Raw genomic sequence first — 57671 nt, forward strand, 5'->3', positions numbered from 1 at the left:
TCAGGTAAGACCCCTTGAAGACTACAAGGTTGATAGGCTCAAAGTGTAAGCGTCGTGAGGCGTTAAGCTAGCGAGTACTAATCGGTCGAGGGCTTGACCATAAGATGTGGTTTCAAAACAAATTTCGATGTTTCTTTGTTCAATTTTGAGGGTACCATTCCCATATGCGCCATTAGCTCAGTTGGTAGAGCAACTGACTCTTAATCAGTGGGTCCCGGGTTCGAATCCCTGATGGCGCACCAACAATGGCCTGTTGGTCAAGCGGTTAAGACGCCGGCCTCTCACGCCGGAAACACGAGTTCGATTCTCGTACGGGTCACCATTACCTTTTAGGTAACTATTGTAACATTTTGCTGGTGTTAATGGCGATGAGGACACACCTGTTCCCATACCGAACACAGAAGTTAAGCTCACCCGCGTCGAAAATACTTGGCTGGAGACGGCCTGGGAAGATAGAACGATGCCAGCACAATATGGGCCATTAGCTCAGTTGGTTAGAGCAACCGGCTCATAACCGGTCGGTCCTGGGTTCGAGTCCCCGATGGCCCACCAGTTGTTACATAGGGGTATAGCTCAGTTGGTAGAGCAGTGGTCTCCAAAACCACGTGCCGAGGGTTCAAGTCCTTCTGCCCCTGCCAAAAAGAACAGCCTATTCATAGAATAGGCTGTTCTTTTTTATTGTGGCAATTGCAAAGTATGGCCAATAGAAAGTGTTGTATTCTATCATTTAGAGGACCCAAAAAGAGTCGTTGGCTATGAATGAGGAATCACTTAATAACAGGCCGCCTGTCCCCAAAAGACAGGCGGCCTGTTATATACTGGCAATATTTAAAAAACATTATTAAAGGCGTTATTCTAACTCTTCTGCCTTAACTTCAGTTTTCTGATTTTGAAGTAAATCACGGATCTCAACGAGCAATTCGGCTTCACTGGGAAGGGCAGGTGACTCTGGAGCTGGCTGTTCTTCCTGCTGTTTGCGAAGTTTTTTGGAGGCCTTAGACGCAAAATAAACAGCTAAGAATATTGAAAAAGCAATAATGAGAAAGTCCACAATATTTTGAATGAAACTTCCATACAAAATAGCTGCTTCCGGTTTGATTATCTCACCATTTTCAATGATTGCAGGGCTCAACACCCATTTAAGAGATTTAAATTCCATTCCGGCTGTGAGAAACCCGAAAAAAGGCATGATAATGTCGTTTACGAGAGAAGTGACGATTTTTCCGAACGCTCCGCCTACGACAACGCCAATGGCCATATCAAAAATATTGCCTTTAAACGCGAATTCCTTAAATTGTTTCCACATAAATAGTCTCCTTTCAAGAATATTATCTAAAATTTATTATACATGGTCGAAGCCTAATATACAAGGTGGAATTTTGACGATTTTTAGCGTGACTGGTATCAAAATGAAAATTGGCAGCATATGCTGTGATAAGCAGATGCTTGCCTAATTTATTATTTTAACGTCAGCAGAGGTGAATGAAAGATGCCCCTTAATGAAATCACATGCAACCCTTATTTGCTTTACCCCTTGGCGGATTGCTGTACCTGTGGCGCCAGATACCCTATCGGTTATTATGACGCAAGCAGTCCAGCTAAAGCCGCCGTTGGAGATTTTTACTCCAATATCGCACAGGATCTCTCCAGTATTGTGCCTGTCCGGTTTAATGGGACCACAGTCGTTTCAGGAATGGTGTTGGACCCAACGGGAAGTTCTGTTACATTGCAGAAAAAAGCACTGTACCGTATCCACTATGAATTGACGCCCGCTTCCGGTTTCTCTTCGGATATTCCTGTTTATGTAACAGTCAATGGCGTGGTGCTTCCTCAGTCGATACGCCAGTTGCCCGGCAATGGTTCTCAGGTTTCTGCCCATTTTATCTATTCTGGCGAACCAGGCGATTTAGTCAGACTCAACGTAAACTCCGCGGGAACAGTGTCACTGGCTCCAGGAAGTAATGTCAATACCATGCTCAATATTACTGAAGTGCTGTAAGTTCTATCCCAAAAGCCCCTGATTTTCAGGAGCTTTTTTGTTTGCCTGTAAAAGGAAACTGTGATACAATAAGAGAAATGAAATGAAGCACGACGGAAAGAGCAGGTACCGATGAATTTAGAACAGTTTAAAATCGATTTGGCCGTTGGAGTCCGTAGGGCATTGGAACGGATTGGTAACACCGAGCTCATCGGAGAAAAAATAATGATTCCCTGCCGCGGGGGAGAGGTGGACATCTATCTGTATCGGGCAAAGCGACAGCTTGCTCCGGTTCTTTTTGATCTACACGGGGGAGGTTTTGTCTACGGGCATGGAGCAGATGAAGAATTATTCTGTGATTGCCTGCGAAAGGATCTGGACATCAATGTCATTTCCATCAATTACCGAAAAGCCCCCAAATTTCCTTATCCAGCTGCGGTCGAAGATGTTTTTGATGTGATTTGCCATTGGAAAGAACATGCGGCGGAATATCAGATGGACGGCGAAAGGATGGCGATCATCGGACACAGTGCAGGCGGCAATTTAGCTGCTGTAGCTGCCATGATGGGTAAAGAATCGGGGAAATACCAGCTGCGCTGCCAAATTCTCAATTATCCGTTTTTAGATGTGCTCAGCAATCCCGCTGATAAGCCCAAATATCCGGAAGCGCTTCCGGTTCTGCTCATCAAAACATTTAGCGAACTGTATGCCAGACCGGAGGATAGAGCGCTTCCTCATATATCGCCAGCCCTTTGTTCTCAGGACCAGTTAAAAGGCCTTCCACCGGCTGCTGTCCTTGTGGCAGAATATGATTCCCTCCGACAAGAGGGAGAACGATATGGAGAGCTGTTACGACAGGCAGGTGTTCCCGTGACTGTTCGGTGCATTCAAGGTATTGGACATGGGTTTATTGAACATTATTTTGCCCGAGGTGTGTACGACCGCATGCCGGAAGAACCCCAAAGCATCCTTCCACAGGATATTGATGAGAAAATTGCGGCCGCCATGGAAGTTATTGAGGAAACATTGAACAAATACTTATTAGAAACAGCGGCAGAAGCTCATGATAAGTATAGAGTAAAAGGATAATAAAAAGCAGTGTACGAGTTTAGTACACTGCTTTTTTATCGGCTCAAGATGGTTCTAGTAATGTCTGGGAATACGATTCTTCCGCGGCCTGTTGCTGTTTTTTTCCGAATCGTAGATGAAGGGGAAAGAAAATTCCAAAAGTGATAAATTCTGCTCCAAAAAGGGAGAGCCATACACCGTTTTCCCCCCAGAAGACCGGGAGAATTTGCAAAAACAGATAGACGAGTGCGACTCCCCGGAGGATCGAGATCATCATGGTGCTGCGGGGGCGTTCCATGGACTGGAAATAGTACATGATAACGGTGTTGAGACCGGTGAAGGGAAAGGAGAGAAAATATAGAAGTATGGCGGTTGTTCCTGCAACGACGATGGCTGGCTCATGGGAAACAAAAGTAGTGATGATAGTGGAAGGGAAGAGGCAGATAACCCCATAAATACCCAGCGAGAAAACAGCTGTAATCAGCAAAGCATGGCGGTTGACAATATGGATGGCGCGGTAGTTTTTAGAGCCGTAGCTGCGGCTAATAATTGGCTGAGCCGCCTGAGCAATGCCGTTAAATACTCCCTTTCCAACATAGGCGATATTGGAAATGATGGAGAAAATCGCTACCGAATCCGGCCCGCTGACCTTTAACAACGCTTTGTTGATAAAGAGAATTACAATTCCGGAGGACACCTCCATAATGCTGGTTCCGATGCCGTTTTTGAAAATACGTCCAAACAGGGAGAAATGAAAGAATTTTTTGACAAACCGAACGGTATTCTGCTTTTTGAGAAAATGAACAGAAAGAATAGCCACAGTGACACAGGGGCCGATAGCAGTGGCAAGGCCGGCGCCAAAAACACTCCATTTGCACAAAATAACAAAGACAAAGTCCAGAACAATATTTGTGATGTTGCCGATGGTTGTGGCTACCATGACAAGTTTTGGATTTTCGTCACAGCGGATGATAACCGCCGATGCCGATGATAGAATGTACATGAAGGCGGTGGCATTGATGACGACTAGATAGTCGTGAACCAAAGGAACCAGCTCTTCCGGAGCTCCCAGCATCTGAGCAATATTGTCGAGCCAGATGGAGCCCACTACTGCCGCAACCGCACCTACTGAGAGCAAAAGTAAATAGGCCATAGTCAGCGTCTGGTTGGCACTGTAGTCATCTCCAACGCCTTTACATACGGATATTGTGGTTGCAGTACCTACGCCAACCATCAAGCTGAAGCAGCTGTAAAATGTAAAGATGGGCAGTGCAATGTTCAGCGCAGCCAAGCCATCGCTTCCTACGCCCCAAGCCACAAAAAAAACATCTGCAAGGCAATAAATGGAGTGTGCAATCATACTGACCACAGTAGGAATGAGGTAACGGCGATAGTCTCTGTGAATTTGTTTTTTATCCGATGACACCATGAAAAGAAATCCCTTTCTGACGTACAATATTGCAAAAAATAATATAGTTAAGGGCGTTTTACACTCCTAACAGCCCGCACAGCAGGCGAATAGGCTTTGATTTGCAAATTAATAACTATTTTTATCATTAAAAGGCGAATACCTTTTGAAATCATCTTCGATGGATTTTACCGCATATTATGCGGTAAAATCAAAGTAAGTCATAAAAAAGTCCAGCAAAAAAGGACGGATATAATCCGCCCTTTTAATAATTCAATTGTCGAAGTACACGTTATGCTTTGTTGACGGAACCAAAAAGTTCCATTTTTTCTTTAACTGTTGCTTTGATGGCCTCGAAGCCGGGAGCCAGCAGTTTGCGTGGGTCAAAGCCTTTGCCCTGCAGGTCTTTGCCTTCTTCGATGTATTTGCGGGTAGCTGCCGCAAAAGAAAGCTGACACTCTGTATTGACATTAATCTTGGAAACGCCCAGAGAGATAGCCTTTTTGATCATATCCTCAGGAATGCCGGTGCCGCCGTGAAGAACGAGAGGCATAGTGCCGGTGAGCTCCTGAATTTTTGCGAGAACGTCGAAACTTAAGCCTGCCCAATTTTCAGGGTATTTGCCATGGATGTTGCCAATACCGGCGGCTAGCATGGTCACGCCCAAATCAGCAATCATTTTGCACTCGTTGGGATCAGCGACTTCACCGGCACCGACGACACCGTCTTCTTCACCGCCGATGGAACCGACTTCTGCTTCCAAAGAAAGACCCTTTTCATTGCAGATAGATACCAACTCTTTGGTTTTTTCAATATTTTCTTCGATGGGATAGTGGGAACCATCAAACATGATGGAAGAAAATCCGGCTTCAATGCATTTCTTAGCGCCTTCGTAGGAGCCATGGTCCAAATGCAGCGCCACGGGAACAGTGATGTTCAACTCTTCCAGCATGCCGTTTACCATACCTACGATGGTTTTGTAGCCGCCCATGTATTTACCGGCGCCTTCGGAAACACCGAGGATGACGGGAGAATTGTTTTCCTGAGCGGTGAGGAGAACTGCTTTGGTCCACTCCAGGTTGTTGATATTGAACTGACCAACCGCGTATTTGCCTGCTTTGGCTTTGTTCAACATATCTTTTGCAGAAACTAACATAATAAAACCTCCAAGTATTTATTCTTCTTGAATCTCTCAAATCCAAGCAATATTATAGCCCATCTTTATCCAAAAAGCAAGGAATTCACAGAAGGTTTACCGAATTTCTGAACTTCATAAAAATAAATCTGACCATAACGGTTAATTTGTATATAAAATTTCTGATAAAAAAGCCCTAAAGAAAATTAGATAAAGGCATCAGAAAAGCGATGGGTTATCCACTCATCGCTTTTTTACTATGAAGTTATCGGTTGAGTATCCATACACCTAAATTCAGATATGCGGCGAATGTCACCCAAACAAGATATGGAATCTGTAGCCACGCAGCGATTTTATCCACCTTACGGAACGAAAGGAGCATACTCAAAATCAGCCCCCATAATATAATCAGCCAAATGAAGGCAAACAAAAAATTTTGGAAATTAAAAAAAATGATACTCCAGAAAAAATTGAAGGCCAATTGGGTGAAAAAAAGGAGCAAACTGCGTGAACGGGCATTAGAAGCAGGAGATGTATATATTCGTGCAGCTCCAATTCCCATCAGTGCGAACAGGATTCCCCAAACAATTGGAAATACGATTGCAGGCGGAGACAGTGCAGGCTTCTCTATGGTTGCGTTATAGATTTCTGCTCCCTCCCGTGTCAGCCAGCCGGAAAGAGCTCCAACTGCTTCTGTGAAAATGATCCAGCAAGCATATGTTTTCCATGTGCGTTTTTTCATCTATCATCCCTCCATCAATAAAATATGCAAAGAAGGTGCCTATATACCATAATCCTTGGTTGTAAAATACAAAGAAGCAGCCCCGATCGGGGCTGCTTCTAGTAATAGATCATAGATACTTAGTCGGCAATATTGCTGGTTTTACTGCTTAACAACGGCAGCAAGCAAATACGCTTTAATCAATCTGTGCTGGATTCAGTACCTTCGGAGCTGTTTTCGCTGGATTCTTCCGAGCTTTCACTGGATTCCACGGAAGATTCGCTGCTGGAGGAGCTGGTTCCAGTAGGTTTAATTTTGATATTTTTGGGGCTGTGTTTGGATAAAGCCTTTTCGTTTTTCTCAGGCTCAATTGCGTTGCTCCATTCGTCAATTTTAGCGTTAAATTCCTCAGATTTCAAAGTTGACAGGAGATTGGAGCGATTGTTTGTAAAGTCTTCCTCAGATTCGGTAATATCCATTTTTTTCAGGACAAAGCTCCCGGTGGAATCAATGGATTTACCTACTTCTCCAATTTTGGAATCAAACGCGAAGTCCAAGATACTCTGAGGAGTTTGTAAGTCGCCTTTCTGAACGATGGCCATGAACTGAGAAGCGGTGGGTTTCGTTTCTTCTCCGGAGAAATAATCATCCAGAATAGCTTGGAAATCGTCGCCGTTTTCAAGGCGTTTGGTCAGCATCTCAATGTCCGCATCGATGTCGGCCTGGTCGCGATTCTTTTGTTCCCCTTTTTCATCTGTTTCAGTGATATTGACGGGGATATAAAAGACCTTGGCATAATCGCTGTAGAAAATATCTTTCAGTTCGTCGTCCTTTACTTCTTCAGAACCGCCCTCACCATAGGTCATATTGAAGATGCTGTTGCTTTTGTACTGATTCAGCTGCAGCTTCTTATAAGATTCCAATCCGAACCCCTTGTCGGCGTAACCATATATTTTATCCAGATATTCATAGTAGGCTTCCGCGTTAGCGTCCATGGCTTTTTGGGATTCCTCGTCTACGGTAAGCCCCATTTCATCAAATTTTTGTTCTACAGCCAGATATCTTTTTGCAAGGGATTCCGCTTCGTCGGTGACCCATTTTAAACCGTCTTCACCTTCCAGCTCCTGGTCGAAAGGAGTTTTGGATGCGTCAAAGCCCTCGAGAGCCTGTGCTTCCTGATAAGCGGTGAGAGAGAGGCCTACATACATACCAGATGTGACCGTATAATCCCCAAGCTTATAAGTCCAGGTGGTGTCGCTGCCGCTGCATCCGGCAAAGCTCACGAGCGTGGCAGCGGCCAACAGTCCGGCCGTAATTTTTTTAAATAGATTCATTTGTATCCAAACCTTTCAAAATAAAATTCTCATGTGATAAAAAGCAACAATACCGAGTGTCATTATACATGATTTTATGGAACTTGTCCAGTCGTAGAGGGAAATTTTCACAAAGTTCGGCATTCCTTAACAAATCCTACTGAAACCTTTTAAAAATCCTGCCTTTGCACCGATCAACTTCCTTACGCATAATTTGCTATCAGGGAAGTTCCAAAGAAAACTTTCTAAGATTACAGTAAGGAGCGTGCAACCCATATGACTGACGATAGATTACCGTTAAACAGGCTTCATGAAGGGGTAGAAGCCAAAGTTTCCGAGCTGAGCGCAACCGGCACCATGCGCAAGCGCTTGATGGACATCGGACTAATCGAGGGCACAAAGGTGGAGTGCCTGCACAGAAGTCCGGCTGGCAATCCTATTGCTTATCTTATCCGGGGCGCGGTCATCGCCCTTCGCAACGAAGATTCCGACCATATTCTGGTGTCCCCTTTGGCGTAACCGAACGAAGCTTATTTCCCCATACCGGAGAGAGGAAAAAGAGTCAAGCTGTAGCAAGACTGTTTTGGGCGCTTTTGCCGCCGGCAAGAGCGCTTTTTCTCTGCCGGGCGAGATAAGCGATTGATTTAACCAAAGAGGGCTTTACTAAAAATTGATAGGCGTTTTTAATAGCGCCAGAAAGGCAGGGGTTTATATGGGACTGACCAAAGGCTCGACAGGTCTGAATGCAGCGGACGGAGGAATGAAAATCGAAAAGCAGTGTGAAAGCGACCGGGTGATTGCCCTGGCAGGTAATCCTAATGTGGGAAAAAGTACCGTGTTCAATGAACTGACCGGCATGAATCAGCACACCGGAAACTGGCCGGGCAAAACAGTGAGCAACGCCAGCGGAAACTGCGAGTATAACGGGCGCAATTACATTTTCGCCGATCTGCCGGGCACTTATTCCATCTCAGCCCGTTCAGCAGAGGAGGAAGTAGCACGGGATTTTATCTGTTTCGGGAATCCGGACGCGGTGGCCGTTGTCTGCGACGCTACTTGCCTCGAACGGAACCTGAATCTTGTATTGCAGGTCATGGAAATCACCGGTAACGTCATCGTCTGCGTCAATCTGATGGATGAGGCGAAAAAGAAAAACATTTCTCTCGATCTGCGGCAGCTTTCTAAAAATCTGGGCGTCCCGGTGGTGGGCATGAGTGCCAGAAGCAAAAAAGGCATTGACAAGATGATGGAGGAACTCAGTCGGATGGTTACATATGAGCATCCGACGCTGCCGAAAAAGCTTCGGTATACGCCGGTAGTGGAAAAAGCCATCTCGATTTTGCAGCCGGAGCTGGAAAAAATTCTGGGTGAGGGGGCCAACACCCGCTGGATTTCCTTAAAACTCCTGGATGGGGACAGCAGTTTTAACGACTCGATGAAGGAATATTTGAAAATCGATCTTCTGAGCAATCCTGCCATTCAAAAGGCCATGGAAAAGGTGGCAGCCTATCTTGAAGAACAGCAGGTGACTTTGGAAAAACTGCGGGATCGGATTGCCTCCTGCATCGTTTTGCAGGCGGAAGAAATCTGCATGGATGTGGTCAGTTGCAGCAGGAGCAGAGCTGACCTTAGGGATCGGCGCATTGACAAAATCCTCATCGGAAAATGGACCGGGATCCCTGTAATGCTGCTGCTTTTGGCGGTAGTGTTCTGGATCACCATTACCGGCGCCAACTACCCGTCCCAGATGCTGGCCGACGGCCTGTTCTGGGTGGAAGGGCAACTCAAAACCTTCTTTGAATGGATGAGCGCGCCGGGGTGGCTCACCGGTGTCCTCATAGACGGCATGTATCATGTGCTGGCATGGGTCGTGGCCGTCATGCTGCCGCCTATGGCTATCTTTTTCCCGCTGTTTACCCTTCTGGAAGACTTGGGGTATCTGCCGCGAATCGCTTTTAATTTGGATCAATACTTTAAAAAAGCCTGCGCCTGCGGCAAACAGGCGCTCACGATGTGTATGGGGTTCGGCTGCAACGCGGCGGGGGTTGTAGGGGCGCGGATCATCGATTCTCCTAGGGAGCGGCTCATCGCCATCATCACTAACAATTTTGTCCCCTGCAACGGGCGTTTTCCACCACCATACAAAGGGAAACAAAATTGTTCCTCGGCGCTGACAATGAAGAAACAGCCGAATTAACCGTACCAATGTATGACTTTGGCGATTGGGCTTCAAGGATGAAAGCCTATCGCAAGAAAAACCATATCACACAGCAGGAGCTTGCACAGCTTATGGGCGTAAAGCATTTTACACTTCGTAGCTGGGAACAAAAACAAGCAAAGCCACCTTACAATGTATGGCGGCTTCACAAACACTTATTTGATGATTCCATCAAGCTCACGTGATTTTAGGTTATCCAGTATTTTATCAATAACGGCTATCTTTTCAACCGTCGTTAGATTGGAACTGTTTAACCTGCGTTCCACCACCTCTAAATGAAACTCATTGATTTTATCGGAAAGGGCGTGAAAATCCATATTTTCTGGAACATGGATAATAACATTCTGAACACAATTTCTTTTCATTCACGCCCTCCTTTCGATAAATACCAGACACTTTATGTTATGAAAATGTCTGTATGTCCTATTCCATCTTATGAAGCTGTTCGATTCTGGTGCAGCTTCATTTTATGTCATAAGCAACTCGAACAGCTCTGGCATAGCTCACGGGAATCCCACCCCTGCATGGTTCTCATGCAGCCGTACCCTTTGCCTGCGACGTTTTTTTCACGCTCGGACTGTGGCTGTACGGGAGTATCATTATCACGATAGGGAGGTCATGGCGGCAGCTCTGCCAAAAGCTGCATACGGAACGCTGGCGTGAATCGCTCACTAATTCATCCCTCCTTTCGGGGTCATGGCGTGTCAGCCCGTCGGCTCTTTCCCTATCGAAACGTATTCGATTGCTTTATTCAGTTTTCAAGGAACAACGGCTTGTCAGCCTGTCAAAGCATACTGAAGGCAATATGCTTTGATAGAGTGGCAAACTTCCCTGTTCGGGAAGCGTGAAGCATATCAACACGCTTCCACGAAAGGGAAAATGTTTTATTCTTCTCCGATTTCAAAGGATAAAATCTTCGCAATCAGTCTGGTTTCCATCCTGCGGCGTAAGGTTTCATCCACGACCATGTGCTGATTCCCGTATTCGTCTTTCATGGGGCGGAGGGAGCGTTTTGCGATAAAGCCGCTGTAATGCTTTACAATCTGGTTGATAGCTTCTGTATCGCCGTCCGTCGCCGCCACAATGACAGGAAAAGGAATCATGGGATATGTAGTCTTCATTCTTCGTTTTCCTCCATAAATTCTTTGATAAAGGCAAGTCCGCTGGTTCTGTGACGGTAAACCGTGGAACGGTTCAGTTTTAGCAGGTCTGCAATTTCTGTGTCGTTCATATCCATAAAATAATACAGCAGGATAATTTCACGCTTCTTGTCCGTCAGATTCCGTAATGCTTCGCTTAATAAATCGCTTTCCACTCCGACTGTGGAATCATTCAGCGTGAAGATATGAAAATCAGATGGGTAACTGTCCACAGTTGCGAACTGACTGACTAGGTAATCGCCCATATCGGAAAACAGCGTTTCCCGTTTAGACTGTCTGGACAGGGCTTTCATATAGTCCTTGCGCTCGTCGTCCATAGCACGCTTGCAGATATAATCAAACTGATTCTCAATAGTTGTCTGAAAAGAAGATGGCTTCATAGTATCTCACCCCCTTTCTTGCCATGAAAGAGAGTGGATTGAAGTTCTTTGCCCCCTTTCGCACTAAGTCCCGACACGAAAGGGCTGCCAGTTGCATTGCTGGCAAAAAAACTTTGAAAAAAGTTTCCGGCATCCAAAAAAGCACACAAACAGACTTTACAATCTGCTTATGCGCTTCATTAGTACCTGCTATGTATTGTGAAAAACCATATAGGTGGGCATTTTTATCTAATGTAGGAGAATGGATTTTTTTAATGACGTACCACTTGTAGAATTATGTCGAATGATTATGTCGTGCATGGCGGCTACCTCCTTACGAACCGCCGAGCTTTCATAGCTGACTTCAACACATCCTCCGTGGATTTTATTTAACAAACAAAAAGACGGCGGCTTTCTTCAAACCGTCGTCTGGAAATAATCTGATTTTGACGCAACGAAAATCATGCTGCCAGAAAACGGTTTTTTTTATTTGCCGTCTGGCAGTATATTTTTTTGTATAAATCGCATAATAGGAACTATAAAACCTTATAATGCGTTTTTCTATACCTGTCACTTATTGAACAGGAACAGTAAAATGTAAATAGGTGGTTTATTATGCGTAAAAAAGAAGATAAGTACGATTTTAAAGCGTTTGGGCTTGCGATAAAAGAAGCCCGTAAAAAGCGAGGTTTAACCCGTGAACAGGTGGGAGCATTGATTGAGATTGACCCACGCTATTTAACCAATATTGAGAACAAGGGGCAGCACCCCAGCTTACAGGTGTTCTATGACCTTGTATCCTTGTTAAATGTGTCCGTTGATGAATTTTTCTTACCTGCTGCTGATCTGGTGAAAAGCACCAGACGCAGACATATAGAAAAACAGATGGACAGCTTTACAGATAAAGAGCTAATCCTTATGGAAGCCCTAGCCAAAGGTATTACAGATTCTAAGGAGATAGATGATTTATAATTCTAACTCCAATGAAAAGAGCCGATAAAATGAGATTTCATAACCTCAGTTTATCGGCTCTGCGTCTTAGCGTCTGGCTCTTTTATGATTGTGACTTTAAATGATTTAACATTTATTAAATTTTCTTGTCGGCATTTTGGACAATACAGAGGAAATTTGCTTATTTCAGTGTCATTTCTTATTTTTAATCTTGTTTTATTACCACATACAGGGCATAAAATCCATTTATTTTCCATATTTATTTTACCCCACTTTAGATTACGTATTTCAATTAAACGTTCTATATATTTTGATATAGCATTGTATAAGATATGTAGAAACATCTACATTAAACAAAATGCGGTTAATACTTCATTGATTTCTGTACAATTCAACCATTCAGTATTTGTTGGTTTGCTAAATGGAGAGATTCCTCCACATTTAATAATTTTCGCATGGTTTATTAATCTATTCGGAATACTATTCCGAATGGTTTTTTGTATCGTTTCTGGATAAAAATTGCAAAGAAATATGATGGTTTTTTTTGCTATCAAGGTTTCTATATTGTCATTTAATACCTGTTTTGCAGGTTTGTAAATTTTACCCATACGAACACCAGAGCCAATCAATAGTACGTCAAAATCTGATAGACAAGGGATTTCTCTATCCAAATCAAACAGAGAGCAGTCTTGTAATTTTGAAGCAATATATTCTGCACATAGCTGTGTACTGCCTGTTTTAGAAATATACATAACGGCAATTTTCATTATTTCTTCCGCTCCTTTCTGTTTTGGATAAGTATTAGTATCATAGTTATGAAGAACAAACATATAGAGGTAACTCCACAGTTCATATGGAAACTAATATTATTAGCAGTTACCATTGGTACTGACTTCATCCATAAACCACATATCAAGGTTGATATTAGTAGAATGGCAGTAATAGTAGCGCTGATAGATATTAATAATTTCATTTAACATGCACCTCCCATTTCTAAAGATAGATTTTTAAATATAATGTCAATAAGTTTTTCCTGCTCGACCATTACATTTTTAATATCACATTGAAGATATTTTTGGTAAGCAGAAGCATTTAAAAAAATGACTTGTACAGGCAAAAGTATTTGTGCAGCGAGTATTTTTATCTCGTATTCGTCCTTACTTTGCTTAAATATCTCTTTTAATACTGGCTGTATCATTTTATTTGTAATGATTCCACCTCCATTCAATTCATTTGCAACTGTAATTTTTGCTAGTGGATAATGATTATATCCTAGACATACAATTTCTTTAATCATGCTTTCCAGTCGAAGTAATGGGTCAATTTCTTTAGATGTTTTTTGTATAATATTCTCAAATAAATTACCCATGCAAATATTAACTGCCTCTATTAATAGATTGTCTTTTGACTTAAAATAGTAGTTTATTAACGCACTATTCACGCCAGCTTTTTCTGCAATCTGTCTATTAGTCAATTTACCAATATCCTGATTTTCCTGCATGGCTGAAACTACGGTTTCTAAAATTCTTTTTTTTGCTTCTGTATTGTCCACTTCTATATCCTCCCAACTATTTATTTAACTGTGATTTAATCATGATTAAATCACAGTTAAATAATACCACGTTGTTTGAAATCCGTCAATAAGTTTAATTGGTTTTTTCTTTTTAATTTTTATTAATGGGCTATCTATCCATAAAAAAATATGAGGAGATAGCCCACATGTTATTTAATTATCTTCCAGTTATTCCCGTTCTTTTCCAGCACTAAGTCAAACTGTGATACCTGCGTTGCCTTTGTCTGCTGGTCTAGGTACTTCACAGCCACGGAAACAGTCACTTGACTGTTGCTGCGGTTGTAGATGGGATTTACCAGTTCCGAGAATACATAATCTTTCCCAATAGGCTTTAACACGCCCCCATTCACATAATAGGACAGCTCTTTAGCGGTTGCGGTTGGGTAGAGCTTAAAGAATGTCGTCAGAAATTCGTTGATTTCATCCGTCGTCACAGCGTCCACCGTTCCGTCGCTTTCCTTTGCCTTTGGCGTATAGCCGGATTTCACGGGTGTGCTGGTAATGGTCGGATTCTTCGTGAGAACCATGTTTCCAGAGCCATCCACATAAACCGTGACTTCATAAGCGGAACGTACCGTTTTCGTGCTTCCGTTCTCCGTGATTAACTGTTCCACAGTGAAGATCACGGAGAACTGGTTTTCATCCACCTGTGTAACAGACCATATCTGCACCCCATTGACCGCCGAGGACACGGGAATATCCTTACGGATGGTGTCGGTATTTAATGCCTGCAAATCTCCTGTCATATAATTCTTGATAGCGTTCTCCCTGTTGTCAATGGAAGCCGCCGTCTGTTCCCATGAATAATAGACCTTTGCAAAGTTCGTCACAAAGTTCTCTATCTTATGGGTATCGACGATTTTTTCCTCAATGACCTTTGTTTCATGGATGGTATGAACGTCAATCGCCGTGAAATTCTTATAGACTGCAAAGCAGAAGCTGACCGCCAGCAGCACCCACAGGGCAATTACAATCCGCTTGTGGGTATTCGCCTTATAGATACGGGGCTTCTTTTCTTTTGGCTGTTTCTGGTTTTCCTTTTTTCTTATTTGAATCATAGTTTTCATCCTTTCTATTTTGGGATTCTTCCTGCACTGGCTAAATGCTGCTGCCAGTAGGAACTTGTCAAATCGGCATAGCCGATAGGGTCGCCTGCATGAAACATACGGTTATTTCCTTGATATATCCCAACGTGCGTAATATAAGTGCCTGCATTATAGGTAGAGTGGAAAAAGACCAAATCCCCAGCCTTTGCTTCGGACAAGGGGATATGCTGTGTCACGTTGTACTGTTCCTGCGCCGTCCGTGGCATGGAGATTCCAGCCTTGCCGAAACACCACTGGACAAGACCGGAACAGTCAAAGGAGGTAGTAGGGGAAGCTCCGCCGAACACGTACCTCCAGCCCTCATATTTTAAGGCTTCATCCATGATAGCCTGTACCGTTTCGTCGTCAAACTGTGCTACTGTTAGATATTGTGACACCACCAGCACGTAGAACATATTTCCGTAGTTATACCGCCATCCGCCGTTTTTCTCCACAGCGATAGGGTTTGTGTAAGTCACTTTTGTTCCGCCGGATTTATCCCTTGCGAAACTTTCCGCCAGTTCAAAGGTGTATTTCTTCCCACGGTTCGACACATAGTCAAGAAAGCCGCCGCCATAGTTATAGGACTGAATGACGGCGTTTAGGTCACAGCCCTTTGCTTCGGCGGAAGCCACCAGTTCCGAGAAATACTTGCAGCCCTGCTTGATAGAATCCTCTGTGCTTAGTGAGTTTGGCGGCAATCCCAGCGATTCCGAGGACTGCATAACATCTTCCAGCGTGCCGCCGGATTCCACCTGTATAATTGCAAGCAGAACATTGATGTATTCCTCAATCCCGTATTCTCTTGCGTACTTTTCCAGCAGGGGCTTATGTGCCAGTACCTCCGCTGACACATTCACGCCGCCATACTGGATATGAGAACCGCCGCCGTCTTCTTCGTCCGAGAACAAGACGACCACAAACAGGAGCAGGGAGAAAATCAGCACGAACATCCCAGAGCTTGCAATGATGATATGCTTCAGCTTCATTTTTTCTCCCCTTTCTTAACTTCGGCGGCAGTTCTGGACTTCTCCTTTCTGGTTGATTCACGCTTAATGGTGGAGCTGCGTTCCTTGATGGAATGTCGCTGCGGCTCTTGCTCTACTGTGGCAGGGGAAGCCGTCTGCACAATCTGACGTTCTGACCTCTCTGGCGGCATATCCGCTTTGATGGTATGCTGTTCTGTGACGGCTGGCTGCGAATTGCTTTTGACTATCTGCCGTTCTGCCCGTACTGGCGGTGTTTCCGCTTTGACCGCTTGTTTTTCCTCCACGGCTGGCATATCCGCTTTTTCTTTCACGGATGATACCACAGGTCTTTCCGTCGGCTTGCCAGCACTTCCAGCCTGTACCGCTGGTCTGGCCGTCTGTGTCTGGCTGCGCTCCATAGGCTCACGTGATTCTGTCTGCGGTGTGGTGGTGGCAGGTCGTTCATGCACAGGGGAAGCGGTTTTCTGCGGTTCTGCGGCAGAAGTTTTTTTGCTTTTTGCCTGCTCCATTTCTGCCCGACGCTCCGCAATGGTCTTCCTGCGCTGTTCCTCTTTTTCCTTGCGCCCCTCCGCTCTGGCGGTTCTGGTCTGTGTCATACTGGATGTAAAGTCACGCACGCCCTCCGACACCTGCGTTTTCCCGTGGTAAAGAGCGTATTTTGCATTGACGGGCAAATCCTTTGCCTGTTCTTTCAGCCCTGCGGCGGTGTTTATAATCTTGCCTTTGGTGTCCATGACCGCACCTGCTGCCTGTCCAGCCCGTTTGCCAAAAGAAGCCTTTTCTTCTGCGCCTCCCTGTCCGTCTGGTCGGGTATGGTCTGCCTGTGTGGTTCTGGAAGCTCCCGAGCCGGAAGCCGCCCCCGATTGTTTAGAAGCCTTAGAAGCGGCTGCGCCAGCCCCAAGAGCCGCCACGGAACGCCCCAGCTTATGCTGTAAGCGGTGCATATGGGCGTGCATGAGCATACGGGGTCTTCGCATAATACGGCTTCCCACGCTTTGGGAATCGCCACTCTGCAAGGAGAACATACTCATTAAATCCCCCAGCTTAAAGTAGATTCCGGCAAAGGTCACAATCTGCAAGAACGCAATAAGGAAGAACGGATAACCAGCGGACAGCGTATAGAGCATAGTAGAAATGCTGAACGCTGTTGTGATAACCAGCGTGATTCCCGCCCTTGTCAGAATGGTATTGAACAGCTTTGTGATGGCACGTTTTGACATTCCGTCAAAGGTGGGAATCATGCTTAAAATGAAACTCACGGGCAGGAACATAGCGTAAATGATGAATAGCACCTGCGAAAAAATCATGATACCTGTCAGCAGGAACACGAACACAGAAATGCCAATATTGAAGATAAAGAGGAAGAACACCATCCCCAAGCGGTTAATGGTTTTCGTGACAGTAAGGTTCGTGTTCTCTAAGTCCTCGATTTCCTCCACGACGATTTCTTCCCTGTCTTCTCCATTGTTGGTGTCGGGGCTGGTGGATAGTAAACTCTCCACCCGATCCGCACCAATACTCTCTATATCCGAGTTGCCGTATTGAAGCAGAAGCCACGGCTGTTTTACTTGAATGGAAAAAAGGCTGTCACGGATAAGGTCTACACTGTCTTTGCCCTGGCTTTCCGAGTTTGGCATGACAATCTTCGTGCCAAGTGACAGGCTGGCATTGCTTATGTCTGCGGAAAAGTCATTGATTTTCCCGATATAGTCGGGAGCGTAGGCAATAAAGGACGCTGACAGCACAAATACCACCACGAAATTCACGACGGCGTGGATTGCCTTTGTAGTTTCACGCTTGATAAGCCCCGTGTATGCGACGTAGATTCCCACGACAAGAATCAGAATCAGCAGGAATCCGATATAAAATCCCTCCGAGGACAGCCCGTTTGGGGTAACGCCTGCAAGGGTCTGCATATTCTTTCCGATAGAATCCGCCGTTGCCGAAATGAAGTCCAGCGAATAGGCTTCCTGTATGAGATAGCCCGTGGCGTTGGAAAGATAAAGGCTGATTGTCCAGATAAAATTTGTGATGGCGTAAAGCCCATACATGACCTGCTTTCCGATACCGTCCAGCCAGTTCCACGGCAGCCAATCCCAGCCCGTGTCCACATAAAAATCAAGCTGGTAGTTGTCCAGTGGGTACTTGCTGTATTCATTAGCTGCATTGACGGTATCATCCACCAGCCCTGCGGCATGGGCTACCGTTCCCAGCGTCGCTAACAGAAAAATGGCAATCACGAATACCAGAAGTACCGTAACTGCCACTTTACCAAGCTGCTGTATATTCCATTTCCTTTTCCGTTCCGGCTTGCCGCCTGCCGCCGGTTTCCGGTGAAATATTCTTTGTATTGTCATTCCTCCACCTCTTTTCTGACGGGCGGTCTGGTATCAAAGGCGTGCAGCAGGTCTTCAAATATCGGATGGAACTGTATCACGCCCACACGTCCGTATAGGTCACTAATAAGGCACTGTCCATTTTCAAGGTCACGCAACCGCTTCTGGTTGTTCTCGTCCTCTGCGTCCACGCCGAAAAAGGAGAGCGTCTTTTTTATCTCGTTCATATCTGTGGAACGGAACGCAAATTTTAAGCCGAGATTGTTTTTCAGCTTTTCATCCAGTAAATCGTCTGTGTTCTGCGTGACAAAGTAAACGCCTGCGTTCATGGCTCGCCCAGCCCTCACTAACTTCATGGACAGGGTTTTTCCCTGCGCCACCTGTAAGAAGCTCCATGCTTCGTCAAGGTCTACAATCTTAAAAATGCTGCGGTCTGTGTGGATGAAATCAAGAGCGAATGTACTGATAACGATTAGCATAGCCACGGACAAAAGCTCCATTGTGGTATATTCTTCAAAGCTGGTTTCCTTATCCGGCAGTACCAAATCCGCTACCTGTATGATGTTCAACTGCTTTTCAAGGCTGATGGACTGCTCCACATCCCCATGTGAGAAAAGCAGGTGTGCAAAATCGTAATCTGTGAAAGATTCGATATGGTCTGCAATACTTACGCTGATGGGCGTTCCCTCCACACGCAATTCCTCAATGACTTTTAGTAAGCCCCGTTCCTCACTATTGGTTACAGCACGAATGGCTTTTCTAAGGACAGGGAACTTTTCGCCGTCACGGGAGGAAATGCCTGTAAGGAATGTGAGAATGTCGATTGCCAGAGATTCCGAATCTTTCGGATTCTCCATAATCACATAAGGGTCAAGCAGCCCCTTGTTCTTCTCGTCCGAGGTAAGATTGACAATGTTAATCTCGTCGGCAATCTCCGGCAGCGTTTCTTTCCAGTTCCCACGTTCCGCCTTTGGGTCTACAATGACCGCCTGTGCGCCGAACAGGACGGAGTAATAGACAATCATGTTGTTGGAGAATGATTTTCCGCCGCCCAATGAGCCGACGAAAGCGGCAGCAAGGGCGTTTGTCACAGAACCTTTTACCCCTTGACTGGCGAGGGCAGGTTTCAGATACACATTTCTTCCCGTGTCAAGGCTGTACCCCACATAGATTCCCTCATTCTCCCCCAACATCTGCGTAGCCCCGAATCCCAATCCGGCGAGGAAGTCGCTTGTCACATACTGGATGTAATCATTCATATACCGCTTGCTGGCAGGCAGAAATTCCCCATGCAAGCCCAGCATATCCCCAAACGGACGCACCAGCTTTACGCTCAAATCGTCGTAGAAATCCTTGACTTCATTACAGCGGCGTTTCAGCTCGTCAAGGTCGGGAGCTGTGACACGCACCACATAGGACAGCTTATACATGGATTCCTTGCTTTGGTCTAAGGTGGTTTCCAGTTCATTCACACTGTCCAATGCTTCCGCCACGTTGGAGCTGGTTTCATTGTCACTCTGCCATGCGTGGTTATCCAAATCTTTCAGCTCTTTCTTCTTGTTGCGGACAGTGGACAGGGCTTTCCGGTTCGCCACGATTTCCACATTCATGCTGGTATCAATGGGAAAGGTGAACTGCTGTTGCTGATAGTAAAAGATTTCAGAAGACGGGAAGTCCAGTTCGCCCACAATGGAATTGATAGTGAAGTAGGCGACATATGCCGTGGAATCCTCCTGCTCGATTTTCAAATACCGCTGCTTTTCTTCCATCAGACAGCGTGTCGGCTTGATAAGGTCGTAATATTTTACCAGCGTTTCCTTATCCAGTTTTTTCTTCGGCAGATAGTATTCGTAGTCCTCGTATGCTGTTCCTGTCTGCCCGTAAAGGTGTTCAATAAGATAACCGAAATCGTCCTTGTCCAGACGGCGGATTTTAAAACGGCGTGAAATTTTATTTTCCAGTAGTTTTTCCATCTTAGAAAAACGCCAGATTTCATCATTGCTCATAGAAACAAAATCCCCCATGAGTTTATGGTTCACATCATGGATGAAGTCAGAAAAGGCGTTTGCTGCTTCTTTACCCACGCTTTTAATCGTGACTTCCTGCTCATTCAGAATCAGCTTGAAGCCGATAAAAAAGCGGTAGTCCACCTGATTTTCCCCAATCATAGAAATAAGGGCTTCGGTCTGTGCGTCGATTTTCTCATAGGCAATTTCTTTCAGCCTGCCGGACACTTCCTTTTTAGAGCGTTCCTGCGCTGCCCTTATACTGGATTCCGTACTAATCTGCAAAGCGTGGATTCTTCCGTCACGGTTCTGTGCGATTAACTGCCGGAATGAATCGTGGACTTGATATTTCTGTTCTGGACTAAGGAACGAATAATTGTAGGGAAGCAGCTCATAGTAGGCGAAACATTCCCCGTCGTTGTTCCACACCAGATTGTTTTCAATATACTTAATCGGATATGCCATAAATTTCACTCCTAACTGCCGTGATGGATTCTGCCGGATGGTCTTTCCCCAGCTTCACGGTCTTTCCTGCATAGGTCAGTTTCGGGCGCACCAGATAGGCGATAACGGATTTCAGAAAGCCGTAAGGTTTCTTCCCATCAAAGGTCTTCTGGCACATGAACCATGTAAGCGCAAGGGGAATCCCAAAGTATTTAAGGAAAGCCCCGTCTATCATGGACAACGGCGGCACATTCCCAAGCAGCATGACGGCAAACAGCGATACCACGAACCACGTCATTTGCGTAAACGTGATAGGGAACGGCAGCTTAAAGTCATTGATGGAATATAGCACCTTTTCCACCGACCAGATACTTGTGTAGCTTCGTATTTTCTTCATGTAATCAGTCCTTTCTAAAAGAGTGTGGGGCAGCACGGAAGCCACCCCGAAAAATAAAGAATCTGTCAGAACATCCCCTGTCGGGTTGTGATCTGCCAGATTCTTAGCGAGTGATTTCAAATACGCCGTGGTTCGTGACAACAAAACTGCCGCTGATTTCAAGGTCACGCCCGTAGGCTTCATAGTCAATGTAGTTTTGCAGGCTTGCCGGCACTTCGCCCAAAGCACCTGTTTCTTCAATGAAATAGCGTGCCACATCCGCCATGTCCTCACAGTCGGGATAATGGATAATATCGTCTTCATGCTCGCACAATTCTTCGATACCGCCGAAATAGGATTGTAGTTCGTGAAGCTCTGCCTGTATGTCCTCCGGTAAATCCTCCACCATTTCACATAAACGGTTTACTTCCTCAATGGGCGTGTACTCGTCGATTTCAAAGGGCAGTTCATAGTCATGGATGGCGTATTCTTCGTATTCGTCATTCAAACCGATACGCTCTTTCACTTCGTCAAAATCAATGGGCGGCGTGAACCATGCCCCAACCAATTCTCCCTCGTTGTATTTGCCTAAGTTGGCAATATAGATTCTCATTTCTTCGATAGTGCGTCACATCCTTTCTGAAATTCTTTGTGTACCATTCCGTCACCCCCTTTTCATTCCCCCTATGCCCATCTCCCATAGGGGGAAAGGAGTGTTTGCGTGACCGCAAACAAATTGATTTAAGCTCCGATAATCTTGTTGAACAGCTCTAACAAAATGTCTTTCACACCAGCGGCGTTGAAGACCAGACCAACGGCAATCAGCGAGATAATCAGAAAGCCAATCAGCTTGCTAAATTCACGTTTGAATCCGAGGTAAAGCCCAATCACGACGATTGCCAGCAGTACCAGAGATTGTGCGTTTGATAAAAACCAGTTGTATAAGTTCTGTCCGAAATTCATAAAATCGCTCCTTTCTTTGTTTGAATGTCAAAAGGGAATAAAAAGCAGTTAGATAACCACCTCCTTTGCAGTGGCGGCTTGTTGTTTTAAAATCTTTTCGTGCCGCTCCGTTAGTTTCGCACTGGCGATAATATCCTTTACGACCTGCGTATGGTTGATTTCATCCAGCTTCATAGCCACTTTCAAGGTTGGGGCTACTTGATGGGAAAGCCAGTTCAAGGTACGCTGGAATGAATACGGTTCGGGCTTCGTTGTCAGCTTCATGCTTTCTCGATTTTCCCCAATAAACCACGCCCATTCCTCACTTATCCGCCATTCAGAACGAGGCTTCGTATTGTCCTTATCCACGAACCGCACATAGCGATTGATAATCTTAAAAGCGGTTCGTTCTGGATTGTCATACGCCAGCAGGTCACGGAGGGCATAGTAAGCACGCTCATTTTTCAGCCGGATTTCAAAGCGGTTCTTGACTTCGGCTTCCTCTATGGGAATGTCATTTTTCTTGTACTGCTCAAAATCCTTTTCATAAATGCAGAAGTACACTTCACTCTGTAAAGAGCCGATATACAGCGTGTTTCCCATGCACTCCTTTTCATCCCTCCGCACCAGCTCGCCGCTGCGGTAGCTCTTAAAGCTGCGGAACACGGAAACACATTCCTCATTCCGGCATTTCTCCGTCAGACGGGGGATGTTAAGAATCCCTGTCTTGTCGTTGATGGCAAGGTCAAGCCGCTTCATCACGCCGCCCTCTACCAGACAGTCCATGAAAAACTCGTACCAGCTCCGTTCCTGTGCCAACAGGTAGCTTTCAAACTGACGGCAGCCACGCCCTTTCAGTTCCAGCAGCACGCCTTTTTCTTCTTCGGGTGATACCAGCACGAATATGTCGCCCAGACAGTAATGTTCAGCGTAAGAATAAAAGCCGTAGTCTTCATGGAGCATATAGGACAGCTTCAACCTCAAAATATCTTCAACAACGTGCTTCACATCCAGAGTAGGGAAGCGAATCCGCACATAGTCAAAGAGCATTTCAAGGGGAGCGTCTGGATTGAATCGTTCCAGTGCGTCCAACAGTGATGTTTTTAGTTCTTCGGACGGAAGCACTTTGCCCGTTTCAATGTCGCTTAGATACTGGCGTGTCATGCCAGCCGCTACCGCAAGCCTGCTCTGCGAGATTCCATAGCCGGAGCGTTTTTCCTTTAATTCCTATACCCAAGTATCATGATTCAGTGAATATCCCTCCAATCAAAAAGGCGTATGTCAACTTTCGGTACTTTGCTGACACACGCCGGATTTTAAGGAATCCCATGTAACCAGCAGGATTCCGCTTTATTTTCAGACTGTTTCCAGTCGATTTGTACCCCCCTGTTAGATACGGGGGGTTAGGTGCTGGCGTGCCTTGCGGCACACCAGCCAGCAGGTCAGTCCACCCCTGCGGCTTCCGCTCCGCACGCCGCCTGTGTGTCCTGCCTGCTGTTTGCAAGTAGTTTGATTTCCTTTAGGAAGTCGTGTCCTTTTGGCACAAGGGGCGTGTAAAATTCGGATATGACGCTTGTACCCACGTCTACATAGCCACGCCCTTTTATCTGCTTCAAGAAAAAGTCCTTGTCAGTTTCCCCGAACATCATCCCATAGCCCATTTCAGACATACGCCCAAGAGCCACACGGAAATTGAACTGGTCACGGATTCCGTCGCCCAGATATTTTGCGTCCGGACGCTGGCAGGCAAGAATCAGAAAGAATCCGGCCTGCCGCCCCAGCATGACAATCTGTTTCAGCTTATTAAGGACGGCGGCGTTCTCTTTTGTTCCCAGCATTTCCATGAACGCCACATATTCATCAAAAATAAGGAAGTTCGCTGGCAATCCCAAGTAGGCGTAGTTTTCTCCTGTCTTGTAGCCCTCCATCTGCTTCATATCCTCGCTGCGTTTCATCATTTCATCATAGAAACGGTCAAGGCAGGCGGTCATATCATCCTTTTTATAGTAGACGTTTGGCATGACGGCTTCCAAGTCGGCAAGGTCGGCGTTCTTCGGGTCTAAGACGTAGAGAACAGCATTTGTGCGGAGCAGGGCTTCTATGAGCGTCAGAATGAAATACGTCTTACCGCCGCCTGTTCCTCCGGCAATCAGCATATGGGGCAGCTTGTCATACTCCCACCAGATATTTTTCATCAGCCGGAGCCTGCCATCCTTTGCCTGCACATCCTCTATGGAAATGCGGTTTGCGATAGTATCATAGAGCAGGGTATATTCCACGTAGGAATCCTTTAATTCCTTGTCGGTCAGCTCACAGTACAAACCGCTTTCCAGTTTCTTTTCCAAGTGCAAAAGCTGGTCTTGATATTTTCCCAGCGTGATTTCCACCCGAATATGAATTAGCCCATTTTTTAGCTGGTAGTAGATTTTGGGAAAATAGCTGATTTTCTCCTTTGAACGGCTGGAGGACAGGTCTTTGAAGAAACCGTCTGACTGCACCTGTTCCGCTTCATACCATTTATTTTCCAGAACCATCTTCGCCAGCTTTTGGCGGTGATAGAGCTGTTTCACATAGTCACGGCAGTAGTGCCGGAAGACCAGCGCCGCCGCTAGACAGATACCAGCCGCTATAAAAATAGTTATGTAATTGTAAAGGGAAAGCGAGAACGCCAGTCCGTCATTACGGATAAGGCTGAATGTATTCCAGTCAGTACGCATGAGCTGTCCCATGTTCAAAAGCAGTACGACCATCACGAACAGGAACAGAAGTGAACTGCCACAGAAACGGTACACAAGGGATTTATCGCTGGCTCTTATACGTTTTCCCCTATATTTATAGAATGTCATTGAACCTCCTTTACATCGTTACGAATTAAATAGCCTTTATAATCAAAATTTGGTATAATCAAACCATATCTTTATGTTAGGAGTGAAAGAATGAATTTTGATTTTAACCTTGCGGATTTTTTTAAATTACCAACAAAAATAATGTTTGCGCTTGCGCTTGCTTCGGGTATGGTTCTGTTTCTTCCAGAGAACATAGTTTCCAAAATGTATATGGTTGATTTCAGGAATAAATATGGCTTTGCCATAGGACTGTTATTTTTAATATCTTTTTCAATACTTATAGTCACAGTTGTGATAGGTGGTTATAAATATTTTAGCCACAAACACGCCATGAAAAAATTTAAGGCAACTGCAAAAGAACGACTACAAAAATTAGATGATTACCAAAAAGCTATTGTATATGGTCTATATATGGAAGACAACCATACGGGCGAACTGCCATTACATGACGGAGCTGTGAAATGGCTCAAACAAAATATAGTGATTATAGAAACTACAAATCAGTACGCTGTGTCTGATCTAAACAATGCTGTTTTTCCTTATATGCTACAACCGTGGGCTGTTGAGGAACTCCAAAATGATAGTGAATTACTTACTCATTTCCGTACAGCATTTAGTCAAATAGAAGCCAAATATAAAGTTCAAGATAAATATAATGACCCTTATTCTGGCTTCCCATATTAATCAATAAAAGGATAGTAAGAGAATTGGCTTATTATCCTTTTTTCATGTGTTGCTGATTCTGCGGATTTTCTACTGGCTGTGCTGGCTTTCCTTTCAAGACAATATCATCCGCCTTGATATACCAGTCCACCTCTGCCCCTTGAAACGTGGCGGTTGCGACGGTATCGGCAACGGGATTGATGATTTCCACTTCTGCGTTGTAGTCAAACTCTTTCAGCGGCACGCTGGCAGGGATAGACACTTGAATCATGCGCCCCTGTCCTCTGGATTTCAAATCGTAAGTGCGTTCCTTGATTTCATCCGATACCGTACCATCCTCATTCTGAATCCGTACTTCACGGCGGAGGGCAGAAAACTTCAACGCTCCAAATGTTGCTTCCTTGTCAATCACGATTCCATTTGCTAATCTCATAAATAGATACCTCTCTTTCCTTATGCTTTTACCATGTCGTCTGCATGGAGAATATAGTTTGTGAAGCCCCGTGTGCCGATTTTATAGCCCTCTGCGGTAATACGGGGATTTACCAGCTTGACACGTTCTTCAAAATCAAAATGCTTTTCGCCTGCTTCGGCTGGCAGAATCACGACAATATCATCCGCCCTCTGTACGTCAGAGTACAGATTGAAGCTGCGTGTGAGTACAGTCATGCGCCCATTGATTCTGCGCTGTTCTGTCTTGTCTTCTCCGGCAAACTCCAAGTTGCCGAATGTCTTTTCCATGTTCGGGATAACAAATTTAAGTTCCATATGTTTTTACCTTTCCTTTCTGATGATTGATGGTTAATGGGTTTTGTTAGTTCCTCATTCAGCTTCGTGGAGAATACCTGTCTGCCTGTGATTTATCAAGGGTTGACGTTGTGCTACGCACCCTTGACAAATCCCATTCTGACAGGTATAGGGTAGCCAAGCCGAATAAGGGGGATTTCTGCCAGCCCGTGACTGGCGGAATCTCTACATGATGTTATACGGAGGGGAACGCTCCTGCGGTTCTTGCCGTGGCATGGGTATCACATCCTTTCTGAATTTTGGGCAAGAAAAAAGACGCCCATTGCTGAACGTCTAAATAATAGATTGTTGAACTTTAAACTTTAAATAATTTTCCAGAAGAATTTAAAACTGATTTTGCAATATTATCAATATCACCATAAATTGTGCCTTTATCTATTCCCAAAAGTTGTAGTTCTTTCAAGATATTTGAATGGTTATCTATTTCAATTATTACATCGGCATTAATAGATTGTATATTTAGTTCACAATAATTATACACTCCATCATTAGTGTATAAATATGGCTGATAAATGAAAAAGCTCTGTTGATTAGAAATTCTTTCAAAAAGTTGTGGAGGTTGATACGTAAAATATATATCTAAATCTATATTGACTTTTTGAGGTGCATTTTTGAGTGTATCTAAGATTTCAATCAATATAATTGTGTATAATGTAGCGATAATATCAGAATCAATCTGGAATGTTAATGGCTCATGGACGAGAACCTTTTGAAATAACCCGAATTTATAATCCTTTTCCAATGCCCTAAATATATCTTTATAATCTATATCGTCTGATTTCAATGCTGATTTTATTACCAAATGCAATTCATCAGATAACGAAAGAAAACTATTCAATTCGTTTATCTTTACATACTCTTCTAAAATATTTTTCAGCCAAACATTTAGTGTTGCACATTTGATAGATTTAAAATGTTCTTTTATTGCCTTCAAAAGTTTAAGCGTTAAGATTTCGTCAGTTAATAAAACATCAAATAAATTTCTTCCATTTAGTTCTACAATCAAATCAGTAACATTGATTAAACGTTCTTTCTTTAACATGTAAATTTGAGCGTATTGTGAATAGAAAGGTTTTTTAACTTGATTTATCAAATTATGAATAAAAGTGTTTTGACAAGAGGCGTCTTTTTCAAAATCATCAATGGACATATCACCTATAAATTCACTTAATGTAAACTTTCTCTCACTTTTACCATCACAAGCAAAGAAAAGCGCAACCAATGGAGAATAACTGACATCTACTAAATTGGTTGGAATCCCATGATGTTGACAGAATGCCAAAAAATATTTTCTTTCATCTTCTGAAAGTTGTCCGATAACCCTGTTATAAAAAGAGGTATGGAGATAGGGCATATCATAAATCATATCAGAATCCCAACCGCCACAATAAGGTCTAAATCCACTTGCTTGAATAGAAAAATATGGTTCACTTTGACCTCTGTAAATGAAATCAGAAATAATATTCTCTTCTATAAGAGCTAAGTATTTTGATAAACTATCTACTTTGTATTTTTTCATAATTCCTCCCGATATAAAAGACATATTGTACATTATAGCACTCTTACTTTAACCGTACAATCAATTACTAAAACAATCATTCACGCCTAATAATTACGCAGCTTATCACTGAACGCCTTGACAAAAGTGTTACACTGTGATACACTATATATAAGGAGGTGGATAGTTTGGCTGTTTCTGAAAATAACGTGAGAGTACCTATAACAATTCCAAAGGAATTAAAGCAGCAGTTAGATAATCTGGCAAAAGAGGACAAGCGTACCTTTTCCAACCTATGCGCTAAGATTTTATCTGACTATGTGCAGCAGAAAAAGGATGGTGAGTAACCTTTGAAAATCTTCATATACAGCCGTAAATCGGTATATACAGGCAAAGGGGAAAGCGTTGAAAACCAGATTGAAATGTGCAGGGAGTATATTTCAACCAAAATCCCCGAATCGGATAATGCGGAAATCGTCGTTTATGAAGACGAGGGCTTTTCCGCAAAGAACACGGACAGACCGCAATTCCAACAAATGCTCCGTGATATAAAACTGAATAAACCAGAATACGTTGTCTGCTATCGTCTTGACCGTATCAGCCGTAATGTCAGCGACTTTTCTTCTCTGATTGAAGACTTGAACAGCTACAATATTTCATTTATCTGTATCAAAGAAGAATTTGACACCTCAAAGCCTATGGGAAAAGCCATGATGTATATAGCTTCGGTTTTCGCCCAACTGGAAAGAGAAACGATTGCAGAGCGTGTCCGTGACAATATGCTAATGCTGGCAAGAACTGGACGCTGGCTGGGCGGCACTACCCCAACAGGATTTACTTCTGAAAAGATACAGGAAATCATCATTGACGGTAAAATCAAGACTTCCTGCAAGCTAAAGGACAATCCAGAGGAATTGAAAACCATTGACTGTATTCTGGAAAAATTCTTAGAGCTTCGGAGCATATCCGGCGTAAGCAAATACTTAATCAAGCAGGGAATTAAATCACGCACAGGAAAGATTTTCTCTACCATCGGTATTAAGGAAATATTGCAAAATCCGGTTTACTGTATCGCTGATGAAGACGCATGGGAATACTTTACGGAACATCATTCAGATGTTTGCTTTGAGAAGACCGATTGTTCTAATAAATCCGGTCTGCTGGCATACAATAAGCGTGATTACCGAAAGAAAAGTGCCCCAAGACAGGATATGGATAAATGGATTGTCGCAATCGGTAAGCACAAGGGGCGTATTTCCGGTAAAAAATGGGTAGCAATTCAAAATATCTTGAAAGACAATATCCCCACTGGGAAGAAGCCTGCTATCATGCACAATGACTATTCCTTACTGTCCGGCTTAATCTTCTGTGATAAATGCAAGAGCCGGATGTTTGCAAAGCAGCGGAGCGGCAAAAGCGGCAACCGTGAACTTTACGATTATATTTGTAACAACAAACTGCGTGGCGGCTTAGATTTATGCGATTGTCAAAATCTCAACGGTCAGCAGGCAGACGATATTGTTTGTGAATATCTCATGCAGTACACGGACGAGAACTCCGGTATCTACAAGCTGCTGGAAAAGCTGAAACGTGATTTACAAGGACAGACACAAAAAAGCCCCGTAGCGGTCATTGATGATAAAATCAAAAAATGCAACAGTGAGATTGACAATCTTATCCACACACTGTCACACGGAAACTTAGGAGCTGCGTTCATTGAACGTGTAAATGCCAGAATTACAGAGCTGGACAAAGAGCTTGCTTCCATGAAAGAAGAAAAAGCCCGTCTGCAAAAGGATGTAAACATCATAGCGGACAGGGAAATCCAAGTGGATATGCTGTCCACGGCGTTATCCAGCTTCAAAGACAATTTCCATACGCTGACGATTGAAGAAAAGCGTACCTTAATCAAGCTGATGGTTAAGAAAATTGTCTGGGATGGCAAAGACCTCCATATTTTTATCGACGGCGAGTAGGGAACTGTCAGCCATCTACTCGTCGTATGGAGCAAAGTCGCCGTTTGGATGGTGGCGCATTTCCAACCCTGATTACCCTCATTTCCATCTTCTTTGTCGGAGCGGCGGCAACCATGGGAGCGTCGGTTTTGTCTACGCTGTTTTTAGTGGGTGTTATCGTTCTCGGTGTGCTGATGACCTTTCTCCTCTCCCGTATTCTTTCAAAAACTATATTAAAGGGAATTCCGTCGTCCTTTACCTTGGAACTTCCCCCTTACCGGAAACCCCAAATCGGCAAAGTCATCGTCCGCTCTATTTTTGACCGAACTTTATTCGTACTGGGCAGGGCCATTGTGGTAGCTGCTCCGGCGGGCATCGTCATCTGGCTTATGGCAAACATTTCAGTAGGCGGCGAGACGATACTGGCCCTCTGCACCAACTTCCTCGATCCCTTCGCCTCTCTGTTTGGCATGGACGGTACCATTTTGATGGCGTTTATCCTGGGCTTTCCCGCCAACGAAATCGTCCTTCCGATTATCATTATGTCCTATATGGCGGGCGGAACGCTCATCGAGTTGGATCAGCTTTCTGAGCTGCAAACCCTACTTGTCGACAACGGCTGGACCATCATTACGGCTGTCTGCACCATGCTGTTTTCTCTCATGCACTGGCCCTGTTCTACCACCTGTCTGACCATCCGCAAGGAAACCGGCAGTTGGAAATGGGCGGGGGTATCCTTCTTGGTGCCCACTGTGACAGGTTTTGTCATTTGCTTCATCGTCGCTTCCGTAGGTCGGCTTCTGGGAATCGCTTAAACCGCTCTAAAATTCTTTTTAAAGCAATATCAAAACATAAAAACCGTCCTGTTGTATGACAGGACGGTTTTTTATCATATGAGGCTCAAAGAAAATTATTTTTCTGCTTTCCTGTATGGAGCCGGCAGACGGAGGGTAAAGGTCGTTCCAGTAGAGTCGGTTTGCTTTACATAGAGCTTACCTTGATGGAGAGCTGCAAGCTCCCAGGCGATGCTGAGACCCAATCCAAAATGATTTTTATCCTTCCGAGAGGCGTCTCCACGGTAGAACCGGTCAAAAATGTGGGTCAAATGCTTTGACGGGATGCCGGGGCCAGTGTCGGAAACAGAAATTTCCACCAGCTTGCCTTCGGTTTCCGCTTTCAGTGTGACAGTGCCGTTTGCCGGTGTGTAGCTGAAGGCGTTGTCCAAAAGGATGGTGAGAATTTGTTTCAGCCGCTGCTCGTCCCCATGTATAAGAGGCAGTGTTTCGTCCGGCACCCTGAGGCAAAGCGCCATCCCCTTTTGCTGAGCCAAGGGGTAAAACAGCTCCGCTGTCTCCAGCAACAGGGTGTCGAGGTCTACCGTTTCGGTGCGAATAGACCAGGTTTTGGCATCACTGCCCGCCAGAATCAGCAGATCGTCAATGAGTCGCGCCATGCGGGCGCACTCCTTTTCGATATTGGCGATGAGCTGGGGCGACTGGGATTCGCCGGGGTTCAGGGCGGAGGCGCTGGTGCGGATGACGGTCAAGGGGGAACGGAGCTCATGGGAGGCCGCGGCAATGAACTCGTTTTGACGCCGGGCGTTCTCTTGGATGGGACGGAGGGCCTTGCCGGTGAAATACCAGCAGAGGAACCAGAGAAGGACGATCCCTAAAAGCACTAGTGCCCCGAAGGAGAGGCGCTGAACGGTCAAGCTCCAAGAGAGTGCCGACATGTCTTTTAGCAGGGTGAGGCCTTGCCAGCCGCCGTGGGAAGGAATGACAGCTACGGCTCCCAGATAGTTGTCCCCGTTGTCTCCCTTTATGGATACGGTGACACTGCTCGCTTCCAGCACCGAAAAAGGAGGAATATGCACATCAATTCCCGCTGATTTTCCTGCTTCCTGAGCCCGTTCAATGAGGATGGCCCGGTCGGTTCGGGGCGACCAGCTCCCCCGAAATTGCAAAGGGGAATCAGAATCGGAAATGGAAATGATGAGCTCTTCCGACGACTCCATTTGGGCGAGCCAGGAGTTGGCTACCACCTGATCATTTTGGAGCTTTACAATAATGGAGTTTAAATTGCTCTGAAAAGCATTTTCGCTGCTGGTCTGGAGGCCCTTTTCCGAGATGGACAGGGCTATCAACGTCATGATGAGCAGGACTCCGCCCGTTAGGACGGTGGCGAGGAGGGTGAGCCGCAGGCGGAGTTTTTTCAGCATGGAGGCACCTCCAAACGGTATCCTACCCCTCGTATCGTGGTAATTTTCACTATACTTTGCACTGATTTGAGCCGACGGCGGAGAAAATGAATGTAGTTATCGAGATTTCCGTCCTCCACTGGGGCATCCGGCCCCCAGATCCGGGCCAGCAGCAGCTCACGGGTCATCACCTGTCCGGGGTTGCGCACGAAAAGCTCCAAAAGCCGTGATTCCCGTTTGGACAGGGTGATGGTCTGGGCGCGGCAGTTTAAAATACAGAGTTCCAAATCCAATTCGATATCGCCCAGCTTTAACTTATGTACGCTTTCCCACTGCAAAGGGCGGCGGGAAAGGGCCCTGATCCGCGCCAGTAGTTCCGCCGCTGCAAAGGGTTTTACCAGATAGTCGTCGGCCCCTGCGTCCAATCCATCCACCCGGTCTCCAATGCCGTCCCGGGCGGTGATCATCAGTACAGGTGTGGAAAAGCCTTGCCCCCGCAGGGCGGAAAGAACCGAAATGCCGTCCCGGCCGGGCAACATCCGGTCTAGCAAAATCAGGTCATAGGCGTTTTGCAGGGCGAAGTGCAGCCCGTCTTCCCCGTCGTGGCAGAAATCCGCTGTATGGCCCTCCCGGTTCAGGTGAATTCCCACCGCTTCGCACAGGTCTTTGTCGTCTTCTATTATCAAAATCCTCATTATAAAAATCCTTTTCTTGTTGTTAGTAAAAAGTATAGCAGAAAAATCGGAATAAATCGAGAACACCATTTAAAAAATCTTCACAAAGTCTTTGAGGTTGTTTAGAGAAAGCAGGAGTATCATGAATGCGTCATAGAGAAACCGATCAGCAAAAGGAGAATGGATATGAAACAACATTTACTGAAGATTATCAGCGCGGGACTATCCTTGTGCCTGCTTTTAAGCAGTTGCGGAGGCGGCAGTCAAAAATCTGATAAACCCATGGGGCGCTATGTAGAAGAGCAGATCCACGAGTTCGACGACACCGGACGGATGTGCGGCATAAAACTAAAAGAAAACGGGGACATTAGCTTTTATTATTCCCTATACAGTATGGATGGGACTCCTGGACACATCCTCAGCGGAGTTCTTTCAAAAGGCGGCAGCAATATCGAGACTGCCAAGGTGGAGTGGCTGAGCGAATTGGCTCAGGACGGCAACAACGTCAATGATATTGCCCAAGGGCCGGACGGGGCTGTTTACGCCATTTACCAGGATGCGCAAAATGAGCCTCATCTCGTGAAATCTACAGACGGAAAAACATTTAATGAAATTTTGATTCCCGAATGGAAGCAGAAAGGCAAATCCGAAGGAGAGTCTGGGACGCCGGGTTCCTTTACGGTGACAAACGGAAGCGTCAGCTTGGCCGACGAAGGGGAAGATGGCGAAATTTCATTTGCCGGTTCGGACAGCATTTCGCCCGAAAACCTCTTTGTGCTGGAAAACGGCGATTTCCTTATCTCTTATCCCTACAGCGGCGGAGAAATCTGTCGTTACAGCGGCGCAGACGGCGGTCTTTTGCAGAAATTTGCCATGGGAGGCCGGCAAGTAGCGGTATATCAGAACACCTTAATCACCTTGAATAGTGATATGTCCAAAATCGTGGAATATGACCTGGAATCCGGCAATATAAGCCATGAATACGAGTACGACGGTATCTCCTGGGGCACTTATCTGGGAATCGACAAGGATGGCATATTTGTGGCGGATTCGAGCGGCCTGAGCCGTATTTCCAACGGTGGAAGCATTTGGGAACGGGTCATCGACGGGGGCTTAACATCGATGAATATTCCCACCATGGCGCTTTGGCAGATGATTTCCGACGAAACCGGCGTCTATTACGGCATTTTTATAGATAGCGGTGACGACTCCAAAACCCAGGTTATGAAGTATACATACAGTGCCGACACCCCTACCAGCCCTGACACTGAGCTGACTATTTTCGGCCTCAAACGGAATACCACCATCCGGCAGGCAATCGGCGAATTCCAGCGTCAAAATCCAAACGTCCGCATCAACTACCGAGTGGCAATGGAGGACGACTCTTCCGTGACGGTGGAAGACGTCATAAAAGCGCTGAACACCGAATTGCTGGCGGGCAAAGCCCCCGATTTGCTGCTGCTGGACGGACTGCCGGTAGAATCTTACATTGAAAAAGGCGTACTGGCAGATATCAGCGGCCTCGTCAAAGACTTGACCGGGTCGGAAGGATTGTATGCCAATTTGATGAGAGCTTTTGAGCGGGAGGGAAAAGTTTACGGTGTGCCGTCCCGATTTACCATTCCCGTAATGGTCGGGGACAATTCTGCGATGGATTCCCTGCAGTCCCTGACTGACGCGGCCAATCAGGCAAAACCCTTCGATCCCGATACCGTCCAGACTTTCCGTACACCGGACAGCGTTGCCGGGGAAAGCCTTCTGTCTGAATATTACGACTACTTTGTTAACGACTGGCTTTCCGGCAAAAACATCGATGAAGCAAAACTCACTTCTTTCCTGACGGATATCCAGAATCTCTATCAAAACGCAAAAGCTTCTGGTGGTGAGAGCGGCATGAGCGGCGCCGTGATGATTTCCTCCACGACAGCAGACGGAAACGGCGAAATTGTGCCCATGGGGGCTATGGACGTTGGACAGGGCAAGGTAAAAACCGATATTGAGCAGATCAACGGCCTGGCGACTCTGGGCTTTATTTTCCGAAATATTCAAGATGTGGAGAACGTTGGAATACGCTCTTTGTTTGGTAAAAACGAATATACGCCCCAGTGCAGCATCGGCGTCGTCTCTTCCGGAAAACAGCAGGAATTGGCAAAAGAGTTTGTCAAGACGCTCCTCTCCGCCAGGGTTCAGGATCAAAATCTGGGCGATGGCCTGCCTGTAAATGAAAAGTCCATGCAGAAGGGCTTTGACAGGTTTATCAAAGACATGGAATTGGAGCAGGGGAAAGATTTGGGCTTTATGGAACTCTGCAACAACCTCACAACCCCTATCGCTGTGGACTATGTGGTCAAAGAAACAGTCCTCGCTTTAGAAAGCGATATTCTCAAGGGGACACTGGCCCCTCAGGAAGCGGCGAAAAAGATTATTGAAAATACAGAAATCTATCGATCGGAGTGATAAAAATGCGGTTTTCACTGGCTGAAAAACTGCAAAAACAGCTGTCCCGGGAAAAGGTGAGGCTGGAGACGGGGGAACGCCCCCCGTCCCGGTTTAAGGAGCAGACACAGAGAACGGCTGTCAAGGCGCTGGCGATTTTTTTTGCCCTGATGCTGCTCCTCACTATTTTTTCCAGAATGGCGGAAGGGGCAACCGTGGCAAAAGTAGGTGCCGAGGGCGTTCAGAGCGGCATTCTCACCGACCGGGTCAACGCGTCGGGAAATATCGAGGCGCTGGGGGACGTGAATGTGAACCTTCCGGCCGGCCTCGACGTGGAAAAGATACAGGCCGCCGCGGGACAGCAGGTAAAAAAGGGCGATCCACTGATACAGCTCAATACAGAGCAGGTGCAGGAAAAGCTCGAGAGCCTCCGGCAGGAGATCAGCTTGCTTGACCTGAAAATCCAGAGTGCTGACAAAGGAAACACCAGCGAGAGTGCTGCGCTCATCGCTGAAGCGAAACTCACTCTCCAAAACGCTCGGGAGGACTATGAAACTGCTAAGGAAAACGGCCAGCGGACTGTTCAGAGGGCCGAGGAGGACCTCAAAGAAGCGGAAGACGCGCTGGAAAAGGCAAAGGCCGAGCTGACAGACATCGAGTCCAAAGCGCTGAAAGAACGGGTCAAAAAAGCGGAAGAGGAGCTGGAGGCGGCGCAGGAAGCGTTGGAGGCCGCCAAGGAATCCCGCCAGGACGCTATCGATTCGGCCGAGGCCGGCATCGAAAACGCCAAACAGGCCGGAGCTGGCCAAAGCCAGGCTTACAGCCATGCGGAAGCACAGCTGAATCGGGCGATGGATACTTTGGACGCGGCAAAAAGTGAACTGAAAAGAGCCCAGGAATCCGGCGACGCGGATGCCATCGCGGCGGCGAAGGACGCTGTGGACAGTGCCTTCCAAAGCTATGAGGACGCAAAACGGGCTTTGGACGCGGCGGAAGAGGGTATGTCAAGCTCCGGGCAGAGCGTCAGCAAAGCCCGGGAAGAGCTGAAAAGAGTGACGGCCCGCTGGGACAAAAAAGTAGAAAAGGCAGAGGCGGACGCCGCGGAAAAAGAAGAGCTTCTCAGCAAGGCGAAAACGGATAAGGATGTAAGCGAAGAGGCAAGCGTCATCGCGGGGAAGAATGCGATTGATTCGGCAGAACAGGGCGTTAAAAACGCAAAGCGGGCAGTTGAGGACGCGGGGATCGGATTGGAAACCCAGCTCGTTTCCGCAAAACGGTCGGTGGACAGCGCCGACCGGGGCGTGACCCAAGCGGAAAACAAGGCGGATTCTGAGCGGAAATCCAGCATGGAAAACCGTCAGCAGGCTCAGATTGAAAAATTAGGCTACCTGTCAGAGCGGCGTGTGAAAGAAAAAGAACTGGAAGCGCTGGAAATGCTTGCCGAAAACGATGGAATCCTCGTCTCTCCCATCGACGGAAGCGTCGTGACGATTTTGGGCGAGACAGGGATCACACAGGAAGGCCAGAAGCTGGCGGTGATTTCCCGGAAGGACAGGGGATTTGCCTTCACTGCCAAGCTTCCGGAAAAAGAGGCCCAGAACCTGCGCGTGGGCGACAAGGGAAAACTCAGCTACACCGCCGACGGCAAAAGTGGGACAGCCGACGCGACAGTTACCGCCGTCAGCCCCACCGACGAGGAAGGCAATGTGACCGTGACGGCCCATTTAGGAGAAGGAAACTTTAGTGTGGGAACGGCCTCGATGGAAATCACCCGGCAAAGCAAGCAGTATTGGAGCGTTCTGCCCCTTTCCGCTCTGCGTAATGACGCAAAGGGTGATTTCGTACTGGTCATGCAGGAAAAGAAAACCGTCATGGGCAATGTCCAGACTGCGGTGCGGATTCCGGTCCAAGTTGTGGATAAGGACAGTGAAAAAATGGCGGTAGAGAGCAGCCTGATGCCGGAGGACAAAGTTATCACCGACAGTAACAAACCGATTTCAGAAGGGGATAAGGTGCGTCTCAATGGCAAAGATCAATAAACAAGTGTCCTCACTGATTCTTCTTCTGTTGCTGGTCATATGTTGGAGCGGGAACCTGACCTTAAGGCAAAGGCTTACCGGCCTGTCGGGGGACGTGAGCGTCCGGTATGTGGAAGGGGCGGGCGTCAGTCCCGCTCAGGTGAGCCGGGCTGTCCGATACGGGAAAGAGGATGGGAACGATTCTTTTCCGGAGCTGACCCTATGGAGGGAAAAGCGGAATCAGCCCCTGTCCGATGGGACGTTTCGATCCGGCATCGCCGATGTCTTGGAATTTTTCGGCGACGGCGGTTCGCTGATGCCGGTATCGATGTCTAGGGGCAGCCTGCCCGCGAAAGGGGATTTCCAGGGCTGCGCTGTGAGCAAGGATGTGGCCCAGTCACTGTGGGGAAGCGGCGATGTGCTGGGGAAAACCCTCGTCTACAACGGAGTATCTTACACTGTACGGGGCGTGTTCGAGGGCTGTAAAAATTTGGTGTTCGTCCAGGGCGGGGCGGACGATGAAGACCTTTATCCCGCCCTGCTCCTCACCTTTACGGAAGGCGGGAGCAATATGGTTGAGGACGCCCGGAATTTTATGACCCGGTACAGTTTACCGATAGGCGATATTCTGGATATGTCGCTGCTTTTGTGGCTCGTCAACTTTTTATCGGCACTTCCTGCCGCGGTTCTTGTGATTTGGCTCGTCTACCGGCTGCTGCGGCAATGTTTCCGCCTCCGATTTACACCGCTGCTCTTCATCGCTTTTTTAGTTCTGGCTGGGGGGGCGATTTTTCTCTCCGCTTGGGCTGGAAACCTTATGGGCTTGCCTCAAAATCTGATTCCCACCAAATGGTCGGATTTCGACTACTGGGGAAAACTGTTTCAAAACTCGAGTAACAGCCTGGGCACGGCACTCCGACTGTCGCTTACGGCGCGGGATATGCAAGTTTGGTCGGCCGCTTTGACGGGAACGCTTCTTTCGGTGACAGGGGCGGTGCTGTCGGTGCCGATGGTGCGCCGCCTGAGAGCTCGGAGCCTCAACGGGCTGGGCCTCGGCTGCGGAATTTGGTTCGCGGCGGCATTTGGCGCGTCTCTTTTTTCCGGTGCGGTCGGCGGCGTTTCTCAAAACAGAGGATTCTGGCTGGCGGTTCCAGCCATTTTAATCAGTTTATATGCTGTCGGCCTGTTTGAATCGCATTTAACATTTAATGAGAAAGGGGGAATTGGATGAAGATGAGCTTGGCACCGAGAATCCGGGTGGCAGCGGAACGAATCTTCCGGCAGAAGGAAGCTGAAAACGGAAGGCTGGCCGGTAAAAAGCGGGACTTCGTCCCTTATATTTTTCTCGCCCCCAGCTTCGTATTGGTGACGGTCTTTATTCTGATTCCTTTCATTGATGTCGTCCGCCGCTCCTTTTTTTCGGCTATGAGCAACCAGTTTGTGGGACTGAAAAACTATATTGTCTTGTTTCATAACGATGCTTTTCGGCTGGCCGGGTGGAACACCATCAAATTTACATTGGTATGCATTCCGATTCTGCTCATATTTTCCCTGCTGCTGGCATTGATTGTCAGTGCTTTCAAAGAACAGCGTGGCGTTTTCAAAACTTCCTTTTTACTCCCTATGGCCATTCCGGTGGCGTCCATTGTGCTGCTCTGGAAGGCGGTGTTTGAAAAGCAGGGGCTTTTAAACGCGGTGCTGGAATGGGCGGGACTTGCTCCCATCGACTGGATTCATTCGGAGTTCGCTTTTTTCGTGCTGGTGTTCACCTACCTATGGAAAAATGTCGGGTACGACATGGTTTTGTGGCTCTCGGGTATCAGCGGAATCCCACCCGCCCTTTATGAGTCGGCGCAGATCGACGGAGCGGGGGCGGTGCAGCGGTTTTTTCGCATCACCCTGCCCAATCTGATGCCGACGGTGTTTACCACCGCAGTGCTTTCGCTGCTCAACTCCTTTAAGGTGTTCCGGGAGGCCTATCTCATCGCTGGAGCCTACCCCGACAAGAGCATTTACATGCTCCAGCACCTGTTCAACAACTGGTTTGCCTCTCTGGACATCGATAAAATGTGCGCCGGAGCGGTCGTTATGGCGCTTGTCGTCTTCGCAGTTATCCTGCTGCTGCAAAGGCTTCTTGGAAGGGAGGAGTCCCAATGAAAAAGAGACGGTTTCTCATGGGAGCCCTGCTGCTCCTGCTTGCCTTGACGATTTGGGTGCCTCTCTGGCTGCTGATTTCCGGTTCTTTTATGGGCTCCCAGGAGATGGGAGAAAATCTGGCTCCGATCCTGAAGACGGGAAAGACCGGCTACGCCCTTTGGCCGCTGCTGCCTCAGTACCCCACCTTTCGGTCTTATGTGGAGCTGCTGGTGGATTCACCCCAGTTTTTCACCATGTTCTGGAACTCCTGCATTCAGGTTTTCCCGATCATTTTGGGGCAGGTGCTCATCGGCGCACCCGCTGCCTGGGCCTTTGGGCGCTACCGGTTTAAAGGCAGGAAAGCGCTGTTTTCCCTCTACATGATTCTCATGATGATGCCCTTTCAGGTGACGATGGTGTCGAACTATCTTGTTTTGGATAGCCTGCATCTTATCGACACTATATGGAGTATCATCGTACCGGGGGCGGTGTCCACCTTTCCCGTCTTTGTGATGACGCGTTTTTTTGCCGCCATCCCGGAATCGTTGATGGAAGCGGCTTCGCTGGACGGAGCGGGGGCGCTCCTTACATTCTGGCACATCGGAATCCCGTTGGGGGCGCCCGGCATTCTCTCCGCTGTGGTGCTGGGATTTCTGGAGTATTGGAACGCGCTGGAGCAGCCGCTGGTCTTTTTGAAAGAACAGACCCGCTGGCCTTTGTCTCTTTACCTTCCTACTGTGACGACGGACAATGCGGGTGCGTCTATCGTGGCGTCTGTCATTATGCTCATTCCAGCTTTACTGATCTTTCTGTTCGGTCAGAAGTATCTTGAACAGGGAATCAGCGCGTCGGGACTCAAGGATTAGTTTGAATTTAATAAAATATTTCACACAAACAGGTAAAATTTTGAAACTTTTTCAAAATTTTACCTGTTTTATTTATAAATAAAAAATTAGTATATAAAAATGATTATTCTTAATGGACAATGAAATGCGTTTTGCATTCAAAGAATGGGAGGTACGAAATGAAAAATAGGTGTTTTTTATCGATGTTGATTGCCCTTTCAATGGTTTTCACCATAGTTCCTTCGGCGGTTTTTGCCCAGGGACCGGAAGTGCCCAATGGTGCTTTTGAAAATGGTAATAACCAGGAATTTACAAATGATGAGGTGACGGAATCGGACAAAGTGGTAGGAACGCAGTCAGCGCCCTTTTTGATCAGTACCAAAGAGGATTTGAAGGCGCTGGCCACCTTTGTAAATGGAGGTGTGAATCCCAAAGGGTATACGAACAACGAAGACAGTTACTATCAAATGACGGCGGATATCGATTTGGCGGGGGAAAATTGGGTGCCCATAGGAGAAGGAGAATGGGATGAAAACGCATTTCATGGTACTTTTGACGGCAATGGGTATGTCATCAAAAATCTGACGATACAAAGTGTCGATTCTGAGAAAGGCGTTGCCGGCTTGTTCGGATGGGGCAGTGGATCCTGTAGAATTCAGAATCTTGGCGTGATCGACTGCAGCATCGACGCTTTGAACAGTGCTGGAGCAGTGGTTGCCGCCATGGCGGGTGACATCGAAAACTGCTTTAGCACCGGTACTATAAAAGGCGGCCAAGTAGGCGGAATAGCCGGGGTTCTTACGATAGACACTTCTATATCTGACTCAGATAATGATGGAGTAGATGACCCTGAAAGCTGCGGCAGTATCAAAAATTGCTATAGTACCGCTGAAATCTCGGGTATTTATCAAGCGGGTGGTATCGTAGGATCTTGTAATTTTGGAAAAGAACTTGTCAATACATATTCCACTGCCAATGTGGAGTCTACGGATCCAAATCCTAATAATGATTCCAGAGCGGGCGGCATTACTTCAAATTACGGCAACTGGGGAATGAATCCGAAAATTGCGAATAATGTATCGTTAGGGCAGATTGTGAGGACGGCGAATGATGCATATGCGGTATGTCGTGTAGGAGGAAATTTTTCCGGAAACGGGTATGATAATTTTGCCTGGAAAGATATGCGCCTTTATTATAAAACGAATCTTCTGGACTTGTATATTGATTCGAATCCCAAAGAAACCGATGGAGAAGATATTACCTGCGAAAACGGAATTTTAAGTCATCAATTTTCCGATATTTTTCAAAACGACTCCGCTTGGAACTATGAAGACAATAAGCTGCCTACCCTCAAAGTGTTTGAGGGAAAAACCAGTTATCATCAATCCAGCAACCTGCCGGATTGGATGATGAAGGGGGGCAAGCTTCCCACCCCGGAAGCTTTATTTGATCCCTATACGCTAGTGCTTTCCAATGTTACGGACACCATGCAGTATTCCCAGGATGAAGGGGCAACATGGAACGTTATTACGGGAACAAGTGCGACTTTGAATATTGGAGATCTGGTTGTGGGACAGATATTGGTACAGAATATCAGTACGGATGATAAAATTGCCAATAGCGATTATCAAATTATTTCTTTATCGGATGTATATCTTTCTCCATTGGTAGAAGTCATGAATCCTGACGCTCCTGGAAAGATGGGGACGCTTTACTTGCCGGGAAGATATATGGACGATCATGATGTTGAATATCGGAACACTGCTGATAAAAACTGGAAAACAGTGAATGGAAGAGCTATTCCGAACCTTGCCCCCGGAACTTATGAAGTTCGCTTAAAACGTACAGATCTGTTAAATGGTTATCCAACCGTTGTCGAAATTAAAGAAACGGATGCAGCATACGCCATTACTGCGGCCCCGGCGGTCATCGATTTTGGAACCTGTCCCCAAAATCAGTTGTCATCCGTATTACAAAGAGAGATTACCATATCGAATATTGGCACCGAAGAAGTATGGGTAGCGGGTTTTCCACATGATTTTGATATTGATTTGGAACTTCCTACAAACGGCATCCAGATTTCAGCAGGCTCTACTGCAACATTCCATGTCAATCCCAGTCAATATCTAGATCCTGGTGTTTATGAAGATTTTGTCATCTTTTCAACCCATCAGGGAAATACCGCTTTGGTCAATTTAAAGATCACGGTGACCCCTTCCTCTGACTATTTTCTGACGGTAAACGGCAGCTACGCATCCAACAGCGGGGAAGGCGCTTATACTGCGGGACAGCGCGTCCGCATTGATGCGGGAAGCCGCTCCGGATATGTCTTTGACGGGTGGAGTTCCACAAACGGCACAGTGAAATTTGACCGTTCCGACAGTGCCCGTACCTATCTCACCATGCCGGACGCAAATGTAACCGTATGGGCTAATTGGGTGCCCAGCGGAGGTGGTGGAGGCAGTGGGGGCAGCAGCGGGGGAGGTTTGCCGTCCGGAGGAGGCTCCACTACGAAGCCGATAAAACCAACGGAACCACAAAAACCGACTACGCCCGTCACCCCGCCGACACCCGCCGTCCCCACCTGGGAAAAGTCTGGGAGTCTCTGGAAGCTGAAAGGCGTGGATGGAAAATACCAAACCGGTTGGGCAAAAGTGGAAGGTGCATGGTACTATCTCAAGTCCGACGGCGTGATGGCAACCGGCTGGCAAAAAGTCGGCAAAACCTGGTATTATCTGACGGATTCCGGCTCCATGAAGACCGGCTGGCTGAAGCTGAACAATGTGTGGTACTACCTGAAAGCTTCCGGCGCAATGGCGGCCGGATGGCTACAGGTGGGGAACACCTGGTACTTTATGGACGCCAGCGGTGCTATGAAAACAGGCTGGCTCAAAGAGGGCGGTACTTGGTATTATCTCAAACCGTCCGGTGCGATGGCAACCGGATGGACTTGGATAGGAAATCGTTGTTATTACCTCTATCCCAATGGAAAAATGGCTTCCAATACGACAATTGATGGATACCGTATCGATGCGACCGGTGCCTGGAAACGTTAACTAGCTAAAACAAAGAAAAAATCAGCGGCCTTGTCTATTTTGCAAGGCCGCTGATTTTTATCATAAGAATAACGAAATGAGTACCGTTAATATTCCGGAAACGCCGATGGCAATGCCGCTCATGGCTCCTTCAGCTTCTCCCATTTCTACCGCTTTGCTGGTCCCCACAGCATGGCTGCTGGAACCGATTGCCACACCGATGGCAACTTTGTTTTTCAGCCGCAGGAGCTTTACGAACAGCGGCGAAAGCATGGCCCCAAGAATACCGGTTACCACGACGGCCGCCACAGTAATAGAAGGGGTACCGCCGAGTGCGGAACTTACTTCCATAGCGATGGGGGTGGTGACGGATTTGGGCAGCATGGAGGCTAAAAGCGATTGGTCCAGCTTAAAGAGCCTGCATAGCAGATAAACGCTGCCGATGGAGGTAACAGCTCCGACGAAGCACCCCACTAAGATGGGAAGCCAGTATTTTTTGAGCAGATGAATCTGGTGATAGATGGAGTAGGCGAGAACGGCTGTAGCTGGAGCGAGAAACATCGAAATGACATCTCCGCCTTTCAGGTAACTTTCCAGAGGTATGTGAAAAACCTGTAAAACTGCAATCACCAGGGCAATCGCAATTAAGAGAGGGTTGCATACAGGCGTTTTTAGCTTTTTATTGAGGAATAATCCGACAGCGTACATCAAAATGCTCAGCGTCACGCCGAACAAGCTATTTGAAACGATGGATTCCATGATTTTACCCATTGTGCCTGCTCCTTACTTTTTCCATTAGTTTAATCGTGCCGATTACAGCGTACGCAGAAGCGGTGAAAGTGAGAAACGTGGTAACGAGACAGATGAGCAGCAACGTCAGTATATTCCCTTTTAATGCCGTATATTGCTCAATGATGCAGACTCCTGCCGGAATAAAGAAAAAAGCCATGTTTTTTAATAGAAATCCGGATAGGTTTTGAATCCAGTGAGGCTTGAACATCTTGGAAAGAAGCAGCAAAAGCAATATGACTAGACTCAGCACACTGGCCGGAAAGGGAATGGGAAGCAGTTCGGAAATAAACTGTGCTACAAGGCAAATGGAGAATATAATCAGCAGTTCACGTAAAATTTTCATAAGGTTTCCTCTTTTACCATGATATTTCAGCTTGTCGTAAAAATTATACCTGATTCTCAGGGGCTTGTCTATGGGGAATGTTTCTGTTTTCCTCTAAAACAATCGAAAACTTTTGATAGTATCTCCAGTCTAAAGGCAATAAAGTTTTTTGAATAAATTATCAAAAAATGATTGTTAAGCTATAGACAAAGTGGAAATATTACGGTATAATAATACCATCATTATCATGGGGGAGTTTGGGGTTGCTTGATTTTGTGAAACAAGAGTCCATCTGGCGAAGGCTCCAAAGGGAAACTCGTCCCATTATACTGTATGGAATGGGTGATGGAGCTCTCAAAATTATGGCTGCCTGCCGAAAATACGGGATAAAAATCAGCGGCGTTTTTGCAAGCGACGAGTACGTCCGGGGCCATTCCTTTGAGGGATATCCAGTGAAAAAACTCAGTGAAGTTGAGGCGGAACATGACGATTTTCTGGTCCTTCTCTGCTTTGCCGCTTTTACTCCCGAACTGCTCCAAAAAATATTTGACCTTCATCGTCGCCACGAAGTTCTGGCGCCTGATGTGCCGGTTTTTGGCGATGGCCTGTTCGACGAGGACTACTTTTTTAGTCATCGAAAAGAACTTGATGAGAGCTATTCTCTGCTGGCGGATGAAACTTCCAAACGAGTTTTTGAAAACGTTTTAAATTTTAAACTCAGCGGAAAAATTGAGCTGCTTCGGGAAATCGAAACGCCAAAATCGGAAGTCTATGAACGAATTCTCTGTTTGGGAGCACAAGAACATTATCTGGACTTAGGCGGATACGACGGGGATACTGTTCAGGAATTTCTGCGAGAGACCAATGGGCAATACAGTTCAGTAACAGTGCTGGAGCCGGATGTCAAAAATTTTCGCAAGCTGCAAAAAAACGCGGAACGCTGCGGCTGGGATAGAACTGTTCTTTTAAATGAGGGAATATGGGAAAAGGACACCAATCTTTGCTTCGATAATCGGGCTGGGCGCAATTCTTTTTTAAGTGAAACCGGACGGGTAAAGGTTCCAGTTCGTTCTGTGGACAGTTTATTAAAAGACAAGCCATGTACTTTTATTAAGATGGATGTAGAAGGAGCAGAACGGCAAGCGTTTTTGGGCGCACAGAAAACCCTCCAAGCCCAAAAGCCAAAACTTGCTTTTTCCGGTTATCACCGAAACGAAGATCTTTTCGATTTGCCGCTGCTTCTCAAGAAAATCGAGCCGGCCTATCGGATTTACCTCAGGCATCACCCTTATCTGCCTGCGTGGGAGACAAATTTCTATGCGGTGGCAGACTTTATATGACATGCGTCACATAAACTTTTTTTCTTCTCCTGAGCCGGAGATTCAAATAATACCATTGTAAAGGAGTTTAAGCATATGGGTAATTGGTTCAACGACTGGTTGTTCAAAGTACAAAACGTGGACTGGGGCCAGGCGGTCGCTACATTTTTCACGGGAATCATTGTGGTTTTTTCAGCGCTGATTGTACTGGTAGTAATTTTTTGGGCCTTTGGCAAAATCATGGAGAATATAGGTAAACCGCGGGAAAAGAAAAATAAAAAAGAGGAACCATTGGTGCCTTCCGCTTCCCCCAAATTAGTGGAAGTGGTTTCTGACGACGGGCTTTCCGATGAAGTAGTCGCCGCAATTACAGGTGCCGTCAGCGTTATCCTCAGTGAAGAGGGCAATAACGGTTCCTTCGTCATCAAGAGCATCAAGCGCACCAGACAGACTTCCTCTGCGTGGGGAACGGCCGGTGTCATTGAAAATACCCGGCCCTTTTAGCCGGCAAATCCATAGAGAAAGGAATTGAAACCATGTTTGAAACTTTTATGGAAAGTATTCAGGGGTTGCTTTCGTCCTCTGGATTCTTGGCGGTCCACTGGCAACAGCTTCTGATGATTGCCATTGCCTGCTTCCTTGCTTATCTTGCAATTGCAAAGGGATATGAACCACTTCTGCTTCTCCCGATTGCGTTTGGTATGCTTCTTACCAACATTCCAAATACAGAATTGTTCCATATGGAATATTATATTGAAAGCAGTATTGATTTTGGAGAGGTACTGCACAGCGGCGGATTGCTGGATATTTTATATTTAGGCGTTAAATTGGGCATTTATCCGCCCCTGATTTTCCTTGGTATCGGCACTATGACGGACTTCGGTCCCTTGATTGCCAATCCCAAGAGCTTTTTGCTTGGTGCTGCGGCTCAGCTCGGTATTTTCGTCACTTTCTTCGGTGCGTTGGCGGTAGGATTTACTCCTACTGAGGCCGGCGGTATCAGTATCATCGGCGGCGCAGATGGCCCTACTGCTATTCTGGTTGCAAAATCACTGGCTCCTCACCTGCTTGGTTCCATTGCGGTTGCGGCATATTCCTATATGGCACTAGTTCCCGTTATTCAACCTCCCATTATGAAGCTTTTAACTACCAAGAAGGAGCGTTCGGTCGTTATGGCCCAGCTTCGTCCTGTCTCCCGCGTGGAAAAGCTGATGTTCCCGTTTATTGTAACTCTTCTCGTTTCCTTCCTGGTTCCGGATGCAGCTCCTTTGATGGGTATGCTGATGCTTGGTAACCTGATGCGGGAAAGTGGCGTGGTTGACCGTTTGGTTAAAACCGCCCAGAACGAATTAATGAACATCATCACAATTTTCTTGGGTGTGACGGTGGGAGCTACCGCTACGGCAGAGTATTTCCTGACCGGGAAAACCATTTTGATCATTGTCCTTGGTCTACTGGCTTTCTGTATCGGTACCGCTGGCGGCGTGCTGTTCGGTAAACTGATGTACATCGTCACCAAAGGTAAAGTTAATCCCCTGATCGGTTCCGCGGGTGTGTCCGCTGTCCCGATGGCGGCTCGTGTGTCCCAGAAAGTCGGCGCGGAAACCGATCCCACCAACTTCCTTTTGATGCACGCCATGGGTCCCAACGTGGCAGGCGTTATCGGTTCCGCTATTGCGGCAGGCGTTTTGCTTTCCATATTCGCTTAATCAAAATCCGCTCCGAAGGACGATACCTTCGGAGCGATTATTTGTAATAGAGCAAATTGCACCGGCATTTTTGGGGAAAAGAAGCGGAATCAGTCGTTTGCTCCCAATCGACAGGATTGGCCTGCGTATTGTGTCGATGAGTTCTTGGGAATTTCATGGAAAATCTATTGACAGCGGTCGATTCCATCGTTTATCATGAAAGGGTGGGGACTTGCCCAAATTGAAAAAGTTCCATAAATATTGCGCGCGCAGGCGGTTTCGTCTCGGATGCGCTGGTGAAAGGACGGATTTTCAGTGGAGAATGCGAAATATCTGGAATGGATTACAAAAGATTTAGAAGACAAAGATTTAATAGAGGAGCTAAACGCTGTCAAGGGCAACGAAGAGGAAATAAATGATCGTTTTTACCGGGAGCTGGAGTTCGGCACGGGAGGACTGCGGGGTGTTATCGGGGCAGGAACCAACCGAATGAACATCTACACCGTCCGCAAGGCGACCCAGGGCCTGGCAAATTACGTCAACGACAATTGGTCAGACGGTGCGGTGGCCGTCAGTTACGACAGCCGTATCAAGTCTGACCTTTTTGCCAGAGAAGCGGCGAAAGTATTGGCTGCTAACGGCATAAAAGTGCATATTTACCGGGAACTGATGCCCACCCCCTGCCTTTCCTTTGCGGTACGAGAGCTTTGCTGTCAGATGGGAATTATGGTGACAGCTTCCCACAATCCGGCGAAATATAACGGCTACAAGGCCTACGGTTCTGACGGCTGTCAGATTACCAATGAAACGGCTGACGCCGTTCTTGCCAACATTAAGGCCGTCAACGAGTTCGATGATGTGAAAGTCATCGATTTTGAGGAAGCGCTTCAAAAAGGCCTCATTTCCTACATCGGTGACGAGGTGAAAGAGGCTTTTTACAGCAACGTACTGAGCCAGTCCCTTCACGGCGATTTGGTCCAAAAAAGCGGCTTCAAGCTGGTTTATACACCCCTGAACGGCACTGGTAACAAACCGGTTCGTGAGATATTAAAGCGCATTGGCTTAAACGACGTGACTGTTGTTCCAGAGCAGGAAAAGCCGGACGGGAATTTCACTACCTGTCCTTTTCCGAACCCAGAAATCAAGGAAGCGCTTGCTCTGGGACTCAAGCTCTGTGAGGAAACCGGCTCCGACCTTTTGTTGGCTACCGATCCGGACTGCGACCGGGTGGGAATCGCTGTAAAATATCAGGACGAATACAAATTGATTACCGGCAACGAAGTGGGCTGCCTGCTCTTAAACTACATTGCTTCTCAGCGCAAGGAACTGGGCACATTACCTAAGAATCCGTTAACGGTAAAAACTATCGTCACCACCAGCCTTATCGACTGTATTGCCGCGGAATACGGCGTGGAAGTGGTGGATGTGCTGACAGGCTTTAAGTACATCGGCGAACTCATCGGCAAACTGGAGCAAAAAGGAGAAGAAAACCGCTACATCTTTGGATTTGAAGAAAGTTACGGCTATCTGTCCGGCACCTATGTCCGCGACAAAGACGCTGTGGTCGGCTCCATGCTCATCTGTGAGATGGCGGCTTTTTACGCCGATCAGGGCAAGAACCTGGTGGACGTATTAAACGAACTGTATGCCAAATACGGCTACCATCTGTGCACTCAGAAGAGCTTTGCCTTCGAGGGGGAAGCCGGTATGGAAAACATGAACGCCATTATGCAGTCGCTCCGGGAAAATCCCGCTGCGGAAATTGGCGGAATCAAAGTCGCCCGATTTAACGACTATAAAAAGCGTCTGGCAAAAGACTGCCTGACCGGTAGGCAGGAACCAATTGAATTGCCGTCGTCCGATGTGCTCATGTACCAGCTGGAAGACGGATGCAAAGCGGTGATTCGACCTTCCGGCACCGAGCCGAAGATTAAGATTTACTATTTTGTCGTCAAGGAGCACGAGGCATCCGCCCGTAAACGGGAGGAGTCTTTGAACGAAGATTTCACAAAGCTGTTAAAATTGTAACAATATTGTAGTGAAAGCGCCAAAATCATCCAAATCCTCTTGACAGTTGCAAAAAAAACAATACAATTGTATATGGAGAAATTTGATAGGAAAGATATTTGGAAGGAGTATCACCAAATGAAAACAATAGGAGTTTTAACAAGTGGAGGAGACGCTCCCGGTATGAACGCCGCCATTCGAAGTGTGGCGCGTACAGGACTGCAATATGGCATGAAAGTTTTGGGCGTCATGCGCGGCTATAACGGCCTCATCAATGGCGACATGATCGAGCTCAATATGAGAAGTGTTTCCGATATAATCAATCGCGGCGGAACCATGCTGTATACCGCACGCTGCAAAGAATTTAAAGATATGGCCGGCGTTCAGAAGGCAAAAGAAACCTGCCTGAAAGCGGGCATCGAAGGTTTGGTTGTCATCGGCGGAGACGGTTCGTTCCGCGGCGCGGGCGACCTTTCCTCTATCGGTATCCCCTGTGTCGGCATTCCCGGCACCATCGACAACGACATTGCCTGCACCGATTACACCATCGGTTATGATACAGCCATGAATACCGCTATGGATATGGTTGACCGCATTCGTGACACCGCCCAGTCCCACGACCGGTGCAGCGTCGTTGAAGTCATGGGCAGAAACGCCGGCTATATTGCGCTCAACACCGGCATTGCTGTCGGCGCATCCTATATTCTGGTGCCGGAAATCAAGCCGGACATCGACGCTGTCATCGAAAAAATCGAGAAATCACGCGCTTTGGGCAAAAAGCACTTTATCGTCGTCGTGGCAGAAGGAATCGGCCACGCCAAGGAGATTGCGCAGGAAATCGAAGAGAAAACCGGCATCGAGTCCCGTGAAACCATTCTTGGCCACGTACAGCGCGGCGGCAATCCCACGGTCACCGACCGTGTCGTCGCCAGCCAGATGGGTTACCACGCGGTGGAACTGCTGCATCAGGGAATCGGCAACCGCGTCGTCGCTCAGAAAGACGGCAAAATCGTCGATTACGATATTCAGGAAGCCTTGAAGATGAAAAAAGAACTTCCGATGGAACTTTATAAGGTCGCCCACGATATTTCATTCTAAACCATTTGGATGAATCAGAAGCCGCGGAGAAATTTCTCCGCGGCTTCTTGCCTTATTGGACAAGGGAAGGGGAAAATCCGCAGGGAAATTTGGGGGTTCTACTGTTTCTGGGGAGAAACCTTGTAATTTTTATGGAAATCTAGTATACTGAATAGTAGTTTTGACCCTACAGAGGGCGTTATTTTGAAGGATCTGGAGGATTTTATATGCGTGCAGTTATTTCAGTAGTCGGCAAGGATACGGTGGGGATTCTGGCCAAAGTCAGCGAGAAATGCGCGGAGGCCAACGCCAATATCGTCGACGTGACCCAGACCATTTTGCAGGACATGTTCGTCATGGTCATGATGGTGGACATCTCCAAAATTTCCTGTGAGTTCGGCGCTTTGTCGGATATGCTCAGCACTCTGGGAAAAGAGATGGGGCTTGACATCCACGTAATGCACGAGGACATCTTCAACTCGATGCACCGGATTTAACCGATTTGACGAAAGGGCTGAAAATAAGTTGATTAACGTTCATGATATTATGGAAACCATCAAGATGATCGAGGAGGAAAACCTCGACATCCGCACCACGACCATGGGGGTTTCCCTGTTGGACTGCGCTGATGGTGACATCAACCGTTCCTGCGAAAAGATTTACGAAAAAGTCTGCCGGAAAGCGGAGCATCTCGTCAGCACTGGCGAGGATATTGAGAAAAAATATGGCATTCCCATCATCAACAAGCGGATTTCGGTCACTCCTATCGCCATGCTGCTGGCAGCCAGCGGCGGTGACCCGGTGAAATACGCTTTAACCCTGGAGAAAATTGCCAACCAGGTGGGGGTCAACTTCATCGGCGGGTATTCCGCGTTAGTGCAGAAAGGCTTTGCCGCCGGGGACGAGGAACTGATCCGTTCCATTCCTGAGGCGCTCACCGTCACCGACCACCTCTGTTCCTCTGTAAACATCGGCTCTACCAAAACCGGCATCAATATGGACGCGGTGCGGCTCATGGGGCAGATCGTCAAGCGGGCGTCTGAATTGACCGCCGACCGTGACTGCATCGGCAGCGCAAAGCTGGTGGTGTTCTGCAACGCCCCCGAGGATAACCCCTTTATGGCGGGCGCTTTCCACGGCCCCGGTGAGCCCGACTGCGTCATCAACGTGGGCGTTTCCGGCCCCGGCGTGGTGAGAGCCGCTCTTTCTAAACTGCCCAAAGACGCCAACTTGACCGAGGTGGCTGACCTTATCAAGAAAATCGCCTTCAAAATCACCCGGATGGGCCAACTGGTCGGCACTGAGGCGTCAGAGCGGCTGGGTGTGCCCTTCGGCATCGTAGATTTGTCTCTCGCTCCCACTCCGGCGGTGGGCGACTCGGTGGCCCACATTCTCGAGGAAATGGGTCTTCAGATGTGTGGCGCCCACGGCACCACAGCGGCTTTGGCGCTTTTAAACGACGCGGTTAAAAAGGGTGGTGTTATGGCATCCTCTCATGTGGGCGGCTTGTCCGGCGCGTTCATCCCGGTTTCTGAGGACGCTGGCATGATCGATGCGGCCCGCTGCGGCACCTTATCCATCGAGAAGCTGGAAGCCATGACGGCGGTTTGCTCCGTCGGTCTTGACATGATCGTCCTGCCCGGCGACGTGACCCCGGAAATCATCTCCGCCATCATCGCCGACGAGGCGGCCATCGGCATGGTCAACTCCAAGACCACCGCTGTCCGCGTCATTCCCGCCATCGGCAAAAAAATCGGCGAGGAATTGGAATTCGGCGGACTTTTGGGCAGCGGTCCGGTGATGAAAATCAATTACACCAGCCCCGAGACCTTTATTCATCGCGGCGGACGGATTCCCGCCCCGCTGCAGAGCCTCAAAAACTAAACAGTACCGGCGGAAGGCAAAATACTTTCCGCCGGTTTTTCTTTTTGAAAAATATTTTTAAAATCTCTTGACTCTAACGCAGCGTCATGGTGTAGGATGAAATCAAGGCCGAAAGGAGGAGAAAACCCATGGAGAAATATTCAGTCAGCGAGGTGGCGAAGCTCACCGGGATCAGCGTGCGCACTCTTCATTATTACGATGAAATCGGGCTGCTAAAACCGTCGGAGCTGAGCGAATCCAGATACCGGTATTACGATAGAGAAGCGCTTGCGGAGCTCCAGCAGATTCTCTTTTACCGGGAGCTGGATTTTCCCCTCAGAGAGATCCGGGGAATGATGCAAAGCCCTGGATACGACCGCCGAGAAGCGCTCAGGAACCACCGGGAGCTGTTAAAGCTCAAGCGGGAGCGGCTCGACCGGCTCATCGGCCTTGCAGATGATACGCTGAAAGGAGAAAAGGATATGAGTTTTGAAGCATTTGACGTAACCGCTGTGGAAACGGCGAGAAAGCAGTTTGCCGAGGAGACGAAAAGCCGCTGGGGGAACACCCCGGCCTACGTGGAGAGCGAACGGAGGGCAGGCGGCTACTCTAAGGAGGACTGGACCGGGATTCAGGCAGAGATGGACGGAATTTTCCGCAGTTTCGCCGCCCTTGTGAGGAAAAACCCGGCAAGTCCGGAGGCACAGGAGCTGGTGCGGCGTTGGCAGGCGCATATCACGGCGCATTACTATGACTGCACCGAGGAAATCATCGCGGGTCTCGGGGAAATGTACCTTTGCGACGAGCGGTTTCAGAAAAACCTCGACCAATACGGAGAAGGCACCGCCGCTTTTGTCAGCGAGGCAATTCGGTATTACTGCGGGAAGTAAAAGGACAAAAAGAATCCGTTTCCGGAATTCCGGAAACGGATTCTTTTATTTTCAGCGTTTTTACTTCTTCTCCATCAGCTTGACCATAACGGCCTTCTGGGCGTGGAGACGGTTTTCCGCCTCGTCGAAAATCTCGTTGGCGTGAGCCTCGAACACCTTGGCGGTGATTTCTTCCTCCCGGTGGGCGGGCAGGCAGTGAAGTACCATTGCGCTCTCCTTGGCGGCTTCCATAACCGCGTCGTTGATCTGGTAGCCCTCGAAAACCTTCCGGCGGGCGGCGGCTTCCTCTTCCTGGCCCATGGAAGCCCAAACGTCGGTGGTGACCACATCTGCGTTTGCGGCCATTTCTAGGATGTTCTCGCTCATGGAGAATTTATCGCCGTAGGCTTTCGCAAACTCCAGTACCTGCGGGTCAGGCTGGTAGGAGTCGGGGCAGGCGATGGTCACTTCCATGCCAACAGTCAGTCCGCCGACGATGAGGGAATTCGCCATGTTGTTTCCGTCGCCGATGTAGCACATTTTGAGACCTTCGAGGGCGCCTTTGTGTTCCCGGACGGTCATCAAATCGGCGAGAATCTGGCAGGGGTGGCAGTAGTCGGTGAGGCCGTTGATGATGGGGATGGAGCCGTATTCCGCCAAATCCTCCACTTCCTTCTGGGCAAAGGTGCGGATCATGATACCATCGAGATACCGGGAGAGAACTCGGGCGGTGTCCTGCGCCGGCTCGCCGCGGCCGATCTGCAAATCGCGGGAAGAAAGAAACAGCGCCTGGCCCCCCAACTGGTACATGCCGGTCTCAAAGGAAACCCGGGTACGGGTGGAGGATTTCTGGAAAATCATGCCCAGAGTCTGGCCTTCCAGACGTTTGTGGGCGATGCCGTGCTTTTGCTCGTATTTTAGCTGGTCGGCGAGGTTTAGGATGTCGAGAATTTCATCTTTGGAGCAGTCGCTTAATTTCAGCAGATGTTTCATAAGGCTCATTCCTTTCTTTCTATTAAGATAACACTTCCCAGAGGACGTTGAGGCCCCGGGTCAGTTCTTCGTCGGTGATGGTGAGGGGCGGCAGCAGGCGGACCTTCGTCTTGGCGGTGAGAACCAACAGCCCTTTTTCGAGACAGGCTTTGGCCACATCGGCGCTCTTTTTTGTTTTCAGCTCGATGCCGACCATCAGCCCCAGGCCGCTCAACGATTTCACTTCGGGGCAGCAGGCGAGACAGGCGCGGATTTTTTCTCCCTTTAGTTCCACTTCTTTGAGGAAAGGGTCGTTGGCCACCTTTTTCAGCACCGCGTTTGCCCCGGCGCAGACCACCGGGTTGCCGCCGAAGGTGGTGCCGTGGGTGCTGGCACCCAAAACGTCTTTGAGCTTGTCGTTTACCAGCACCGCGCCGATGGGCAGGCCGCCGCCCAAGCCTTTTGCCAGAGTGGTGATGTCCGGCTGCACGCCGAAATGCTCGCCGCAGAGGAGCTTGCCCGTCCGGCCGATGCCGGTCTGGACTTCGTCGCCGATGACAAGGATGTCATGTTCGTTGCAGTAGCTGACCACCTTTTTCACGTAGTCTTTGTCCAAGGCGTTGACGCCGCCTTCGCCCTGAATGAACTCCATCATGACGGCGCAGGTGGTTTTGCCGACGGCTTTCAAAAAGTCGTCAAAATCGTTGGCAATGGAGTAGGAAAAACCCTCGGTGAAGGGATAGAAGTAGTTGTGAAATACTTCCTGACCGGTGGCGGCCAGAGTGGTCACCGTCCGGCCGTGGAAGGAGTTTAGCAGGGTAATAATGCCGTTGCGTCCCGGGCCGTACTTGTCGAAGCTGTACTTCCGGGCGACTTTAATGGCGCCTTCGTTGGCCTCCGCGCCGGAGTTTCCGAAGAAAACGCGGCTGTAGCCGGTTTTTTCGCAGAGGGTTTTTGCCAGCTCCACGTCGGGGAGGGTGTAATAGAGGTTGGAGATATGGGCGAGATTCCCCGCCTGCTCGGTGACGGCTTTCACCCAGCTTTCGTCTCCAAAGCCAAGGGAATTGACCCCAATGCCGCTGGTGAAGTCCACGTATTCTTTGCCGTTACTGTCGGTGCAAACAGCGCCTTTTCCTTTGACAATACAGGCGTCAAAACGGCCGTAGGTGTTCATAATGTATTGTTTATCTTGCTCTTTGACATGCTGAAAGTCCATTTTGGGTCAGTCCTTCCTTATTTAAACAGGGTGCCAATACCTTCGTTGGAGAGAATTTCAATGAGGATGGAGTGGGGGATGCGCCCGTCGATGATGCAGGTTTTCTGCACGCCACGGCGCACCGCCTCGACACAGCACTCGATTTTCGGGATCATGCCGCCGGAGATAATGCCCTGCTTGACGAGAAAAGGCACTTCGCTGACGTTGACCTCTGGGATAAGGCTCGTTTCATCGTCTTTGTCCCGCAGAAGCCCCCGGATGTCGGTCATGAGGATGAGGTTTTCCGCCCCAAGTGCCGAAGCGATACGGGAAGCGGCCGTATCGGCGTTGATGTTGTAGACCTGGCCTTCGCTGTCGGTGGCGACGGTGGCTACAACGGGGATATAACCGTTATTGAGGGCGTCCATGATGGGCTTTACGTCCACATCGGTGATTTCCCCTACATAACCCAAATCGTCGTCGCCCTTCATCTTTCGCACCTTGAGCATCTTGCCGTCAGAGCCGCAAAGGCCTAAAGCAGTGCCGTTGTGCTGCTCCAGGAGGGCGACCAGCTCTTTGTTCACTTTACCGGCCAGCACCATCCGGACGATCTCGGCGGTTTCCTTATCGGTGTACCGAAGGCCGTTAACGAATTTACTCTCGATGCCGACTTTTTGCAGCATCTGGTTGATTTCCGGGCCGCCCCCGTGGATGAGCACCGCCTTGATGCCCACGAGGCTCAAAAGGACGATGTCGCTCATGACGGCGTTTTTCAGTTCCTCGCTAGTCATGGCGTTGCCGCCGTATTTGATGACAACGATTTTGTCGTGGTATTTCTGGATATAGGGGAGCGCGTCGTTTAAAACCTGCGCTTTTATGCTGTTAGAAATGTCGAGCATAGGAGTATCATGCCTTTCTCCAAAATGGATTCGTAAGATCAGGTGCGGTAGTCGCCGTTGATTTTTACGTAGTCGTAGGTCAGGTCGCAACCCCAGGACACAGCGGATTCTTCGCCGCTGTTCAGGTTTACCATGACCTTGATTTCGTCTGCGGAGAGGACCTCTTTGGCGATTTCCTCCGAAAAGTCGATGCCCGATCCTCCCTCACAGACGGCCAGCATACCGCATTTGGAGGCAAAGGAAACGTCTACCTTATGAACGTCCACCTCACAGTCGGCATAGCCAATGGCGCAGAGGACTCTTCCCCAGTTGGCGTCGGCGCCGAACATGGCGGCTTTGAATAGGGAAGAAGTGATGACCGATTTGGCAACGGTTTTCGCCTGATGTTTGTCCTTGGCGCCGCTGACGATGCACTCGAGAAGCTTGGTGGCGCCCTCGCCGTCCTTGGCGATCATCCGGGACAGGTTCATCAGCACCACATAGAGGCCGTTTAAAAACATCTCAAAATTTTCGTCCTGGGTGACGATTTTCGGGTTTTTGGCCTCGCCGGACGCCATCAGAGAAACCATGTCGTTGGTGGAGGTGTCCCCGTCGATGCTCACCATATTAAAGGTTTCGTCCACCACCTGTTTCAGGGCGATCTGTAAGGGTTCCGGCGCGATGGACACGTCGGACGTGAGAAAGCAGAGCATGGTGGCCATGTTGGGATGAATCATGCCGGAGCCTTTGGCACAGCCGCCGATGCGGCATTTGACCCCGCCCAACAGGAACTCCACCGCCACTTCCTTTTTGACGGTATCGGTGGTCATGATGGCTTGAGCAAAATCGCCGTTTCCGTCGATGGCGAGGGATTTCGCCAAGTCGGGCATAGCCTCCTCGATGGGCTCAATGGGCAAGGGTTGGCCGATGACACCGGTGGAAGCGACGATGATGTCGTCCGAAGCCATATCCAGCTCGTTGGCGGCGATGGCGCACATGAGTTCCGCCTTTTCGATGCCGTCGGCGTTGCAGGTGTTGGCAATTCCGCTGTTGACGATGACCGCTTGGGCCTTGCCATTTTTCAGGTGGTCTTTCGTCACGTCCAAGGGTGCGCCTTTTACCTTGTTTTGGGTGTAAACGGCGGCGGAAACAGCGGGTTTATTGGCTGTGATCAGCCCCAGATCCTTTTTAGTTTTGTTGGCGCGGATGCCGCAGTGCAGCCCCGCCGCCTGAAAGCCTTTGGAGGCGGTAACGCCGCCGTCCACAAAGGCGAATCCTTCAAATTTTACGAGCATTGATCTTCATTCCTTTCTTGGGAAGGCGTGAAATAAGAGTGGAAAGCGCAAAGCGGGTTCAAAGAACCCCATTTGTATTTTTAGAAAATCGGCGCGATGAGTTTTAATCCGGCGTTTTCCGGGAGTCCCAGCACCAGATTCATGTTCTGGATGGCCTGGCCAGCAGCCCCTTTAACCATATTGTCGATGGCAGAGACCAAAATCGCCCGGTCGGTGCGCTTG

At 47.7% G+C, this 57671-nt stretch carries 54 protein-coding genes, 4 tRNA genes, 2 rRNA genes and 2 pseudogenes (1 of these 62 running past the window's edge); 30 read left to right on the forward strand and 32 right to left on the reverse strand.

Features of this window, described 5'->3' with window-relative positions; genetic code table 11:
* The 6 genes from H8710_RS06550 to H8710_RS06575 all read left to right on the forward strand — a co-directional run.
* Window positions 1–101 (forward strand): 23S ribosomal RNA (locus H8710_RS06550); the annotation flags it as partial.
* A 65-nt stretch (window positions 102–166) separates the two neighbouring features.
* Window positions 167–242: transfer RNA gene (locus tag H8710_RS06555), tRNA-Lys, on the forward strand.
* Window positions 243–247: 5 nt separating this feature from the next.
* Window positions 248–322 (forward strand) — tRNA-Glu (locus H8710_RS06560).
* Window positions 323–352: 30 nt separating this feature from the next.
* Window positions 353–469, forward strand: a 5S ribosomal RNA gene (gene rrf / locus H8710_RS06565).
* A gap of 6 nt (window positions 470–475) precedes the next feature.
* Window positions 476–552, forward strand: a tRNA-Ile gene (locus H8710_RS06570).
* A gap of 10 nt (window positions 553–562) precedes the next feature.
* Window positions 563–638: transfer RNA gene (locus tag H8710_RS06575), tRNA-Trp, on the forward strand.
* Between the two features lie 212 nt (window positions 639–850).
* Here H8710_RS06575 and mscL read toward each other — a convergent pair.
* On the reverse strand, window positions 851–1306 hold the full coding sequence (mscL, locus tag H8710_RS06580; protein ID WP_249294733.1) for a large-conductance mechanosensitive channel protein MscL: 456 nt from the start codon (window positions 1304–1306) through the stop codon (window positions 851–853).
* 183 nt (window positions 1307–1489) lie between these two features.
* On the opposite strand from mscL, the gene H8710_RS06585 reads away from it, so the two are divergent.
* Window positions 1490–1999 (forward strand): hypothetical protein, encoded by a 510-nt coding sequence (locus H8710_RS06585; protein WP_249294734.1) that lies wholly within the window; start codon window positions 1490–1492, stop codon window positions 1997–1999.
* 111 nt (window positions 2000–2110) lie between these two features.
* Window positions 2111–3067, forward strand: coding sequence for an alpha/beta hydrolase (locus H8710_RS06590; protein WP_249294735.1), 957 nt, complete (start codon window positions 2111–2113; stop codon window positions 3065–3067).
* 43 nt (window positions 3068–3110) lie between these two features.
* On the opposite strand, the gene H8710_RS06595 is transcribed toward H8710_RS06590, so the two are convergent.
* The 4 genes from H8710_RS06595 to H8710_RS06610 form a co-directional block, all read right to left on the reverse strand.
* Window positions 3111–4475 carry an MATE family efflux transporter gene (locus H8710_RS06595; protein ID WP_249294736.1) on the reverse strand — a complete coding sequence of 455 codons (1365 nt, stop codon included), beginning with the start codon at window positions 4473–4475 and terminating at the stop codon, window positions 3111–3113.
* Between the two features lie 271 nt (window positions 4476–4746).
* Window positions 4747–5610, reverse strand: coding sequence for a class II fructose-1,6-bisphosphate aldolase (gene fba, locus H8710_RS06600; protein ID WP_249294737.1), 864 nt, complete (start codon window positions 5608–5610; stop codon window positions 4747–4749).
* Window positions 5611–5854: 244 nt separating this feature from the next.
* Window positions 5855–6331, reverse strand: a complete 477-nt coding sequence (locus H8710_RS06605; protein WP_249294738.1) for a TspO/MBR family protein — start codon at window positions 6329–6331, stop codon at window positions 5855–5857.
* Between the two features lie 179 nt (window positions 6332–6510).
* Window positions 6511–7644, reverse strand: a complete 1134-nt coding sequence (locus tag H8710_RS06610; protein WP_249294739.1) for a hypothetical protein — start codon at window positions 7642–7644, stop codon at window positions 6511–6513.
* A 255-nt stretch (window positions 7645–7899) separates the two neighbouring features.
* Between H8710_RS06610 and H8710_RS06615 the strand changes: the two genes are divergently transcribed.
* The 3 genes from H8710_RS06615 to H8710_RS13505 all read left to right on the forward strand — a co-directional run bounded on the left by H8710_RS06615 (window position 7900) and on the right by H8710_RS13505 (window position 10026).
* On the forward strand, window positions 7900–8142 hold the full coding sequence (locus H8710_RS06615) for a FeoA family protein (RefSeq protein WP_249294740.1): 243 nt from the start codon (window positions 7900–7902) through the stop codon (window positions 8140–8142).
* A 193-nt stretch (window positions 8143–8335) separates the two neighbouring features.
* Window positions 8336–9820, forward strand: a complete 1485-nt coding sequence (gene feoB, locus H8710_RS06620) for a ferrous iron transport protein B (protein ID WP_249294741.1) — start codon at window positions 8336–8338, stop codon at window positions 9818–9820.
* A gap of 38 nt (window positions 9821–9858) precedes the next feature.
* Window positions 9859–10026, forward strand: a complete 168-nt coding sequence (locus H8710_RS13505) for a helix-turn-helix domain-containing protein (protein WP_207708383.1) — start codon at window positions 9859–9861, stop codon at window positions 10024–10026.
* Here the strand turns inward: H8710_RS13505 and H8710_RS06625 are convergent.
* The 3 genes from H8710_RS06625 to H8710_RS06635 all read right to left on the reverse strand — a co-directional run bounded on the left by H8710_RS06625 (window position 9997) and on the right by H8710_RS06635 (window position 11381).
* The gene (locus tag H8710_RS06625) at window positions 9997–10206 is read right to left on the reverse strand and encodes a hypothetical protein (RefSeq protein WP_054354500.1); all 210 of its coding nucleotides are present in this window, start codon (window positions 10204–10206) and stop codon (window positions 9997–9999) included. The genes H8710_RS13505 and H8710_RS06625 overlap by 30 nt on opposite strands.
* Before the next feature lie 519 nt (window positions 10207–10725).
* Window positions 10726–10962, reverse strand: coding sequence for a helix-turn-helix domain-containing protein (locus H8710_RS06630; protein ID WP_021636444.1), 237 nt, complete (start codon window positions 10960–10962; stop codon window positions 10726–10728).
* The gene (locus tag H8710_RS06635) at window positions 10959–11381 is read right to left on the reverse strand and encodes a sigma-70 family RNA polymerase sigma factor (protein WP_021636445.1); all 423 of its coding nucleotides are present in this window, start codon (window positions 11379–11381) and stop codon (window positions 10959–10961) included. The genes H8710_RS06630 and H8710_RS06635 overlap by 4 nt, the downstream gene beginning before the upstream one ends.
* Window positions 11382–11975: 594 nt before the next feature.
* Here H8710_RS06635 and H8710_RS06640 point away from each other — a divergent pair.
* Window positions 11976–12332 (forward strand): helix-turn-helix domain-containing protein, encoded by a 357-nt coding sequence (locus tag H8710_RS06640; RefSeq protein ID WP_021636447.1) that lies wholly within the window; start codon window positions 11976–11978, stop codon window positions 12330–12332.
* 50 nt (window positions 12333–12382) lie between these two features.
* Here the strand turns inward: H8710_RS06640 and H8710_RS06645 are convergent, their stop codons facing one another.
* From H8710_RS06645 to H8710_RS06700, 12 genes and pseudogenes are all read right to left on the reverse strand, one after another.
* A complete protein-coding gene (locus tag H8710_RS06645; protein ID WP_083492971.1) occupies window positions 12383–12568 on the reverse strand; it encodes a cysteine-rich KTR domain-containing protein in 186 nt (61 codons plus the stop codon).
* An 87-nt stretch (window positions 12569–12655) separates the two neighbouring features.
* Window positions 12656–13078, reverse strand: a complete 423-nt coding sequence (locus H8710_RS06650) for a flavodoxin domain-containing protein (protein WP_021636449.1) — start codon at window positions 13076–13078, stop codon at window positions 12656–12658.
* Between the two features lie 206 nt (window positions 13079–13284).
* Window positions 13285–13863: a TetR/AcrR family transcriptional regulator gene (locus H8710_RS06655; RefSeq protein WP_021636451.1), complete on the reverse strand. Its 579-nt coding sequence runs from the start codon at window positions 13861–13863 to the stop codon at window positions 13285–13287.
* A gap of 170 nt (window positions 13864–14033) precedes the next feature.
* Entirely contained in the window at window positions 14034–14942 is a 909-nt protein-coding gene (locus tag H8710_RS06660) for a conjugal transfer protein (RefSeq protein WP_035321911.1), read from the reverse strand.
* 14 nt (window positions 14943–14956) lie between these two features.
* Window positions 14957–15958: a bifunctional lytic transglycosylase/C40 family peptidase gene (locus H8710_RS06665; RefSeq protein ID WP_021636453.1), complete on the reverse strand. Its 1002-nt coding sequence runs from the start codon at window positions 15956–15958 to the stop codon at window positions 14957–14959.
* A complete protein-coding gene (locus H8710_RS06670; RefSeq protein WP_249294742.1) occupies window positions 15955–18315 on the reverse strand; it encodes a CD3337/EF1877 family mobilome membrane protein in 2361 nt (786 codons plus the stop codon). The genes H8710_RS06665 and H8710_RS06670 overlap by 4 nt, the downstream gene beginning before the upstream one ends.
* Window positions 18312–20765: a conjugal transfer ATPase TcpF gene (gene tcpF / locus H8710_RS06675; protein ID WP_249294743.1), complete on the reverse strand. Its 2454-nt coding sequence runs from the start codon at window positions 20763–20765 to the stop codon at window positions 18312–18314. Before tcpF ends, H8710_RS06670 begins: the two co-directional genes overlap by 4 nt.
* Entirely contained in the window at window positions 20749–21141 is a 393-nt protein-coding gene (locus H8710_RS06680) for a conjugal transfer protein (RefSeq protein ID WP_054354528.1), read from the reverse strand. Before H8710_RS06680 ends, tcpF begins: the two co-directional genes overlap by 17 nt.
* Window positions 21142–21244: 103 nt before the next feature.
* Entirely contained in the window at window positions 21245–21733 is a 489-nt protein-coding gene (locus tag H8710_RS06685; RefSeq protein ID WP_054354503.1) for an antirestriction protein ArdA, read from the reverse strand.
* A 128-nt stretch (window positions 21734–21861) separates the two neighbouring features.
* On the reverse strand, window positions 21862–22083 hold the full coding sequence (locus tag H8710_RS06690) for a hypothetical protein (RefSeq protein WP_054354504.1): 222 nt from the start codon (window positions 22081–22083) through the stop codon (window positions 21862–21864).
* A gap of 48 nt (window positions 22084–22131) precedes the next feature.
* A pseudogene (gene mobT / locus H8710_RS06695) lies at window positions 22132–23289 on the reverse strand (MobT family relaxase); the annotation flags it as partial.
* A gap of 215 nt (window positions 23290–23504) precedes the next feature.
* A complete protein-coding gene (locus tag H8710_RS06700) occupies window positions 23505–24908 on the reverse strand; it encodes an FtsK/SpoIIIE domain-containing protein (RefSeq protein WP_249294744.1) in 1404 nt (467 codons plus the stop codon).
* A 90-nt stretch (window positions 24909–24998) separates the two neighbouring features.
* Between H8710_RS06700 and H8710_RS06705 the strand changes: the two genes are divergently transcribed.
* Window positions 24999–25592, forward strand: a complete 594-nt coding sequence (locus H8710_RS06705; protein WP_054354505.1) for a superinfection exclusion B family protein — start codon at window positions 24999–25001, stop codon at window positions 25590–25592.
* Between the two features lie 31 nt (window positions 25593–25623).
* On the opposite strand, the gene H8710_RS06710 is transcribed toward H8710_RS06705, so the two are convergent.
* From H8710_RS06710 to H8710_RS06720, 3 genes are all read right to left on the reverse strand, one after another.
* Complete coding sequence (locus H8710_RS06710) at window positions 25624–26004, reverse strand: YdcP family protein (protein WP_060470629.1); 381 nt, start codon at window positions 26002–26004, stop codon at window positions 25624–25626.
* A gap of 20 nt (window positions 26005–26024) precedes the next feature.
* On the reverse strand, window positions 26025–26339 hold the full coding sequence (locus H8710_RS06715) for a YdcP family protein (protein WP_054354507.1): 315 nt from the start codon (window positions 26337–26339) through the stop codon (window positions 26025–26027).
* 334 nt (window positions 26340–26673) lie between these two features.
* The gene (locus tag H8710_RS06720) at window positions 26674–27897 is read right to left on the reverse strand and encodes an FRG domain-containing protein (protein ID WP_249294745.1); all 1224 of its coding nucleotides are present in this window, start codon (window positions 27895–27897) and stop codon (window positions 26674–26676) included.
* A gap of 167 nt (window positions 27898–28064) precedes the next feature.
* Here H8710_RS06720 and H8710_RS06725 point away from each other — a divergent pair, with 167 nt between their 5' ends.
* The 3 genes and pseudogenes from H8710_RS06725 to H8710_RS06735 all read left to right on the forward strand — a co-directional run.
* Window positions 28065–28223 (forward strand): ribbon-helix-helix domain-containing protein, encoded by a 159-nt coding sequence (locus H8710_RS06725; RefSeq protein WP_021636470.1) that lies wholly within the window; start codon window positions 28065–28067, stop codon window positions 28221–28223.
* 3 nt (window positions 28224–28226) lie between these two features.
* Complete coding sequence (locus H8710_RS06730) at window positions 28227–29852, forward strand: recombinase family protein (RefSeq protein WP_249294746.1); 1626 nt, start codon at window positions 28227–28229, stop codon at window positions 29850–29852.
* A gap of 53 nt (window positions 29853–29905) precedes the next feature.
* Window positions 29906–30646 (forward strand): annotated as a pseudogene (locus H8710_RS06735) (nucleoside recognition domain-containing protein); the annotation flags it as partial.
* 95 nt (window positions 30647–30741) lie between these two features.
* Here the strand turns inward: H8710_RS06735 and H8710_RS06740 are convergent.
* Both H8710_RS06740 and H8710_RS06745 read right to left on the reverse strand, forming a co-directional pair.
* A complete protein-coding gene (locus tag H8710_RS06740) occupies window positions 30742–32049 on the reverse strand; it encodes a sensor histidine kinase (protein ID WP_249294748.1) in 1308 nt (435 codons plus the stop codon).
* Window positions 32043–32723 carry a response regulator transcription factor gene (locus H8710_RS06745; protein WP_249294749.1) on the reverse strand — a complete coding sequence of 227 codons (681 nt, stop codon included), beginning with the start codon at window positions 32721–32723 and terminating at the stop codon, window positions 32043–32045. Before H8710_RS06745 ends, H8710_RS06740 begins: the two co-directional genes overlap by 7 nt.
* Before the next feature lie 165 nt (window positions 32724–32888).
* On the opposite strand from H8710_RS06745, the gene H8710_RS06750 reads away from it, so the two are divergent.
* The 6 genes from H8710_RS06750 to H8710_RS06775 all read left to right on the forward strand — a co-directional run bounded on the left by H8710_RS06750 (window position 32889) and on the right by H8710_RS06775 (window position 43193).
* A complete protein-coding gene (locus H8710_RS06750; RefSeq protein WP_249294750.1) occupies window positions 32889–35159 on the forward strand; it encodes an ABC transporter substrate-binding protein in 2271 nt (756 codons plus the stop codon).
* Window positions 35160–35164: 5 nt separating this feature from the next.
* Window positions 35165–37177, forward strand: coding sequence for a DUF5344 family protein (locus H8710_RS06755; protein WP_249294751.1), 2013 nt, complete (start codon window positions 35165–35167; stop codon window positions 37175–37177).
* The gene (locus H8710_RS06760; RefSeq protein ID WP_249294752.1) at window positions 37161–38387 is read left to right on the forward strand and encodes an ABC transporter permease; all 1227 of its coding nucleotides are present in this window, start codon (window positions 37161–37163) and stop codon (window positions 38385–38387) included. Before H8710_RS06755 ends, H8710_RS06760 begins: the two co-directional genes overlap by 17 nt.
* Window positions 38384–39313, forward strand: a complete 930-nt coding sequence (locus tag H8710_RS06765; protein ID WP_249294753.1) for a carbohydrate ABC transporter permease — start codon at window positions 38384–38386, stop codon at window positions 39311–39313. The genes H8710_RS06760 and H8710_RS06765 overlap by 4 nt, the downstream gene beginning before the upstream one ends.
* Complete coding sequence (locus H8710_RS06770; protein ID WP_249294754.1) at window positions 39310–40158, forward strand: carbohydrate ABC transporter permease; 849 nt, start codon at window positions 39310–39312, stop codon at window positions 40156–40158. The genes H8710_RS06765 and H8710_RS06770 overlap by 4 nt, the downstream gene beginning before the upstream one ends.
* A gap of 158 nt (window positions 40159–40316) precedes the next feature.
* On the forward strand, window positions 40317–43193 hold the full coding sequence (locus tag H8710_RS06775) for an InlB B-repeat-containing protein (protein WP_249294755.1): 2877 nt from the start codon (window positions 40317–40319) through the stop codon (window positions 43191–43193).
* Between the two features lie 60 nt (window positions 43194–43253).
* On the opposite strand, the gene H8710_RS06780 is transcribed toward H8710_RS06775, so the two are convergent.
* Complete coding sequence (locus H8710_RS06780; RefSeq protein WP_249295307.1) at window positions 43254–43931, reverse strand: LrgB family protein; 678 nt, start codon at window positions 43929–43931, stop codon at window positions 43254–43256.
* A 4-nt stretch (window positions 43932–43935) separates the two neighbouring features.
* Window positions 43936–44307, reverse strand: coding sequence for a CidA/LrgA family protein (locus H8710_RS06785; RefSeq protein ID WP_249294756.1), 372 nt, complete (start codon window positions 44305–44307; stop codon window positions 43936–43938).
* A gap of 242 nt (window positions 44308–44549) precedes the next feature.
* Here H8710_RS06785 and H8710_RS06790 point away from each other — a divergent pair, with 242 nt between their 5' ends.
* The 8 genes from H8710_RS06790 to H8710_RS06825 all read left to right on the forward strand — a co-directional run bounded on the left by H8710_RS06790 (window position 44550) and on the right by H8710_RS06825 (window position 53130).
* On the forward strand, window positions 44550–45626 hold the full coding sequence (locus H8710_RS06790; RefSeq protein ID WP_249294757.1) for an FkbM family methyltransferase: 1077 nt from the start codon (window positions 44550–44552) through the stop codon (window positions 45624–45626).
* A 75-nt stretch (window positions 45627–45701) separates the two neighbouring features.
* Window positions 45702–46109 carry an OadG family protein gene (locus H8710_RS06795; RefSeq protein WP_249294758.1) on the forward strand — a complete coding sequence of 136 codons (408 nt, stop codon included), beginning with the start codon at window positions 45702–45704 and terminating at the stop codon, window positions 46107–46109.
* Between the two features lie 32 nt (window positions 46110–46141).
* Window positions 46142–47314 (forward strand): sodium ion-translocating decarboxylase subunit beta, encoded by a 1173-nt coding sequence (locus tag H8710_RS06800; protein WP_249294759.1) that lies wholly within the window; start codon window positions 46142–46144, stop codon window positions 47312–47314.
* A gap of 294 nt (window positions 47315–47608) precedes the next feature.
* Window positions 47609–49321, forward strand: a complete 1713-nt coding sequence (locus H8710_RS06805; protein ID WP_249294760.1) for a phosphohexomutase domain-containing protein — start codon at window positions 47609–47611, stop codon at window positions 49319–49321.
* Window positions 49322–49438: 117 nt separating this feature from the next.
* Complete coding sequence (gene pfkA, locus H8710_RS06810) at window positions 49439–50398, forward strand: 6-phosphofructokinase (protein WP_249294761.1); 960 nt, start codon at window positions 49439–49441, stop codon at window positions 50396–50398.
* 206 nt (window positions 50399–50604) lie between these two features.
* Window positions 50605–50874 (forward strand): ACT domain-containing protein, encoded by a 270-nt coding sequence (locus tag H8710_RS06815; RefSeq protein WP_249294762.1) that lies wholly within the window; start codon window positions 50605–50607, stop codon window positions 50872–50874.
* Window positions 50875–50902: 28 nt separating this feature from the next.
* Complete coding sequence (locus H8710_RS06820) at window positions 50903–52261, forward strand: PFL family protein (protein WP_249294763.1); 1359 nt, start codon at window positions 50903–50905, stop codon at window positions 52259–52261.
* A gap of 128 nt (window positions 52262–52389) precedes the next feature.
* Window positions 52390–53130, forward strand: coding sequence for a MerR family transcriptional regulator (locus H8710_RS06825; RefSeq protein WP_249294764.1), 741 nt, complete (start codon window positions 52390–52392; stop codon window positions 53128–53130).
* A gap of 60 nt (window positions 53131–53190) precedes the next feature.
* Here H8710_RS06825 and argF read toward each other — a convergent pair whose 3' ends face one another.
* The 5 genes from argF to argC form a co-directional block, all read right to left on the reverse strand.
* Window positions 53191–54102: an ornithine carbamoyltransferase gene (argF, locus tag H8710_RS06830; protein WP_249294765.1), complete on the reverse strand. Its 912-nt coding sequence runs from the start codon at window positions 54100–54102 to the stop codon at window positions 53191–53193.
* Window positions 54103–54124: 22 nt separating this feature from the next.
* Complete coding sequence (locus tag H8710_RS06835; protein ID WP_249294766.1) at window positions 54125–55297, reverse strand: aspartate aminotransferase family protein; 1173 nt, start codon at window positions 55295–55297, stop codon at window positions 54125–54127.
* 17 nt (window positions 55298–55314) lie between these two features.
* A complete protein-coding gene (argB, locus tag H8710_RS06840) occupies window positions 55315–56175 on the reverse strand; it encodes an acetylglutamate kinase (protein ID WP_249294767.1) in 861 nt (286 codons plus the stop codon).
* Window positions 56176–56213: 38 nt separating this feature from the next.
* Window positions 56214–57449, reverse strand: a complete 1236-nt coding sequence (argJ, locus tag H8710_RS06845) for a bifunctional glutamate N-acetyltransferase/amino-acid acetyltransferase ArgJ (protein ID WP_249294768.1) — start codon at window positions 57447–57449, stop codon at window positions 56214–56216.
* An 80-nt stretch (window positions 57450–57529) separates the two neighbouring features.
* Window positions 57530–57671: the 3' portion of an N-acetyl-gamma-glutamyl-phosphate reductase gene (gene argC, locus H8710_RS06850; RefSeq protein ID WP_249294769.1), read on the reverse strand. 899 nt of this gene lie beyond the right edge of the window; 142 of the gene's 1041 nt are visible here — the last part of the coding sequence; the start codon falls outside the window, past its right edge; the stop codon is at window positions 57530–57532.

This window comes from Fumia xinanensis, assembly GCF_014384905.1.
Classification (GTDB): domain Bacteria; phylum Bacillota; class Clostridia; order Oscillospirales; family Ruminococcaceae; genus Fumia; species Fumia xinanensis.

Coding starts and splice junctions, on each gene's coding strand:
- H8710_RS06775 (WP_249294755.1), top strand. CDS start 40,317: ATGAAAAATAGGTGTTTTTTATCGATGTTGATTGCCCTTTCAATGGTT.
- tcpF (WP_249294743.1), bottom strand. CDS start 20,765: ATGGCATATCCGATTAAGTATATTGAAAACAATCTGGTGTGGAACAAC.
- H8710_RS06760 (WP_249294752.1), top strand. CDS start 37,161: ATGGCAAAGATCAATAAACAAGTGTCCTCACTGATTCTTCTTCTGTTG.
- H8710_RS06720 (WP_249294745.1), bottom strand. CDS start 27,897: ATGAAAAAATACAAAGTAGATAGTTTATCAAAATACTTAGCTCTTATA.
- H8710_RS06660 (WP_035321911.1), bottom strand. CDS start 14,942: ATGATTCAAATAAGAAAAAAGGAAAACCAGAAACAGCCAAAAGAAAAG.
- H8710_RS06685 (WP_054354503.1), bottom strand. CDS start 21,733: ATGAGAATCTATATTGCCAACTTAGGCAAATACAACGAGGGAGAATTG.
- H8710_RS06640 (WP_021636447.1), top strand. CDS start 11,976: ATGCGTAAAAAAGAAGATAAGTACGATTTTAAAGCGTTTGGGCTTGCG.
- H8710_RS06680 (WP_054354528.1), bottom strand. CDS start 21,141: ATGAAGAAAATACGAAGCTACACAAGTATCTGGTCGGTGGAAAAGGTG.
- H8710_RS06785 (WP_249294756.1), bottom strand. CDS start 44,307: ATGAAAATTTTACGTGAACTGCTGATTATATTCTCCATTTGCCTTGTA.
- H8710_RS06665 (WP_021636453.1), bottom strand. CDS start 15,958: ATGAAGCTGAAGCATATCATCATTGCAAGCTCTGGGATGTTCGTGCTG.
- H8710_RS06650 (WP_021636449.1), bottom strand. CDS start 13,078: ATGAAAATTGCCGTTATGTATATTTCTAAAACAGGCAGTACACAGCTA.
- pfkA (WP_249294761.1), top strand. CDS start 49,439: ATGAAAACAATAGGAGTTTTAACAAGTGGAGGAGACGCTCCCGGTATG.
- H8710_RS06800 (WP_249294759.1), top strand. CDS start 46,142: ATGTTTGAAACTTTTATGGAAAGTATTCAGGGGTTGCTTTCGTCCTCT.
- argF (WP_249294765.1), bottom strand. CDS start 54,102: ATGAAACATCTGCTGAAATTAAGCGACTGCTCCAAAGATGAAATTCTC.
- H8710_RS06590 (WP_249294735.1), top strand. CDS start 2,111: ATGAATTTAGAACAGTTTAAAATCGATTTGGCCGTTGGAGTCCGTAGG.
- H8710_RS06745 (WP_249294749.1), bottom strand. CDS start 32,723: ATGAGGATTTTGATAATAGAAGACGACAAAGACCTGTGCGAAGCGGTG.
- H8710_RS06815 (WP_249294762.1), top strand. CDS start 50,605: ATGCGTGCAGTTATTTCAGTAGTCGGCAAGGATACGGTGGGGATTCTG.
- H8710_RS06610 (WP_249294739.1), bottom strand. CDS start 7,644: ATGAATCTATTTAAAAAAATTACGGCCGGACTGTTGGCCGCTGCCACG.
- H8710_RS06700 (WP_249294744.1), bottom strand. CDS start 24,908: ATGACATTCTATAAATATAGGGGAAAACGTATAAGAGCCAGCGATAAA.
- H8710_RS06645 (WP_083492971.1), bottom strand. CDS start 12,568: ATGGAAAATAAATGGATTTTATGCCCTGTATGTGGTAATAAAACAAGA.
- H8710_RS06635 (WP_021636445.1), bottom strand. CDS start 11,381: ATGAAGCCATCTTCTTTTCAGACAACTATTGAGAATCAGTTTGATTAT.
- H8710_RS06750 (WP_249294750.1), top strand. CDS start 32,889: ATGAAACAACATTTACTGAAGATTATCAGCGCGGGACTATCCTTGTGC.
- H8710_RS06710 (WP_060470629.1), bottom strand. CDS start 26,004: ATGAGATTAGCAAATGGAATCGTGATTGACAAGGAAGCAACATTTGGA.
- H8710_RS06765 (WP_249294753.1), top strand. CDS start 38,384: ATGAAGATGAGCTTGGCACCGAGAATCCGGGTGGCAGCGGAACGAATC.
- H8710_RS06625 (WP_054354500.1), bottom strand. CDS start 10,206: ATGAAAAGAAATTGTGTTCAGAATGTTATTATCCATGTTCCAGAAAAT.
- H8710_RS06755 (WP_249294751.1), top strand. CDS start 35,165: ATGCGGTTTTCACTGGCTGAAAAACTGCAAAAACAGCTGTCCCGGGAA.
- H8710_RS06780 (WP_249295307.1), bottom strand. CDS start 43,931: ATGGAATCCATCGTTTCAAATAGCTTGTTCGGCGTGACGCTGAGCATT.
- H8710_RS06595 (WP_249294736.1), bottom strand. CDS start 4,475: ATGGTGTCATCGGATAAAAAACAAATTCACAGAGACTATCGCCGTTAC.
- H8710_RS06615 (WP_249294740.1), top strand. CDS start 7,900: ATGACTGACGATAGATTACCGTTAAACAGGCTTCATGAAGGGGTAGAA.
- H8710_RS06670 (WP_249294742.1), bottom strand. CDS start 18,315: ATGACAATACAAAGAATATTTCACCGGAAACCGGCGGCAGGCGGCAAG.
- argB (WP_249294767.1), bottom strand. CDS start 56,175: ATGCTCGACATTTCTAACAGCATAAAAGCGCAGGTTTTAAACGACGCG.
- H8710_RS06690 (WP_054354504.1), bottom strand. CDS start 22,083: ATGAATTTCGGACAGAACTTATACAACTGGTTTTTATCAAACGCACAA.
- H8710_RS06715 (WP_054354507.1), bottom strand. CDS start 26,339: ATGGAACTTAAATTTGTTATCCCGAACATGGAAAAGACATTCGGCAAC.
- H8710_RS06585 (WP_249294734.1), top strand. CDS start 1,490: ATGCCCCTTAATGAAATCACATGCAACCCTTATTTGCTTTACCCCTTG.
- feoB (WP_249294741.1), top strand. CDS start 8,336: ATGGGACTGACCAAAGGCTCGACAGGTCTGAATGCAGCGGACGGAGGA.
- mscL (WP_249294733.1), bottom strand. CDS start 1,306: ATGTGGAAACAATTTAAGGAATTCGCGTTTAAAGGCAATATTTTTGAT.
- argJ (WP_249294768.1), bottom strand. CDS start 57,449: ATGCTCGTAAAATTTGAAGGATTCGCCTTTGTGGACGGCGGCGTTACC.
- H8710_RS06705 (WP_054354505.1), top strand. CDS start 24,999: ATGAATTTTGATTTTAACCTTGCGGATTTTTTTAAATTACCAACAAAA.
- H8710_RS06605 (WP_249294738.1), bottom strand. CDS start 6,331: ATGAAAAAACGCACATGGAAAACATATGCTTGCTGGATCATTTTCACA.
- H8710_RS06795 (WP_249294758.1), top strand. CDS start 45,702: ATGGGTAATTGGTTCAACGACTGGTTGTTCAAAGTACAAAACGTGGAC.
- H8710_RS13505 (WP_207708383.1), top strand. CDS start 9,859: ATGAAAGCCTATCGCAAGAAAAACCATATCACACAGCAGGAGCTTGCA.
- H8710_RS06835 (WP_249294766.1), bottom strand. CDS start 55,297: ATGGACTTTCAGCATGTCAAAGAGCAAGATAAACAATACATTATGAAC.
- H8710_RS06770 (WP_249294754.1), top strand. CDS start 39,310: ATGAAAAAGAGACGGTTTCTCATGGGAGCCCTGCTGCTCCTGCTTGCC.
- H8710_RS06630 (WP_021636444.1), bottom strand. CDS start 10,962: ATGAAGACTACATATCCCATGATTCCTTTTCCTGTCATTGTGGCGGCG.
- H8710_RS06740 (WP_249294748.1), bottom strand. CDS start 32,049: ATGCTGAAAAAACTCCGCCTGCGGCTCACCCTCCTCGCCACCGTCCTA.
- H8710_RS06825 (WP_249294764.1), top strand. CDS start 52,390: ATGGAGAAATATTCAGTCAGCGAGGTGGCGAAGCTCACCGGGATCAGC.
- fba (WP_249294737.1), bottom strand. CDS start 5,610: ATGTTAGTTTCTGCAAAAGATATGTTGAACAAAGCCAAAGCAGGCAAA.